Consider the following 53,165-nt stretch of genomic DNA (forward strand, 5'->3'; position numbering starts at 1 on the left):
CGGGTTCGAATTCCGCTTCGTCTTCTATGCACTCGTGCAGGTCGTCGCCCTGGCGCTGTTCCTCCTGATGACCAGGCAGATCCAGCGGCACCACCTCTACCGCGAGGACACCCCACCGGAGCTCTTCGGCGGGATTCACCGCGGGGTCGGCACAATGGCTCTCGCCTTCGCCGTCTCGATCCCGGTCGCCTTCTTCACGCACTGGGCCTACGCCTGCTGGATCGTCATCCCCGTAGTGGGGCACCTCCTCTTCCGGTTCCGTCGCCGTGCGTCGGCGGCAGCCTGATCCGTCATTCGCCGGTGGCGCCGTCGATCCGCTCGCGAACCAGGTCGGCCTGCCCGATGTGGCGCGCGTACTCGCCGATCATGCGGAGCATCAGCCAGCGCAGCGTGAACGGTTCGCCGGTGCTGATCCGCGTCCCTGTCTGTTCCAGCGCACTCGCCGTCACGATCTCCCGGGAACGCGCGCATTCGGCCTGCCACAAGGAAAAGGCCTCGCCGACGTCACCGTCCAGCGCCGTGAAGTCCTGCTCCGGGTCGTCGTCGGAGTAGTACAGGTTCGGGACGTCCTCACCCGCGAACTGGATCCGGAACCACCAGCGTTCGACACCGGCGAGGTGCCGCAGCAGGCCGTGCAGGGTCAATGTCGAGGGTGGTACCGAGCGCTCCGATAATCGTTCCGGGTCCAGGCCTTCGCACTTCAGCTCGAAGGTGCGCCGGTAGTAGTCGAGGCTCTCGGTCAGAGCCTGGCGCTCGCCGGCGACCGGCGCCGGGTCGATCCGGGCGCCGGTCAGGCGGCTCGGGGTGGCCACCGGGGTGCTGTGTTCGGTCATGTGCGGAGCGTGCCACAGGGGTCTGACAATTTCGGGTCGCGAGCGTGGCCGGTGACCGGGCAACGGCGGGAAACCCCAGTTCAGACACGGTTTCGCGAACCCGGTAACGAATGCCGGGGTGCGACGATCTGATCTTCGTCAGCTGCTTCGATCACCCGTCCCCACCAGGTTGGAGCGGCACCCCTCGTCCGGAATCAGGAGATCACGACCATGGAGCGAACCGGTCGAAGAACCGCCGTGCTGGCCGCGTTGACCGCAGCGGCCCTCTTCGCGGCCCCCGCCGTCGCGTCCGCCGCGCCGGCTCCCAGCACGATCGACGTCAGCGACACGTCGGTCCACGCCGGCGACACGTTCACGGTCACCGAGCAGCTGTACAACCCGACGGACTTCACCGTCACCGGCGCGAAGGCCGCGGTCTACACCAAGGAAAAGCCGATCACCGAGCTGGTCGACCTGGTCTCCTGCGCCGGCACGGTCGGCTGCGACCAGTACCTCAGCAGCTACCGCGGCGGCGTCGGCGACCTCGGCGCGGGCGAGAGCCGCACCGTGACGTTCACCCTCCGCGTGAAGGAAGACGTCGCCGGCGGCCAGTTCACGCTGCAGCACCAGTTCGCGGGTGACAACTACGCGTTCAGCGTCGAAGACGGTCCCGCCATCACGATCACGGCGGCGCCCAAGGCCGACGTCAAGGTCGCGCTGACCGCGACTCCGCGCGTCGGCCTGGTCGCCCGCGTCGACTACGTGATCACGGTGTCGAACAGCGGCCCGGCCACCGCGACCGGCGTCCGCGTGACGGCCAACGCGGGCTCGGGCCGCTCGGTCACGTCGGCAACCGGCTGCACCCGCTCGGGCGCGAACGTGAACTGCACGATCGGCACCCTGGCCCCGGGCGCTTCGGCGACGGCGAAGTTCACGTCGGAGGGCGGCGTCTTCGCATGGGGCTCGTTCACGGCGACGGCCCAGCGGGCGGCCAGCACCCCGGCTGACCCGACCGCGGCGAACGACACGGCGTCGAAGAAGTGCACGGCCTACACCGGGCTGTACGTGACCTGCTGAGTCCACATCAGAGCAAGTACGGCGCCGAGCGTGCTCGGCGCCGTACTGCGTCCACGGTGTCTTCGATGGAGTGGTCCGTGGTGTCGATGACGTGGTTCTCGAGCTCGCCCAAGTCGGCGAACGCGCCGTGCATGCCGGTGATGGGTTCGACGTCGGTGAGTTCCCGGCCTTCACGCGCGGTCCCGCGGGCGAGGGTGACCTCGAGACTCGGCCGCAGGACGACGTAGAAGAGGTCCAGACCGTCCCGCTCGGCGGCGTCACGAAAGGGCTCCAGCGCCCAAGGCCCGACGACCCCATCGAGCACGACGTCGTAGCCACCGCGGCCGTACCCACAGGCGGCCTCGGCGATCACCCCGAGCACGACATCGTTCTGCCGGGAGGCCTCGGGCAGATAGGGCGCCACGAACCCGGTCCGGATCCAGCCGTAGAAGCTGTCGGTGTGCAGGTGCACGGCCGGCCGCGGCGCGCCTTCGGTGACCAGCCGGGCGACGGTGGACTTCCCGGCGCCGGGCGGCCCGGTGAGGATCAGCAGTGAACCCGGCATGCAGGCATCATGCGGGCCCGGCGGGGCGAGAACCAGTCTTGACCTTCCCAGCGGCCTCAGCCGGACCCGGTGTGCAGGTGGGTGACGGCCCCCTGGCTAAACTTGGGGTACGGGCCGTTAGCTCAATTGGTAGAGCTGCGGACTTTTAATCCGTAGGTTCTGGGTTCGAGCCCCAGGCGGCCCACCATTCCTCGGCGCAGTCAACCGGGGCGACAGGCGGTGAACATGGACGTGACCAGGCGGCTCATCGTCCTCCGGCACGCCAAATCGGCCTGGCCGGACGACGTCCCCGACCGCGAACGCCCCCTCGGACCCCGCGGTCTCCGGGACGCGCCCAACCTCGGCCGCTGGCTCGGCGACAGCGGCTACGTCCCCCAGCACGTCGTCTGCTCCACCGCCCGCCGCACCCGGGAAACTTGGGAGCTGGTCAGCGAGGCGCTCCCGAGCAAGCCGACCATCGAGTACGACGAAGACCTCTACGGTGCTGGTCCCGAGGAGTTCCTGAATGTCGTGCGGCGGATCCCCCGCGACGTCACCACCCTCGCCCTCGTCGGGCACGAGCCCGGGGTCAGCGAACTGACCCTGCACCTCGCCGGCGACGGGGAGGACACCCGGCTGGTCCAGGCCAAGTTCCCCACCGGCGCCGCGGCCGTGCTCGCCACCGCCGACACCTGGGCCGACCTCTCGGCCGCGCGGCTCGAGGCCTTCTTCCGTCCGCGGGACTGAGTCCGCAGGTATTGACGGCAAAGAGCCCGGCCGCGAAACGGCCGGGCCCTTTCCCGAGAATCAGACTCCCGCGACCGAGGAAATCCAGCTGCGATAACGCGTGATGTTCGTGTACGCCGTGTTGTTCGACCGGTCGCTGGTCGACGCGACGCCGACCTGGCGGCCCGAGGCGAACATCGGGCCGCCCGAATCGCCGCCGGCCGTGATGCCGTTGACGCGGTTCGCGCACACCGCGACGCCGCCCGTGTAGTCGCTGCAGCCGATCGAGTTCACCCGCACCGTCGCGACCTTCAGGTACCGCGACTGGCAGTTGATCTCGGAGCCGCACTGGCTGGTCGCGCCCCAGCCGTAGACCGAGACGTTCTGGCCGACCGAAACATCGCCGACGTTGCCGAGCGGCGAGTACGTCGCGTTCACCGACGTCGTCAGGCGGACGATCGCCAGGTCGGCGGTGCCGTTGTAGCGGGTGATGGTCGAGCCGGTGGCCATCGTCCCGCCGCTGGACTGGTCGAGGCTGCCGATCCGGAACGTGTACGTCCCGGAGCTGCTGACGCAGTGCTTCGCGGTCAGGATGTACTGCGGCGCGATGATCGTCGCGGTGCAGTTCTGCTGGCCGTTCACGAACAGCCGGGCCGCCCACGGGCCGCTCGACGCGTTGCTGCCACCGATGATCGACGGCTGGGCCTGCGGGGTGGTCTGGGCGGTCGCCGGGCCGCCGAGGCCGACGACGGCCAGCGCGGTACTCGCGGCCAGCAGCACGAACTTGCCGAATTTCACGCTCACTCCTTTTCGTGCGGAGAACCCGCACGGGAAAGCCGGTGGGGACCGAACGAGAAGAGTGTCCGAGTTTTGGGGGAATGTCCGGAACCGACGAAAGTCCGGTCGTATCCGTATTTATCTCGCCGAATGGACTACGTGCAGTTCCCGTACTGTTCCGCGCTCAACCCACGGGTGGAGGCCACTTCAATCCGGAGCTTGAGGACGCCGGCGCCGCGCCGCCCTAGCGTTTTCGAGGGGGAACCGGAGGGGGAGACATGACGGCGAAGGCCGAGCGGATCGCGCTGGGGACGGTGCTGGGTGTCGCGGCGGTGCTGTGGGGATGGGCGCTGGGCAGCCGGCCGCTGCAGCCGTACTACGCCGCCGCGGTGCACTCGATGTCCCACGACGTCGCGGCGTTCTTCTTCGCGGGCTTCGACCCGGCGGGGGTCGTCACGGTCGACAAACCGCCGCTCGCGTTCTGGACCCAGACGCTCGGCGTGGCCGTGTTCGGTTTCCACCCTTGGGCGATCGCGCTGGTTCAGGTCATCGAGGGTGTCGCCGCTGTGTTCGTGCTGCACCGGGTGGTGCGCCGCTGGGCCGGCCCCCGGACCGCGCTGCTCGCCGCAGCCCTGTTCGCGCTGACGCCGATCACCGCGGCGATCAACCGCGACAACCTCCCGGACACGCTTTTGGTGCTCCTGCTGCTCCTTGCCGCTTACTGCGTGACCCGCGCGATCGAGAACGCGCGGTGGCTGGTGTGGGCGGGGGTGTTCGTCGGACTGGGGTTCATGACGAAGATGCTCGCCGCGTGGATCGTGCTGCCCGGCCTGGCGCTGGCTTACTTCGTCGCGGCGCCCGGCTCTCGCGGCCGACGGCTCGCCTGGATCGGCCTGGCCGGCGGGGTGACGCTCGTCGTGTCGCTGGCGTGGCCCGTCGTCGTCACGCTGTGGCCGGGCGCGAAGCCGTTCGTCGGCAGCACCACGGACGGCTCGGTCTGGCAGCTGGCCTTCGGCTACAACGGCGTGACGCGGCTGGTCGGCGGGTCGACCGGGATCGGCGGGGGCTACGGCGCCACGGTCGGCGCGGCGCTCGGCGGCGGATCGGGTCCGCTGCGGCTGTTCGACGCCGAGGTCGGCGGGCAGATCGCCTGGCTGCTGCCGCTCGCGCTGGTGTCCGTGGTCGTCGCCGCCTGCCGCGCTCGTGGCGCCGCGCCGCAAGCGAAGGCGGGCTGGGCGTTGTGGGGTGGCTGGCTGGTCGTCGGCGCCGCGGTTTTCTCGTTCACCGGCGGCATCTTCCACGCGTACTACACCGCCGAACTCGCTCCGGCGATCGCGGCGCTCTCCGCGGCCGGTCTGGCCACTGCGTGGCGGTGGCAGCGCTCGTCGGGATCGGTCCGGTTCGTGCTGCCGGCCGCCGTGGTAGGGACGGCGCTGCTCGCGTTCGTCCTCCTCGGCCGGACGCCGCAGTGGCTGCCGTGGCTGCGGTACACCGTGCTCGCGCTGGCGGTGCTGGCCGTCGTCGCGGCGCTCCTGCGGGCTTCGCGCGTCGCCGTCGTCATCGGGCTGGCCGCCGTCGTGGCCGGTCCCGCGGCCTTCGTCGTCGACACCGCCGTGCGGCCGGTCAGCGTGCTGGAGACCGCCGACCCCGGTGCCGGGCCGCCGTCGACGGACGCGGTGCGCACGGTCGTCGGCCTCAACACCGGCGCCGGCGCCGAGGCCGGGTATGTCCGGTTCATCGACGACGCGTACCGGCTCAGCGCAGGTCAGCGGGAGGTGGTCGCTTACGCGCAGGCGTCGTCCACGGGAGTCGTCTTGGCCGTCGAGGGCGGTACGTACGGCGCGGACCCGTTCCTGCTGAACACCGACGCTCGCGTGGCGCCGCTGGGTGGTTACCTCGGCTTCGACCCGGCGCCGTCCGCCGCCGACCTGCCGCGGTGGGTCGCGGCCGGGAAACTCCGGTTCGTACTGTTGCCGCAGGTGTTCCTCGAGATCGGCCGCGGCGCCTCCAGGCAGCGGACTGGCGCCGCCGTGGGGGACGCGGGCGAGCTGACCGGGCGCATCGCGTGGGAGGCGAAGCACTGCCGTCCGGTGCCGCCCGCGCGGATCGGCCCGGACGCCGCTACCGCCGGGGTGCTGTTCGACTGCGGCGTCAGGCAGTGACCTTCGCGGGGGCGGTGCGGCGGAGCCAGTACAGGCCGATGACCGGCAGCACCAGCGGGATGAACAGGTAACCCTCGCCGTAGACCGACCAGACGGTCGGGTGCCGGAACGCGGCCGCGTCGACGAGGCTCAGCGTGCCGATGGTCAGCACACCCAGCAGCTCGATCGAGCAGGCGGTGAGGGCGACGCGCCACCAGGCGTCGCCGCGGCGGGCCAGCGCGACCGTGGCGACGATGTACACGACCGCGGCGAACGCCGAGAGCAGGTAGGCGAGCGGTGCTTCGTGGAACTTCGTGCTGATCTGGACGCCGGCGCGCGACGTCGCGGCCAGCGCGAAGATCGCGTACACGGCGACGAGCACCCGTCCGGGGCCGGTGGCCGTCCTACGCTGTTGCTCCACTCCACACCTCGTTCAGTCGCAGCACCATCACCGGGATGGCTATGCAGGCGATGCCGAGCACCGCCGTGCTCGACCGGCTCCGCTCGGCCAGCGCCCAGGCGGCGCCGACGGGGAGCACGACCAGGCTGCCGATCAGGTAGGCGAGGTAGGTCGCCAGGCTGCCCGGCCGGTCGCCGCCGGCGAGCAGCACGATCCCGATCACCAGCTGGACGACCAGCAGGACCTCGACGACCGCGATCCCGATCAGGAGCGGGTTGTCCGGCAGCCGGTTGCGGGCCGACTGGACGAAGCTCCAGAGCGCGACGAGCGTGGCCGCCACGGCGACCGTCACGGCGAATCCGAAGATCACCCGTTCCTCCTTCCGGTCCGCCGGGGGCCAACGTACTCCGTAGTGCCGGTGGGGCCGTCCGCCGAGGTGCCGCGGGGTGGCGTGGACCACCTGGGCCGCTCCACAGTGGACTTGCCCGAGGCGACCAGGTGTGCCCACACCGAGTTAATTGATCACCAGAAGGCCTTGATGGCATTGTGCCAATTCCGTCGTTTATTCCGTGTTATCCTGGGGTGGACCTGCGGGAATGTTGTAAAAAGCTTCGTGTTACACCCCGACAGGGTGGTTGGCGATCAGCCAAGAATCACGCTGGGTTCGGGTTCCGGCTGGTATGTGCCCTTTTTGCCTACCTCGGATAGCCCAGTTGAACCCCCGGGTTGGCGGATAGGCGCGAGGCCGTCCGGCATGGGGGAATATTCCTCGTCCCCGGTGCCGAGGTGCCCGGGGGAACACGGAGGGGTATCTTCGATGGACCTGCGCTACGAAGCATTTTGCTTCGCCGACCCGTTGTTCTACGACGAACAACAGGAAATCGGCGCGCCGGTCGACGATTTTGCCCAGGCGCTGCCGATGCCGGCCACCGGCTGGGTCACCGCCGACCGCGGGGTCTGGCGGGCACTGCGCCCCGAAGGGCGTCAACTTCCTGGCCAGGGTTGGAAAATCCACGTTTCCGCTGGTCTGGACAATGCGCGGCGCGTGCTCGTGCAGGTGCACGAGTACTGTGTCGAGCACCGGATCTCTTACAAGCACCTTCGCTCGCTGATGATCCTGCTCGCCCGCAATTCGAAATACGCCCCTCGTGACGGAAGCGCCAAGCTCATCACCATTTACCCGGCTGACGAAGACGAGCTGGGGCGTGTTCTCGAAGATCTGGCGGTCCGGCTCGAAGGCGAACACGGCGCTTATATCCTGAGCGACCTCAGATACGGCGACGGCCCCCTCTATGTCCGTTACGGCGGATTCGCCGAACAGTGGGTCGAGCACGACGGTAACCGTGTCCTGGCGATCCGCAAGCCGGATGGCCGGCTCGTACCCGACAAGCGGGAACCGACGTTCTCGGTCCCCGACTGGGTGAAGATTCCGGCCTGTCTGCGGAGCAGCGTTGCCGCGCGTAAGAGCGGCGACCCGGACCAGTTCCCCTACCGGGTGACGCGCTCCCTGCACTTCTCGAACGGCGGCGGCGTCTACCTCGCCGACCCCAAGGCAGGCGGCGACGAGGTCGTCCTCAAGGAAGCCCGTCCGCACGCCGGCCTCGACAAGGCGCGGATCGACGCCGTCGAACGGTTGCGCCGCGAGCACGAGGTGCTCGACCGGCTGGGCGACGTCCCCGGCGTGCCGCGGGTCTTCGAGCGCTTCACGGTCTGGGAGCACCACTACCTGGCCATGGAGTACATGCCGGGCAACTCGCTGGGCAACTGGCTGGCCCGCAACTACCCGCTGACCAGGCGCGGCACGACGGACGACGACCTCGCCGCCTACGCCCGGCGCGCGCTCGACGTCGTCGCCCGGGTAGAGAAGACGGTCGAGGAGATCCACGCTCGCGGCATCGTCTTCGGCGACCTGCACCCGCTGAACATCCTCATCGACGAGGACGACGACGGCCGGATCTCCCTGATCGACTTCGAGATGGCCTTCGACGTCGAGTCCGGCGACCGCCCGGCGCTGGGCGCGCCCGGATTCCGCGCCCCGGCCGACCGCACCGGTTTCGAGATCGACGAGCACGCGGTCGCGGCGTTGCGGCTGTGGCTGTTCCTGCCGCTCTCACAGCTGACGGAGCTCGCACCGGCGAAGCTGCGCGGCATCGCCGACTTCGTCGAACGCCGGTTCGCGCTGCCCGAGGGCTACGCGGACGCCGCAGTCGCGGTGCTGGCCCCGCGTGCTGTCCCCGCGGAGCCGGCACCGGTCCACACGGAGCTCGACCAGGAGAAACCCGACTGGCCGCTGGTCCGCAAACAGATCGCCGAAGGGATCCTGGCGAGCGCGACGCCTGAGCGCCAGGACCGGCTGTTCCCCGGCGACATCGAGCAGTTCCGGGTCGGCGGCGCCTGTTTCGGCGTCGGTGCCGCGGGCGTGCTGCACGCCCTCGACGTCATCGGCGCCGGCCGGTTCCCCGAACACGAGCGCTGGCTGATCGACTCGGTCCGCCGTGAGCCGCCGACCCGGCCCGGGTTCTTCGACGGCAGCTACGGCATCGCCTACGTGCTGGAGAACTTCGGCCACCACGAGGAGGCGACCAGGCTGCTGGCGTCGTCCGCGCGGCTCGTCGAGCAGACGACCGACCACGCGCTGGAGGGCGGTCTGGCCGGCATCGGGCTGGCCATGCTGCACTTCGCGACGGTCCGCCAGGACAACGAGTTCGGCCGCCAGGCGCTGAGCACGGCCGTCCGGCTGGCCGAGGCACTGGAGACGGCGGCGCCGCCGGGGAACTTCGCCCGCGCCGGCCTGCTGTCCGGCTGGTCCGGACCCGCGCTGCTGTTCGTCCGGCTCTTCGAGCGCACTGGTGAGCCCGCGTGGCTGTCCTTCGCCGACCAGGCGCTGTGCCGCGATCTCGAAGAATGCGTCGAGTCCGACGACGGCTCGCTGCAGGTCCGCGACGGCGCGGCCCGCACGTTGCCTTACGTGGGTATCGGCAGCAGCGGGATCCTCCTGGTCGCCGAGCAGCTGGCGCGGCACCGCCCGGACGCCGAAGCCTGCGAGAGCCTGCCCGGCCTGCGCGAATCGTGCCGCGGCGAGTTCGTCATCCACCCCGGCCTGCTCTACGGCCGGTGCGGGCTGGCGGTGGCGCTGGGCATGGACCCGGACCCGGAGCCGCCGATCCGCGCGGCGATCGACCTGCACCTGGCGCGGCTGGCCTGGTACGCGGTGCCGTTCAAGGGCGGCCTCGCCTTCCCCGGCAACCAGCTGCTGCGCCTGTCGATGGACCTCAAGACCGGCAGTGCGGGGATCCTCCTCGCGCTCGCCGCCCTGCTGGACGGCAAGGAGGTGCTGCCCTTCCTGGGCAGCACGCCGTCCCCTCAGACCACCGGTCGTTGACCGGCGGACCCCGAAGTGAAAACGAAGGAAGGAACACCAATGGAACTCGTTCTGGACCTGCAGGCCATGGACACCCCCGAGGTGCTCGACGGCGGCCACGGTGGCGGTGGCGGCGGCACGTCGAACCTCAGCCTGCTGGCCTCCTGCGCCGACAGCACCATCAGCCTGCTGACCTGCCACTGACCTGGCGGATCACCGGCAAGTAGTGCCTAGGTGAACGGTGCGGGAGCGGCACAGGCCAAGTGCGCCGCTCCCGCACCTTCATTGTGGCCCCGGTACCGCCTCGGCGGTACCTCGTCCGAAGGAGTGAGATGCGCGGCCCCGCCGATCGGTTGCTGGCCAGGGTGGCCGGTCTCGATCGTCCCCGGCTGGCCGCCGTCGTCGGTACCGCGCTGGTCGCCACCGCGGCCGGTCTCCTCCTTCCCGGCGCGCTCGCGGCAGCGGTCGACAGCGTTGTCGCGGGCCGCCGGAGCTGGCCCGAGGTCTCCTGGCTGCTGCTCGTCGGCGGCGCGGAGATCGCGGCCGACGTCGTGGGCGGCATCCTGACCACTCGCGTCACCGCGACGGCGTCGGCATGGCTGCGCCGCACGGTCTCCGACAAGCTCTTCGCGCTCGGCACCCGTTCACGCTTCGCCGAGGGCGACGCGATCAGCCGCCTCACCGGCGACTGCGTCGGCGCCGGCGGCATCGTCACGATCGTCGTGCAGTGCGGCTCGATGCTGGTCATCTCGACCGGCGCCGTCGTCCTGCTCGCCCTCCTGGACTGGCGCCTGGCGCTCGTTTTCCTGGGCAGCATCCCGTTCGCCCTGCTGCTCGCCCGCAGCCACCTCCGCCGCACCGCCGACGACGTCCTCACCTACCAGCGGGTTTCCGGTGAGCTGGCGGCCCGGATGGTCGACGCGGTCGCCGGCCTCCGCACCATCGCCGCGTCCGGCACAGCTGATCGTGAAGCCGAACGGGTCCTGCGCCCCCTGCCGAAGCTGACGCTCGCGGGCCAAGGCCTCTGGCGCACCCAGGCCCGGATGGTCTGGCGCGCCGGCCTGCTGACGCCGGCGGTCGAAATCTCCGTGCTGGCCGCGGCCGGCTTCGGCGTCCTGGCGGGCCGGCTCAGCGTCGGCGACGTCGTGGCCACGCTCGGCTACGTCGCGCTCGGCCTCGGCCTGGTCACCCAGATCCCGCTGCTCACCATGCTGTCCCGGGCGCGCGGCTGCGCCGAACGGCTCGTCGAAGTCCTCGACGAACCCGAATCCGTGCCCGGCAAGCTCCCACTCCTGCCTGGCAACGGCACCGTCGACCTCCGCCACATCGGTGTCACGGGCGCGCTGGCGGAGATCGACCTGCGCATCGACGGCGGCACCTTCCTCGCGGTCGTCGGCCGGTCGGGCGCGGGCAAGTCCGCGCTGGCCGGCGTGCTCGGCGGGCTAATCACGCCCGACGAAGGTCAGGTCCTGCTCGACGGCCGTCCGCTCGAGCGCCTTTGCCGCGAGGAGCTGCGCGCGGTCGTCGGCTACGCCTTCGAACGGCCCGCGCTGCTCGGCGCCACGGTCGCCGACGCGGTCGGCTACGGCACCTGGGCCGGCGAGTCCGCCGTCCGCAGTGCGTGCCGGACCGCGCAGGTCGAGGAGGTCGTCGTCCGCCTGCCCGATGGCTACCGCACGCCGTTGGCCGAGACGCCCCTTTCCGGCGGCGAAGCCCAGCGCCTCGGCCTGGCCCGCGCGATCGTGCACAACCCACGCGTCCTGATCTTCGACGACGCCACGGCCAGCCTCGACACGGTCACCGAGGCCGCGGTCGAGCGTGCGTTGGCCGGTGCGTTGCCCGGTCGCACCCGCGTCGTCGTGACCCATCGCGCGGGCACCGCCGCCCGCGCCGACCTGGTGGTCTGGCTCGAGGAAGGCCGGATCCGCGCGGTGGCTCCGCACGCCGCCCTCTGGCAGGAGCCCGGTTACCGGGGTGTCTTCACGGAGGACGACGAGTGAGCCTGCGCCGGTTGTACTGGTCCGCGCTCGCCGGGCAGTGGCGCGGCGGCGCGGTGCTGCTTGTGTGTTCGGTGCTCGAAGGCGTACCTGCTTTCTTCTCGGGACGGCTCGTCGAGCTGTCCGTGGACCGGGGTTTCTCGATCGGCGACCCGGCGGCCGGCCTCGGCTGGCTGACGTTGTTCGGGCTCGCCGCCGTGCTCGGTGCGTTCGGCTCGCGGATGGTCTGGCACCAGCTCGGCAAAGTGGTCGAGCCGCTGCGCGACGCTCTGGTGACCGCGGTCGTCCGAGGCGTGCTGCACGACGAGTCCCCGCCGCGCAACCAGCCGGACTCCAGCGGCGTCGCCCGGATCACCCAGCACGTCGAGGTGGTCCGCGACGCGACGGCCGGCCTGCTGGTGCAGGCCCGCGGCATGCTGGTGACGACGGCGTCCGCGCTCGCCGGCCTCGTGACGGTCGCCGGCGCGCTGGTGGTCCCGGTCGCGGTGCCGGTGGTCGTCTCGTTGGTCGTCTTCGTCTGCCTCCTTCCCTCTCTTGCTCGCCGCCAGCGCGCGCTGGCGCTGGCCGACGAGCACACGGCCGCGACAGCGGGCGCGTCCTTGGCCGGGATGCGCGACATCGTGGCCTGCGGTGCCGAGCCGATCGCCGCGCTGGCGATGTACGACGCGGTCGACGAGCAGGCGACGGCCGCGATCCGCGTGGCGCGGTCGAGCGCCCTCCGAGCCCTGGTGATCTCGCTCGGCGGGTTCGTCCCGTTGCTGCTCGCACTGGCCTTGGCACCGGGCCTGGTGGCCCGCGGCGAACTGACCGCGGGCGCGGCACTCGGTGCGCTGGTCTACCTGGCCACCACGATGCAACCGGCCCTCCGCGGCTTGGCGGCCACCGCCGGCACCGTCGTCCTGCGCCTGCTGGTCGCGCTGCGCAGGCTGGCGGAGACGGCCGAGCTACCGGTCGTGTCCGACGGCACGGCGACCCCACGCGGCACCGACGTCCAGGTCCGTGGCCTCACGTTCGGCTGGGGCGCGACGGCCGAGCCCGTGGTCCGTGGGTTGGACCTGAGCCTGCGGCCGGGTGAGCACCTCGCCGTCGTGGGGCCGAGCGGCATCGGCAAGTCGACATTGGCCGGCTTGCTGACCGGGATGCTGACGCCACAGGCCGGCCGGGTAGTTCTGGGCGGCGTCCCGGTCCGGGACGTGCCCGCGGCGCTCCGGCACGAGCTCGTGGCGCTGATCCCGCAGGAGGCCTACGTCTTCGCGGGAACCGTGCGGGACAACGTCGGCCTCTTCGCGTCGTCAGCTTCGGACGACGCGTTGTCGGCCGCCGTGGACGCGGTGGGCGCGGGCGCGTTGCTTCGGCGCCTTGGCGGTCTCGACGCCGAGATCGGTCACGGCGGCGAAGGCATCTCCGCGGGCGAAGCGCAGTTGCTCGCGCTCGCCAGGGTCTACGCCAGTTCGGCGGAGTTCGTGATCCTCGATGAAGCCACCTCCCATCTCGACCCGGTGTCGGAAGCCCGCGCGGAGCGGGCCTTCGCCGCGCGGGGTGGTGTCCTGGTGGTGATCGCGCACCGGCTTTCGTCGGCGTTGCGCGCGGATCGCGTCCTCGTCATGGACGGCCGCGAGACCGCACTGGGCCACCACACCGACCTGTTGGCCAGGTCGGCGCGGTACGCCGAACTCATGCAGGCGTGGGCGACACCGGTGGCTGGGGAACCAGCCACCGGTGCCGAGCCGACCGCGGGTGCAGGCAGCCAACCGGCCGGTACCGGGGGCTCGCCGCCTGCGGGCAGTGGCGCGACCGTTGGCGGGGCGCCTGCCGGCAACGGGTGCGCTACCACTGCGAATCCGCCAGTGGGCACAGGAACTGCGGTCGCCTCCGGGGCGCCTGCCGGCGACGGAGCCGCAGCTGCTGCTGGTCCATCCGTGGACGTGGGGGCCGCCGCCGGCACGCCTGCCTGCAACGGAGCCACGAGCGGGCCGCCTTCTCACAACGGTGCCACCGGATCGACGCCTAGGCCGCCATCCGTGTCGCGAGCCGCTCGAGTGAGCTGACTTCCCGTCCACTGTGGACGTATCTCATGGGGACTTCCAGATTATCGCCATCGAGCGGTCCGGGAACCCCTCGTCGCGAATCTGTGGACAACTCGCCGATGTTATCCCCGCCTGTGGACAACTCGCGTCGTCCGACCGGTTCTGTCGGTGCCGTCGTGCATGATCGGAAGCGCGGGAAGAACCCGGCCCGGAACCGGCACCGTCAGAGAGGAGGCGAACCACCGGCGGTCGACGTCATCCGGGTTGCAGTGCTTCCAATGCCTCACGCAGCTTGCCGGCGAGTGGTGCCGGCCGGCGGGACTCGCGGTCCACGAAGACGTGCACGAAGTGCCCTTCCGCGACCAGGGACTCGTCGGCGGCGTACATGCCGATCTCGTAGCGCACGCTGGACTTCCCGAGGTGCGCCACGCGCAAGCCGACCCGCAACGCTCCAGGAAAGGAAACCGATGAGTGATACCCGCAGTGCGACTCGACGCACAGCCCGATCACCTCCCCGGCTTCGATGTCGAGGCCGCCCTGCTCGATCAGCCACGTGTTGATCACGGTGTCCATCAGCGAGTAGTGCACCACGTTGTTGACGTGCCCGTAGACGTCGTTGTCCTTCCAGCGCAACGGAATCGTCTGCCAGTGCGGGTATTCGTTCACCACAGTGACACCGACTCGCGCAGGATGCCGCCAAGGTCCTCCTCGGACGCCTCACGAGGTGCGGTGGCCAGCAGTCGTTGCTGCTTCAACGTTCCCTCGACCAGCGAGTCCACATCGGACTCCGCGTATCCGACGGCACCGATGCCGTCCGGGATGCCGATCTGCCGCATCAGGTCGATCAGCACCGCGGGCAAGTGGTCGGCGAAGTCGCCGGGCCACTCGAAGTCGGGCGCGAGGAGGCGTGCGACGCGCAGGTGGCGGTCCGGCGCCGCGCCAAAGGTGAAGCGGAACGCTGCGGGCGCGGTCAGCGACACGGCCATGCCGTGCGGCACCATGGGTTCTTCGCCCGGGTAGCCGTCCGGGTGGAAATCCCTGACCTGGCCGGCGATCGGGTACGCGTTGGCGTGGGGGATGTGCACGCCGGCGTTGCCGAAGCCGAGTCCGGCGAACGTCGCGGCCAAGGCCATGGCTTCGCGCGCCTTGAGGTTGTCGCCGTCGCGCACGGCGGCCGGGAGGGCCCATGACAGCAGCCGCAGCGACTGCTCGGCGAACATGTCGGCCAGCGGGTTCGAGCCGCAGTACGGCACGCGCTGTTCCGGGCGCTTGCGCTCGAATTCGGTGTACGGCTTCGCGGTGTAGCTCTCCGCGGCGTGGCAGAGGATGTCCATGCCGCTGGCGGCGGTCACGCCGGCCGGCTGGCTGACGGTGAGCCGGGGGTCGACGACGGCGAGGGTCGGGCGCAGCCGCAGGTGGCTGATCCCGCTCTTGACGCGCAGGGACAGCACGTCGAGCACGCAGACCGTGGTGCTTTCCGAGCCGGTGCCGGTGGTCGTGGGAACGGCGACCAGCGGCTTCAGCGGGCGGTCCGGTGCGCGACCGCCGCCGACCGGGGCGTTGACGTAGTCCATCAGCTCGCCGTCGTTGCTGGTGAGCAGGTTCGCCGCCTTGGCGGTGTCGATGGCCGACCCGCCGCCGACGGCGACGAAGGCGTCGTACGGGCCGGTTCCGCGAGCGAAGTCAACCGCCTTCTGCATGCTGACATCGGTGGGCTCGACGTGTACGCCGTCGAAGACCTCGGCTTCGATGCCGTAGCTCGCGATCCCGTCGGCGATGCGGCGCGGCCAGCCGGTGGCGGCGACCTGCGGGTCCGTCACGACGAGCACGCGGTGCACGCCGTACTGGGTCAGGTCGTAGCCGATCTCGTCGCTGGCGCCGGTCCCGTACTTCAACGCCGGTGCGCCATAAGTAAAAACGGTTTCATGTTCGGTCACGGTCAAGACTGCGGTCCTCGCTCCCTTGATCGGCTAGCAGTCGGTCAAAGCGGACATTCAGTCCATCCTTACCGGGTTTCGGCGAAGATCACTTGACTGCACTGAACGGTGCCCGCCTAAGCTCTCCTCATTAGATACCAACTGGGAGCGACCGTCGCCCAGACGGCCGTGCGGATCCTGACCGAGGCGCGGGTCCGCCGCGTGTACGCGGTGGTCGGCGAGTCCTTCCTGGAACTGCTCGACGCGCTGCAGCGCGAGCGGGAGATCACGCTGGTCTCGGCGCGCCACGACGCGGGCGCGGCGTTCATGGCGGAGGCGGAGGGCAAGCTCACCGAGCGGCCCGCGGTGTTGCTCGCCAGCCGGGGGCCGAGCGCGGCGAGCCTGGCGATCGGCGTCCAGACGGCGTACCAGGACGAGACCCCGATGGTCGTGCTGCTGGAGACGCCGGCGACCGAACCGGTGCCGTCGTCGTCCGGGGAGCTGCCGACGTCGGACCTGACGGCGATGTTCGAGTCGATCGCCAAGTCGACTTTGCGGGTCACCGACCCGGACAGCCTGCCCAGCCTGCTCGCACACGCGCTGACCACGTCGCAGGAGGGCCGGCCCGGGCCGGTCGTGCTCGGCGTGCCCTGCGACGTCTGGGGGATGCCCTACGACGCGGCGAAGCCGATGGCGCGGGTCCGGCCGCCGGCTTCCGGCACGCTGGGCCGTTCGGCGGACGCCGTGGCGCAACTGGTGGACGAGGCGAAGTACCCCGTGGTCATCGTCGGCGGGCGGGCCCGGTCCGCGCGCGACGAGCTGATCGCGGTCGCCGACGAGCTCGCCCTGCCCGTCTACAACGCCTTCCGGCGGCAGGACGCCTTCCCGGAGAACCACGCGCGCTATGCCGGCCACCTGGGGCTCGGTATCCCGGCGCGGCAGCTGGACGCCCTGGAACGGGCCGATCTGGTCCTCGCGCTCGGCACCCAGCTCGACGAGGTCACCACCCAGGCCTACCGCTACCCGACGGCCCAGCAGACGCTGATCCTGGTCGGCACCGGCATCGACGTCAGCTCGCGGCGGCGCGGGCTGACGTTCCGCGTCGACTCCGAGGTCGAGCCGTTCCTGCGGGAGCTGCGCGAGGTGGCGTCGCCGCGGACGCGGCGGGCTTCGGCGGCGAACGCGGCCGTCCACACCTTCATGACCCCGCCCGACACGAGCGGGAACACCCGGGTGCACCCGGTCGACGTCGTCCGCGCGTTGCGGAAGCTGGCGCCCGAGGACACCATCGTGACCAGCGACGCGGGCAACTTCGCGCAGTTCATGCACCGGTACTGGTGCTTCACCGCGCCGCGCAGCCAACTCGGCCCGAGCAACGCCGCGATGGGCTACGCCGTGCCGGCTGCGGTCGCGGCGAAGCTGGCCGAGCCGCGGCGGACCGTCGTGGCCATGGTCGGCGACGCCGGGACGCTGATGACCGGCCAGGAGATCGAAACGGCCGTGCGGTACCGGGCGCCGGTGATGGTCGTCGTCTTCCAGAACGGCGTTCACGGCGCGCTGGCCATGCACCAGGCCCGCACGCACGGCAGGCTGTCCGGGGTGTCCATCCCGCTGACGGATTTCGCGTCTTGGGCGCGTGGACTCGGCGCGGCCGGGTACACGGTGGACGATCGCGAGGAACTCGAGCCGATCATCGCCAGTGCGCTGGTGCGGCAGCGGCCGTGCGTCATCGACGTGCGCACCGACCCGGACGTCGTGACCCCGGACGTGCGGCTTTCGGCCCTGCTCGGGCAGGCACGTCCGCAACCGCCCGCCCAGTAAGGGTTTGCTCGGTTTCGCTTCGGAAAACGCCGGGGAAGTTGTGTGGTAGCACGGCGGCGGCTCAGGTAATCTGGCCTTGTTCCGGTGGTGGTTCGCCGCTGAACCTTCCCGGCCGGGTCCCGGCGGGAAACAACCGGTTTCTGTCGGTGCCGCATGGCACCATCACGGTCATGACCCGCGCCGAAGCGGGCAGGGAACGAGGGGAGTTTCGACGTGGCCGATCACCAGCACGCATCCGAAGCAGCGCGGAAGTCCTCCGGCGTCGTGCCGGTGCTGTTCAGCGCCAGCTCGGAGGCCCACGACGACGCCGTCGTCGCCGCCGAGCGCGACACGACCTGGCGGTCGCCGTTCAGCGCGGAAGGGTTGCGGCCGGCGAGTGGCGAATAGCTCACCCTGTCCGGGTGACGACGGCTTGTCCGCCCTGCTCAAGGTGTGCTTTACTGCTCATGGTCTCGATTTTTGTGTTCGTGTTGAGTCACGCTCGCAGAATTCAGCGGGCGTAGTGTCTCCTCGCCGAGGAAGCAAACCGTCCCCGTGTTGACCCGGGGCGCCGAAGTGGCTTCCTGTTTTGTGGTTGCATATGGAGATTTTGATGACTCAGGGCACTGTGAAGTGGTTCAACTCCGAGAAGGGGTTCGGCTTCATCACCCCCGACAACGGTGGCGGCGACGTCTTCGTTCACTACAGCGAGATCCAGGGTAACGGCTTCAAGAGCCTCGAAGAGAACGCTCGCGTCGAGTTCGAGATCGGCCAGGGCCAGAAGGGCCCGCAGGCCACGTCGGTCACCGTGATCTGACTTTGATCTTGGGAAAGGGTCGTCACCTGTTCGGGGTGGCGGCCCTTTTCGTATGCTGCGCACCATGATCGAGCACGGTTACACCGTCTCCGGGATGAGCTGCGGACACTGCGCCCAGTCGGTCACCGAGGAACTCACCGGCCTGCCGGGAGTGACCGAAGTGGACGTCGACGTCGCGACCGGCCGGGTGATCGTTCGCGCCGACGGGCCGTTGGCCGAGGATGATGTGCGGGCGGCGGTCGATGAGGCCGGTTTCTCCTATGAGGGCACGGCGAGCCTGGTCCCGTAGCTCTTCGCCGGGGGTTGACCCCGGTTCGTTCTTCTCCGCCGGATTGATCTCCAAGTTGGACAGTCCACTGGAGATCAACGCCGGTGTGACCTCCGGCTCAGTCCGGTAGTGGCCGGGTGGGCGCGGCTGCGCGATTCGCCGGCACAGTGCTCGGGGTGCATGACGCGGCCCGCACTGCGAGCGGGCCGGCGGGCGAAGCCAGCGTGGTGTACCAGCGCGGCGAGTAGGCCCACTTGGTTCGGCATGCGCAGCGACTGGCGAGGACTGCGAGGCCGCTCGATTTAGCCGGCGCCGCACGCGCCGCCGGTGGGCACGCCCGCTCGATCCGGCCAGCAGCGCGCGGTGCGGTCGGCACATCCGCTCGATCCAGCTCGCGCAGCTCCTGGCGCGACCGCTCGATCCGGCTCGACGTGCGCACGGCCAGCCCCGGCGCGACCGCTCGACCCGGTACCGACCTGTGCACGGTCTGCCCTGTAGGGCCGCTCGATACGGTCCGACCTGCGAACGGCCTGCCCTGTACGACCGCTCGATCCGGTCCGTCTACGCACGGCCAGCCCTGACGCGACCGGCTCGATCCCGCCCGGTCTGCGCACGGCCAGCCCTCCACGACCGCTCGAACTGGCTTCCTCGACCGCGCGTGACCGCTCCTGTGAATACTGCAACGGCCTGCAACCCTTCCCTTTCGGCCTGCCACGGAGTCTGCTTGTGCTCCGGTGCCGCGGTAGTGCCGTGACAAGGAGGTCAGGTTGGGCGAGACGGTGGCGGGGATCGTCGCGAATCCGGCTTCGGGGCGGGATATCCGTCGGCTGGTCGCGCAGGCTTCGGTGTTCCCCACCGCGGAAAAGGCGAACATGGTCCAGCGCCTGCTGGCCGCCTTCGCTGTGACCGGGCTTGATCGGGCCCTGGTCTCCACTGACCTCGGGGGCATCTCCGCCGCGGTGCTCAAGGCGCTCGGGCGGGGTGGGACCTGGCCCACCGTCGACTTCTGTGCCGACGATCCCATCACCGGCACCGCCGCCGATACGACCAACGCTGTGCGGCGGATGGTCGAGGCCGGGGCCGGGGTCATCGTCGTGCTCGGTGGGGATGGCACCGCTCGCGTTGCCGCCGCTGCCTGCGAAGACGTCCCTATCCTCGCCCTCTCCACCGGGACCAACAACGCCTTTCCGCAGATGCGGGAGGCGACCGTCGCCGGGCTGGCTGCCGGGCTGATCGCCTCCGGGCAAATCGACCCCGATCTCGTCACGCACCGCGTCAGCGTGCTCGAAGTCGTCACCAAGGCTCGCCGGGAGATCGCGCTCGTGGATGTCTGTGTCTCGACCAGCCGGCACATCGGGGCGCGGGCGCTCTGGGATCCCGCCTCGCTCACCGAGCTCTACTGCACCTTCGCCGAACCCGACGGCATCGGTATGTCGAGCGTGCCCGGGCAGCTGTGCCCGAGCCCGCGGTCGAGCCCGGATGGCGTCGCGCTGCAGCTCGGGCCCGTCGACGAGACGCCGTACGTCGTGCACGCGCCCATCGCGCCCGGGCTCGTGCGGCCCGTCGGGGTGCGTGGGTGGGGTGTGCTCGAACCCGGGATGCGCGTCGAGCTCGCCGCGTCGGGTGGCGTCATCGCGCTGGACGGCGAGCGCGAACTCGAACTGAAGATCGGCGAAAGCGCGTTCGTCGAGCTCAAACCGGACGGGCCGTGGGTCGTGGACGTCCGGGCGGCCATGGCGGAAGCGGCACGGAAAGGGCTCTTGCGCACGGAAACCGAACTAGGGAAGGAGCGTCGAAGATGACGGACACCCTGCGGGAGGCGTATCGCGTGATGCGCACCATCCGAGCGTTCGAAGAGCGGGTGCACGACGAGTTCGCGACGGGCGAAATCCCCGGGTTCGTGCACCTCTACGCCGGTGAGGAGGCCTCCGCCGCAGGGGTCTGCGCCCACCTCGACGACCGTGACGCCATCGCCAGCACCCACCGCGGGCACGGCCACTGCATCGCCAAGGGCGTCGACGTCAAAGCCATGATGGCCGAGATCTACGGCCGCAAGACAGGATCCTGTCGCGGCAAGGGTGGCTCGATGCACATCGCCGACCTCTCGAAGGGCATGCTCGGCGCCAACGGCATCGTCGGCGGCGGCCCGCCGCTCATCTGCGGCACCGCCCTCGCCGCGAAACAGCAGAACACCGGCGGTGTCGGCGTCGCCTTCTTCGGCGACGGCGCCAGCAACCAGGGGACGACGCTGGAGGCGCTGAACCTCGCGTCGGTCTGGGACCTGCCCGCCCTCTTCATCGCCGAGAACAACGGCTACGCCGAAGCCACCTCCAGCACCTGGTCCGTCGCCTCCGACAACATCGCCGACCGCGCCGCCGGGTTCGGCATGCCGGGCGTGATCGTCGACGGGTTCGACTTCTTCGCCGTCCACGAAGCCGCGGGGGAAGCCGTCGAACGCGCTCGCGGCGGCGGTGGCCCGACGCTCATCGAGGTCAAGTTCACCCGCTACTTCGGGCACTTCGAGGGCGACCAGCAGACCTACCGGGCCGGCGAAGTCGCCGACGCCCGCGAGAACCTCGACTGCCTCAAGCGGTTCCGGGAACGCGTCACCGACAGCGGTGAGCTGCCCGGACCGGTCCTCGACGACATCGACGCCGAAGTCGCGAAGCTCATCGAAGCCGCCGTCTCCGAGGCGAAGGCCGCGCCGAAACCCACGAAGGAAGACCTCGAGACCGACGTCTACGTGTCGTACTAAGGAGCGCGCGTCATGGCCAGGACGATCAGCTACCGCGAGGCGATCAACGAGGCGCTCACCCAGGAGATGGAACGCGACGAGTCGGTCATCGTCATGGGTGAGGACAACGCGGGCGGCGCCGGCAGCCCCGGCGACGACGACGCCTGGGGCGGCGTCCTCGGCGTCACGAAAGGCCTGTTCCACAAGTTCCCCGGCCGCGTGCTCGACACGCCGATCTCCGAGTCCGCTTTCGTCGGCGCGGCGATCGGCGCCGCGACGCGTGGGCAGCGGCCGGTCGCGGAACTGATGTTCATCGACTTCATGGGCGTCTGCTTCGACCAGATCTTCAACCAGGCGGCCAAGTTCCGGTACATGTTCGGCGGCAACGCGCGGACGCCGGTGGTGATCCGCACGATGTACGGCGCCGGGCTGCGGGCCGCGGCGCAGCATTCGCAGTGCCTCTACCCGATCTTCACGCACATCCCGGGCCTGAAGGTCGTCGTGCCGTCGAACCCGTACGAGGCGAAAGGCCTGCTCATCCAGGCCATCCGCGACGACGACCCGGTGATCTTCTGCGAGCACAAGGCCCTCTACGACACCAGCGGCGACGTCCCGGAGGACAGCTACACGATCCCGTTCGGCGAGGCGAACGTCGTGCGCGACGGCGGTGACGTCACCATCGTCGCGATCGGCCGCATGGTCGCCGTGGCCGAAGAAGCGGCGAAAGAACTGGCCGCCAACAAGATCGAAGCCGAGATCATCGACCCGCGCACCACCAGTCCGCTCGACACCGGCACGATCCTCGAAAGCGTCGAAAACACCGGACGCCTGGTCGTCGTCGACGAGGCCTCGCCGCGCTGCAACCTCGCCACGGACATCTCCGCGCTCGTCGCGAAGGAGGCGTTCGGCTCGCTACGGGCCCCGATCGAGATGGTGACGCCGCCGCACACGCCCGTCCCGTTCTCCGACGCGCTCGAGGACCTCTACATCCCGGACGCGCAGAAGGTCCTCAACGCGGCGAAGGCGGTCGTGGAGTACCGGCGATGATCCAGCCGGTCACGATGCCCAAGTGGGGCCTTTCGATGGAACGCGGCCGGATCACCGACTGGTTCGTGGCCGAAGGCGACGAGGTCAGGACCGGTGACGACCTCGCCGACATCGACACCGACAAGATCAACGGCACGCTCGAATCCCCGGGCGACGGCGTGCTGCGGCGGGTGATCGCCGCGGCCGGCGAGGAGGTGCCGGTCGGCGGCACCATCGCCCTGCTCGCCGAGGCGACCACGGCCGACGAAGAGCTCGACGAAGCCGCCACGAAGGCTCGCGAGGAGATCGACGCGGGTGCGGTCGAGGCGCCGGAAGGACCGGTCACCGGCACGGTCGAGGTGAACAAAAGGACGCTCGCCTACGCGACCATGGGCACCGAGGGTGACGTCGTCGTGCTGGTCCACGGCTACGGCGGCGACAAGAACTCCTGGCTGTTCGTGCAGGAACCGCTCTCCCGGACCAGGATCGTGCACGCCCTCGACCTGCCCAGACACGGCGATTCGACCAAGGACGTCGGCGACGGCTCCCTCGACACCCTCGCCGACGCGGTCCTCGGCTTCCTCGACGCGCGAGGCATCGTAAAAGCCCACCTGGTCGGGCACTCGCTGGGCGGCGCGGTCGTCACGGCGGCGGCCGCGAAAGCGCCGGGCCGGATCGAAAAGCTCACGCTCGTCGCCCCGGCCGGGTTCGGCACCGCCGTCAACGCCGGCTACCTGCGCGGATTCGCGACGGCGACGACCCGGCGCGAGCTGAAACCGCACCTGGGTGCCCTGTTCGCCGACCCGGACCTCGTCACCCGCCAGCTGGCCGACGACCTGCTCAGGTACAAGCGACGAGACGGTGTCGACCAGGTCCTCGGGACCCTGCTGGACACCCTCCTCGACGGCAACGCGCAGGCCATCGACGCAGCTCCACTGCTGTCCGAAGTAGACATACCGACCACGACGATCTGGGGCCGACAGGACGCCGTCCTGCCGCCGGGAAACGCGGACGTGTACGTCGAAAACGCCGGGCACATGGTCCACCTCGAAGCTCCGGGAGCCGTAATCGCCGCGATCACGGGCTGACCCGCCCGCCCTCCGGTGGCTCTTGGCCCCACCGGAGGCCGCTGAAGGGCTCTTCGCCGACACCTCCCTCGCCGGCGAAGAGCCCTTCGGCGAGATTGTCGCCACCTTCCGATCAGCGGACCGAAAAGGCAGACTGAGGAGGCGGAGCGCAAGGAGCGGCGGTTGGGGCAGCGAGACCTCGAGGCAGCGTTGCCTGCCGGGGTGGACCCCCGGCGGCACGCTCGTGTCCTCGCGCAGGTGCACGAAGCGGCTCTGACCGGCAAGGCGCTGCCCAGCCGTCCGCGGCCGGTCATCGACGCGTCCTGGCAGCGGATGCGCCGGCTCGGCATCGACCCCGACAGCCGGTCCGCCCCGCCCGTCCTGAGCGTCGAACAGCTGGAAGCACGCCGCCGCACGAGCGGGATGGCCGAGGCGCTGCCGACGTTGCGCGGCGGCTTGATCAGCCTGGCCGAACAGGCCGCGCACATCATGGTGATCGTCGACGCCGGGGGACACGTCCTCTGGCGTGACGGCAGCGCCGCGGTCGGCCGCCGCGCCGACGGGCTCGGGTTCGTCGAAGGCGTGGACTGGCAGGAAGAATCCGTCGGCACCAACGCGATCGGCACCGCGCTGGTCACGCGCCGCCCGGTCCAGATGTACGCCGCCGAGCACTACGTCCGCGCGCACCACTCCTGGACGTGCGCCGCCGCGCCGCTGCACGACCCGCGCGACGGCAGGCTGCTCGGCGTCGTCGACCTCTCCGGCCCGGCCTCGACCGTCCACGCGACGACGTTGGCGCTGGTCGACGCCGTGACGCGGCTCGCGGAGTCCCAGCTGCGCACCACCCACCTCACCGAACTGGAACGGCTGCGCGGGTTCGCCGTCCCGATGCTCGCGAAGGTCGGCGGGCAGGCCGTCGTCGCCGACGAACACGGCTGGGTCGCCGCGGCCGCCGGGCTCGCGCCGGTCGACCGGATCGCGCTGCCCGCGAACCTCGCGCCCGGCGGGGTCTGGCTGCCGGCGTACGGCCACTGCGCGGTCGAGCCCGTGCCCGGCGGCTGGCTGATCCGCCCTGCCGAGAACGACGCCGCCCCGCCGACCCGCGTCGTCCTCGACGTCCGGTCGCCGCGCGAACCCGAGCTGACCGTGGCCGGGGCGGCCGGGACCTGGACGCACCGGCTCAGCCCGCGCCACGCCGAGATGCTGTACGTGCTGGCCAGCCACCGCGGCGGCCGCTCGGCGTCGGAGCTGTCGTCGGACCTGTTCGGCGACGCGGGCCGCACGGTCACCGTCCGCGCCGAGATGTCCCGGCTGCGCCGCCACTTCGGCGGCATCCTCGGCGCGAAGCCGTACCGCTTCGCCGACGACGTCGAGGTGCTGGTCCGGCGCCCGCCGAGCCCCGAAGCGGTGCTGCCGCACTCGCTCGCCCCCGCCATCCGGGGCTGATCCCGCCGGGCAAGATGGGGACGTGCCGAAACGTCCGCTGCTGCCCGACACCATCGCGCCGAGCTGGCTCGTGGTGCAGGTCCTCGGCACCCTGTTCGTCGCGGCGACGCTGGTGACCGCGCGCGAGCCGGACGCGCGGATCTGGGCCGCCTACGGCGTCGCGAGCGCCTGCTGGCTCGGGTTCGTCGGGCTCGCGTCCCGGCTGCCGAAGACCGCGGCCGCCTTGCTCGCCGTGGCGAGCGTGCTGCCGGCGGCTCTCGTGGGCCGGGCCGGGGACTCGTCGGCGATCCTGCTGTCCGTCATCCCGCTCGGCCGGCTCGCGGCGCTCACCACGGTGAGCGTCGGCGTGATCCTCGGGACCGGCCTGCTCGACGTCGCGCTCGCGGTGACGGCGCACCTGATCGCCGGGCATTCGTTCGGCGCGGCGCTCGCCGACCCCGCCGTGATGCTGATGCTCGTGCTGGTCGGGCTCAACCGCCGTCAGTACGAGGTCCAAGCCATCCAGTCCGGGGCTCTGCTCGAACAGACCCGGCTCGCGCAGGCCGAACACGCGCGCGCCGCCGCGCTCGACGAACGCACGCGCATCGCCCGCGAGATCCACGACGTCCTGGCGCATTCTCTTGGCGCACTGGGGGTCCAGCTCGAGCTAGCCGAGGCGCTGCTCACCGAACGGTCCGATGTGGACGGTGCACTGCGGTCGGTCCGCCGGTCGCGGCGCCTGGCCGCCGACGGGCTGGCCGAAGCGCGCAACGCCGTCGCCGCGCTCCGCCGGGACGTCCCGCCGCTGGCCGGGGCACTCGCCGCGGTGGCCGCCGAGCACGCCGGCAACCACGGCGTCGACGTCGGCTTCGACACCGGCGGCGAGGCCCGGCCGCTGCCGTCGGCGGCGGTCGTCGCGCTGGTGGGCGTCGCGCGGGAAGCCCTGACGAACGCGGGCAAGCACGCGCCCGGCGAGGACGTCCGGATGCGGCTGGACTACGAGCCCGGCGCCGTCCGGCTCGACGTCCGCAACAAGCTCGGTGAATTCACTCGGACGAGTGAAGGTTTCGGGTTGGCCGGCATGCGCGAGCGCCTGGCGCTGACCGGTGGCACGCTGGAATCGGGACCAGAAGACGGCTACTGGCGCGTACTCGCCGAAATCCGGCACTGACCGGCCCGCTCCGAGATCACGTGCTGGTGACAGCGGGCGGTGCCCGTGCCCGCGTGCCGCGCGACTCGGCTACCTTCTCCGGGTACGGCTTTCGGGGAGGAATCGGGGATGACCAGCACTGCGACGGCCCCGGGTCCCACGGCGCCCGCGCCGGGACCCCCACCGCCGCCACCACCGGACGGCCGCGACCGCGCCGGGGGCCGCAGTGGCCTCCTCGGCCTGCTGGACCTGCCGGGCCAAGCGGTGCGCGCGATCATCCGGTCCGCCGCGAGCACGCCGGGCCGGCTCACCGTGATCGCCGTCGGGCTGGTGCTGCTGGCTCTCGTCGCCGGGCTGGTCGCGACGCTTTCGGTGCAGGACCGTGACGACACGATCAGCGGCGTCATCGACCACCGCGAGCCGCTCGCCGCCGCGGCGCAGCAGGTCTACAAGTCGCTCTCGGACGCCGACGCGACCGCGGCGAGCGCGTTCCTGTCGATCGGCACCGAGCCGCCCGAGCTTCGCTCGCGCTACGAGCGTGACATCGCCGAAGCCGGCGCCGCGCTCGCGAAGGCCGCTTCCGACTCCTCCGACGTCGCCGGCGCGGCCGGTCCGGTCGACGTCCTCAACCAGTCGCTGCCGGTCTACACCGGGCTCGTCGAGACGGCCCGCGCGAACAACCGCCTCGGCTACCCGGTCGGCGCCTCCTACCTGCGCGAGGCGTCCGAGCTGATGCGCGCGAAGATCCTGCCCGCCGCGCAGGACCTCTACCGCGTCGACACCGAGCGGCTGGTCGAAGAGCAGGACAGCGCCACCGGCTTCCCGTGGCTCGCCACGATCCTCGTGCTCGCGTTGCTCGCCGCGCTGATCGTGGCCCAGGTCTACCTGACCCGGCGCACGAACCGGCTGCTCAACGTCGGGCTCGTCGTCGCGACGGCCGCCGTCGTCGTGTCGCTGCTGTGGGGCGCGGTCGCGCTGGTCGTACAGGGCAGCCTGGTCGGCAACGGCCAGGACGACGGTTCGCACCGCGTCGACGTCCTCGTCCGCGCGCGGATCGCCGCGCTGCAGGCCCGCGCCGACGAAACGCTGACGCTGGTCGCCCGCGGTGACGGCGCGGCGTACGAGAAGGACTTCGGTACCAACGCGGCCCAGCTGGTCGGCCCGGACGGTCAGGGCGGCCTGCTCGCCGAAGCCCGTGGCCTGATCCAGGACGGCGACGGCGCCGCGAAGGTCGCCGACGCGACGAAGGCCGCGGAAGACTGGATGAAGGCGCACAAGCAGGTGCGCGACCAGGACAACGCCGGGCTGTACCAGGAAGCCGTCGACGCCGCGGTCCTCGAGGACAAGACCGACGGCTCGGCCCCGGCCTTCCGGCGGCTCGACGACAGCCTCCAGGCGGCGATCGACGTCGGCAGGCAGGAGTTCCTCGACGACACCCACGGTGGCGAGGCCGCGCTGACGCTGCTCGCGCCCGGCCTGGCCGTGCTCGCCGTGGTCGCCGCGGCGGGTGTCACCATGGGGATCCGGGAGCGACTGAGGGAGTACCGGTGAGCAGGCGGGGGAACACGGTCCGGGCGGGTGCGCTGGCGGTCGCCGCGCTGATGCTGGCGGCCTGCGGGAGCCCCGGGAAGCCGGTCGACCCGGCCCCGGTGAGCAACGCGGCCTGGCCGCAGCCCGCGCACGTCGGCGGCCCCGACTCGTCGGCCGGCGGCGCCACCGACACCAGCTGCGACCCCCTGGTCAGCCTCGCGCCGAACGGGACCGGCGTCCCCGACGGCTCGACCATGGCGAAGATCAAGGAACGCGGCAAGCTGATCGCCGGCGTCGACCAGACGACCTACCTGTTCGGCTTCCGCAACCCCACGACGGGCAACCTCGAGGGCTTCGACATCGACATGGTCAACGAGATCGCGCGGTCGATCTTCGGCTCGCCGGAGGGGCGCGTGCAGTTCCGCGCGATCACGTCGGGGCAGCGTGAGGACGTCCTGGAAGAGCACCAGGTCGACATCGTGGTCCGGACCTACAGCATCACCTGCTCGCGCAAGAAGAACGTCCAGTTCTCGTCCGTCTACTACAAGGCGGGGCAGCGGATCCTGGTCACCAAGGAGTCGAAGGTGACCAAGCTGGCCGACCTCACCGGCAAGCGGGTGTGCGCGGCGAAGAAGTCGACGTCCGCGGCGAAGATCGCGACGGACCCGTCGAAGCCGGTGCCGATCTCGGTGGACAACTGGTCGGACTGCCTGGTGATGCTCCAGCAGGGCCAGGTCGACGCCGTCTCGACCGACGACACGATCCTCGCCGGGATGGCCGCGCAGGATCCGACGCTGAAGGTGGTCGGCGACCAGTTCACCGAGGAGAACTACGGCATCGGCGTGCCGAAGGACAACGAGGACATGGTCAGGTACGTCAACGCCGTGCTGGACAAGATCCGCAACAGCGACGCGTGGCAGAACAGCTACCGCCGCTGGGTGGAGCCCTCGCTCGGCCCGGCGTCGCCGCCGTCGCCGCAGTACAAGTGAACCGGTCGCGACTAGGATCGATCTCCGTACGTCGCCGGGGATCTGGGAGGTAGCAGTGTCGGAGGAGCCGCGCCGTCCTCGGCACGCCGCACCGGATGACGAGCAGCAGGTGGCGCCGCCGAGCTGGCAGCCGCCGCCACCGGTGCGGTGGGAGACGCCGGAGCCGTCGATCTCGGGCCGCCTCGACGACGGTGAGCCGCCCCGGGGCGAAGAGACCGTCTTCCACGCGCCCGTCCGGCGCCCGCCGACGCCGCCGCGCGGCCAGCCGACGGCTGTGCGCGGGACGCTCCCGGGCGCGGACGATCCGACCCGCCCGCCGGGCAGCATGAACCCCGTCACGCCGCCGGTCCAGCCGACGCAGGCGATCCGCCCGGACCCGAACGCGCCGCAGCCGACGAGCGTGCTCGCCGCCCCGGCGCCGGAGACGCAGAGCATCATGCCGCCGGCGCCGCGGCCGGACGCGGGCCCGGGCACGCCGCTGCCCGACCCGGGTACGGAAAGCGTCCTGCCCGAACGCACCAGCGAAGGCCGGCACACCGGCACCGGGACCGGCTCGGGAACCGGCAGCGGCTCGGGCTCCGGCTCCGGCGCGTTCCCAGGTACCGGCCGGCGGACGTCGTCACGGACGTCCCGCTCCCGCCGCGGCCGGCTCGGCGCCGGGCTCGTCGAAGTGCCGGCGGTGCCCTCGCGCGACCCCGCGTCCGCGGTGCTGACGAACCCGATGGTGTCGGAGGAAAAGCGCTTCTGCAGCAAGTGCAGCGCGAAGGTCGGCCGGGGCAAGGACGGGAAACCCGCTGCGGCGGAAGGAAAGTGCGAGAACTGCGGGACGCCGTTCTCGTTCGTGCCGAAGCTGCAGCCGAACGAGCTCGTCGGCGGCCAGTACGAGGTCCTCGGCGCGCTCGCCTACGGCGGCCTGGGCTGGATCTACCTGGCGCAGGACCACAACGTCAGCGACCGCTGGGTCGTCCTCAAAGGACTGATCGACACCGGTGACCAGACGGCGATGGCGGCCGCGGCCAACGAGCAGCGGTTCCTCGCCGAGGTCGAGCACCCGAACATCGTCAAGATCCACAACTTCGTGCAGCACCCGGACGCCCACAGCGGGACGACCGTCGGCTACATCGTCATGGAGTACGTCGGCGGCCAGTCGCTGCGGCAGCTCGCGCTCGCGCACCACCGCGAGAGCCGCCGCCCGGAACCGCTGCCGATCGGCCAGGTCATCGCGTACGGGCTGGAAATCCTGCCCGCGCTCGGGTACCTGCACAGCCAGAACCTGCTCTACTGCGACCTCAAGCCGGACAACGTGATCCAGACCAACGAGCAGCTGAAGCTGATCGACCTGGGCGCGGTCCGGCGGATGGACGACTACGAGAGCCCGCTGTTCTTCACCACCGGCTACAGCGCGCCGGAGCTGGCGAAGCAGGGCGCGTCGGTGGCGTCGGACCTGTTCACCGTCGGGCGCACGCTCGCGGTGCTGAGCTTCGAGTTCACCGGCTACACCAGCAAGTTCAAGACGACGCTGCCCGGCCCGGACGCGGTGCCGCTGTTCGCGCTCTTCGGTTCGTACTACCGGTTCCTGCGGCGCGCGACGCACGCCGACCCGGACCGGCGGTTCCTCTCCGCCGAGGAGATGGGCGACCAGCTGACCGGCGTGCTGCGCGAGATCATGGCGCTCGGCACCGGCAAGCCGCGGCCCGGCGCGTCGACGGTGTTCGGTCCGGAGAGCCGCACGTTCGGCGTGCAGCTGGTGGTGCCGGAGGCCGGCCGGAGCGTGCCGCTGCCCGGCGCGGACGAGGTCGTCGCCGGCCTGCCGATCCCGCAGGTCGACACGGACGACCCGGCGGCGGGCGTGCTCGCCACGACCACCGCGCTCGAGCCGCGTGGCGCCATCGAGGCGCTGGCCGGCGCGCCGCGCGAGTCGATCGAGGTGCGGCTGCGGATCGTGCGCGCCCGGATCGAGCTGGGCGAGCTGGCCGAGGCGCAACGGCAGTTGCAGGCCGGGCAGTACCTGGCGATCAAGAACGGCTTCCCGCACGACTGGCGGATCGACTGGTACCGCGGCCTGATCGAGCTGGCGGGCGGCCGGTCACGGGTCGCGCAGGTCGCGTTCGAATCCGTGTACGACGACCTGCCGGGCGAGGTCGCGCCGAAGCTCGCGCTGGGGATCAGCGCCGAGGGCGTCGGCGACTACTTCGCCGCCGCGCGGTTCTACGAGCTGGTCTGGCGGACCGACCGCACGTACGTCAGCGCGGCGTTCGGCCTCGCACGGGTGTACCTCGCGCAGGGCGCGCGCAACAGCGCGGTGGAGGTGCTGGAGACGGTCCCGCCGTCGTCGACGCACTACGTCGACGCGCAGGTCGCGGCTATCAGGATCAAGACCACGGCGACCAAGGCGAACGGCCGCGAGACGCCGGTGACCGAGCACGACCTGGTGGACGCGTCGTCCCGGCTGGAGCGGCTGCGGCTGGACCTCGAACGTCAGACGCGGCTGTCCGCCGGGGTGCTCGAAGCCGCGCACGACTGGATCAAGCAGGGCAAACCCAGCCCGGGCGTGCGGGTGCTGGGGTGTTCGCTGGACGAGCGTGAGCTGCGGCTGGGGCTCGAGCGGTGCTACCGCGCGCTGGCGCGGCTGGCGGGCACGGTCGACGAGCGCGTGAAGCTCGTGGACCGGGCGAACGCCATCCGCCCCCGCACCCTGACGTGACCGCACTTTCACGTGAAAGTGCGGCCCGCAGGTCGGACCTTTCACGTGAAAGTGCGGTCAGGGGTTGATCTCCCAGTCGCGGTCTTCGCGCTGACGCTGCTGGTTCTTCTCGTGCTGCGCCGCCAGCTTCTCCAGCGCCTGGGAGTCGCCGTGCGTGCTGAAGTGCTCGAAGCCCACGACGATGAACAGCGCCCGCGCGCTCACCGCGATCGGGCCGTCCTCCGCGTCGAGGCGGCCGTCGGCGCTGACGTAGATCTTGCGGCCCGCGATGCCGTCCAGCCGGGCCTCGATGAACAGCGTCGAGCCGACCGGGACCGGGCGGCGGAAGTCCGTCTCGAGCTTGCCGGTCACCGCCGGCCGGCGCATCAGGTTGCCGACCGTCGACCCGAGGGCCTCGTCGAACGCGCAGGCCAGCAGGCCGCCGTGGGCCAGCCCGGGGGCGCCCTGGTGGGCCGCCGTCACGGTGAACCGCGAGTGGATGACCTGGCCTTCGCCGACCGTCGAGCGCAGGTGCAGCCCGGCGTCGGCCTCGTCGCCGCAGCCGAAGCACTCGCTGAAGTGGACGCCGACCTCGGTACCCGGCGCCGGCGCCTTCGGGTGCGGGACCGCGGGCTCCACGGCCACCGGCGGCCAGGGTTGAGAAACACGACTCATGCGCTGACGTTAACTCGCCGGTAGCCGCCCGGCGCGCCCGACCCGGGCCGTAATCAGGCAACGTATACCTCTCGGTAGCCGGAAAGTTCCTCACCGTAGAGATTTCTCGGCTCAGCCTGCCGACCTGCGTCGATCCGGCAAGACTGAAGAGATGAGCTTGAACGGCCCTAAGGGCACTGCACGGAGGAGGTCGTCGCCGGCATGAGCGAAGAAGCAGCAACGACGGGCAAACCGTCAGTGGACGAGAGAACCGTCAAGCGCGCCGTGTGGGCGTCCGCGATGGGCAACGCCACCGAGTGGTACGACTACGGTGTCTTCACCTCGGGCGCGATCGCCGTCAGCATCGGCACGCAGTTCTTCCCCGGTGAAGGCAACGCGGTGCTCAAGTCGCTGGCGCTGCTCGCGGTCGGGTTCATCGTGCGGCCGTTCGGCGGGGCGTTCTTCGGTCCGCTCGGCGACAAGATCGGCCGCAAGCGGGTCCTCGCCGTCACCATCCTGCTGATGTCCGGGTGCACGTTCCTGGTCGGCGTCCTGCCGACGTACTCCGGCGGCTACAGCATGGGCATCGCGGCGCCGATCGCGATCCTGCTGCTCCGGATCATCCAGGGCTTCTCCACCGGTGGTGAGTACGGCGGAGCGGCGACGTTCATCGCCGAGTACTCGCCGACGAAACGCCGTGGCTTCTTCGGCAGCTTCCTGGAGCTGGGCACGCTGGGCGGCTACGTGCTCGGCAACCTCGTGGTGCTCTCCGTGACGCTCTCCCTGTCGGCCGACCAGGTCGACGCGTGGGGCTGGCGGATCCCGTTCTTCGTCGCGCTGCCGCTCGGCCTGATCGGGCTCTACCTGCGGAACAAGCTCGAGGACACCCCCGAGTTCCGCCGGATGGAGGCCGCGGGCGAGGCACCGAAGAAGGCGCCGCTCAAGGAGATCTTCACCCGCAACTGGCGGATGATCCTCAACCTGGTCGGCATCGTGCTGCTGCTGAACGTCGCGGACTACCTGCTGCTGACCACGATGCCGACGTACTTCACGGAAACGCTGAAGATCAACGACAACACTTCGACGTTGATCATCATCGCGGTCGAGGTCATCCAGATGGCGATCATCATCCCGCTCGGCGCGCTGTCCGACAAGATCGGCCGGAAACCGCTGCTGCTCACCGCGGCCATCGGGTTCCTGGTGCTGAGCTGGCCGTCTCTCAAGCTGATGCAGTCCGGCAGCATCTTCTGGCTCTTCGTCGGGTTCCTGATCGTGGCGATCCTGCTGGTGCTGATGCTCGCGGTGATCGGCTCGACGTTCCCGGCGATGTTCCCGACCCGCGTCCGGTACGGCTCGTTCGCGATCGGCTACAACGTCTCGACGTCGCTGTTCGGCGGCACCTGCGGTGTCATCGTGACGGCGTTGATCCAGAGCACCGGAAACCCGGACTGGCCGGCGTACTACCTGATGGCCGCGGCGCTGATCGCGATCATCCCGATCATCAAGATCCCGGAGACGTCGCAGGTGCCGATGGACCAGATCGAGGCCGAGGGCAGCGGCGGCAAGCTGACCTCCGCGGCCGCTCAGCGCTGAGCGGCCGCCGAAAACACGTGTGCCCCGTCCGGATCACCGGGCGGGGCACACGTGCGTCGCAGGTCAGCTGGCGTCGCTCCGAGGAGCGAAGCGCTTGCGGGACCAAGCGGCGAGCGCGCCCGCGACAATGACAGCGATTCCGGTTTCGACGATGAGTGCGGCGAACACCATGTGCTTCCTCCTCGGGTTCTCGGGCCGGCGGCTGAGCGTCCGGCTGAGCAGTTGTCCGGCGTCCGATCGGAACACCACAGGGCATATCGCCACGACCCGGCTCGGTATTTCGTCGGAAACCCACCTTGCGACGGTGATCTACGCCACGTCCCTGACCTGCGGAAACGATTAGCGCGACGTGGTCGCTACCGGTGCTTTCGCGCTCGTCTCCGTCGGGTTCGCCGAGGGCGGCGACGTCGGCCGCTCCACCTTCCGGGTGGACGGGGTCGGCATCGTCGTCTTCGTCGCGCGCGACGGCGACCGGCCCGGCTGGGCCTCGGGCGGCGGCGGGACCGAGGTCGCCGGGACCTCGGTGGGCGACAGGGGGCTGGGAGCGGTGGTGCCGACCGTGGACAGCCCCGGCGGATCGGCGGGCTGCACGGGGTCGGGCGGCCCGGCGCGGTGACCGGCCAGGAAACCGGCCACCGCGAGGATCACCGCCGTCGCCGTCGAGGTGCCGGCCATCGCCCAGCGCTTGCGTCGGCGCCGGACCCGGCCGCCGCGCTCGATCACGTCGGTGGCTTCGAGGCGCATCGGCGGCTGAGTGCCACCGGCCGCGCCGGTCAGGAACGCGCGGACGTCGTCTTCGGGGTCCATGTTCGTCACCTCCCCTCCGTGGTCGCGCTGAAGGTCAGCGCGTAGTGCGGGCCGAGCCGGTTGCGCAGCGTCGCCAGGCCCCGGGAGGCCTGGCTCTTCACCGTGCCGGCGCTGCAGCCGAGGGCCTGCGCCGTCTCCTCGACGCTCAGGTCCTCGAAGTACCGCAGCACCAGCACGGCGCGCTGCTTGGGGGCCAGTACGGCCAGCGCCTGCCGGACCAGCATGTCCTGGTCGCTCCCGGTGGTTTCCGCCGGGAGCTCCGGCGGGGCGTCGGTGAGCCGCTCCCGTTTCCACCTGCTGCGCCGGTGCTCGGCGAGGAACGTGCGCAGCACGACCTTGCGGGCGTAGGCGTCCAAGGCGTCGTGGCGCGACAGCCTCGGCCAGGCGAGGTAGAGCTTGAGCAGCGCGGCCTGCGTGAGGTCCTCGGCTTGGTGCCAGTCGCCGCAGAGCAGGAAGGCGGTGGACCGCAGGCTGTGCGCGCGCTCGCCGAAGTACCGGGCGAACTCGCCGTCCCACGGCGAGCCCGGCCCGGTCGACGGACGGGAGCGGGAGATCACCGAACTACCGGGTCACCTCGATGGCCGGCAGGTGCAGGTCACCGGTCGGCCCGGCGGGCACGGCGACGGGGACGCGCTGCGGACGCGCGGACGGCGCCTTCGTCGCCTCACGCGGCGGCGCGGGCACGGCGGTCGGCGCCTTGGTCGGCTTGCGGCTGGTGGTCGGCATCGCGGACGGCGGCTCGGTGGGCCGGGTCGTCGCGGTCGGTGCCGGCGGCTGCGCCTCCGAAGCCAGCGCGATGCCACCGGTCAGGGCACCACCGGCGAGCACGAGAGCGCCGAGGGAAAGGGCGATACGGATACGCAAGACAGCTCCTCTTCTCGCGGGCGCGGCCGTCGATCGCCGCGCCTCTGCCCTTAGTCATGCGATGGGTGGCCGCCGGGGTTGCATCGAGTTCCGGCCGATCTTGAAGACGTTCGGGGCGGCGTTCGGTGGCCCGCGAAACGCGAACGGCCGGGAAGCCCGCGAGGGACTTCCCGGCCGCCCGGTGTGCGTGAAGAGACTCAGCCGGCCAGTGCCGACAGCTTCTGCCAGCCCGCCCAGTCGTACGTCCAGTCGCTGTAGTCGCCGTCCTTGGCGCTCAGCGTCTGCGTGCTTCCGGTGATCTCGACCGGGTCGCCCGTGAGCACGCCGTCGTAGTACTCCTTGGCCCGCGCCGGCGACAGGTTCAGGCAGCCGTGCGAGACGTTCTTCTTGCCCTGCGCCCAGACCGAGGCCGCCAGGCCGTGGATGAACTCGCCGTTGTTGGAGATCCGGACCGCCCACGGCACCACGACGTTCTCGTAGTGGTACTTCGGGTTGCTCATCGCGTAGGTGGACTGCTTGCCCATCACGACGTGCACGCCGCTGTGGGTGACGCGGCCCGGGTCGGAGTCGAGGCCGTAGCTCACCGGGTAGTCGGCGATCTGCTGGCCGTCGCGGATCACCTGCATCGTGTGCTGCGTGGTGTTGCCCTTGACGATCTGCGAGCGGCCGATGGTGAAGCTGGCCGACACGTCCTGCTTGCCGTAGGTGCCTTCGCCGATCTTGACGCCGTAGATCTTGGCGTTGACCTTCACCGTGGTGCCCGGCTTGTAGTACTCCTTGGGCCGCCAGTGCACCGAGGTGTCGCCGTCCGTCCAGCCCCACGAGCCTTCGGTCTTCGGCGTGGTCTCGACCGAAAGCGCCTTCTCGACGGAAGTCTTGTCCGTGACGCGGCTCGGGAAGGACAGCGCGATCGGCATCGCGATGCCGTACGTCTGCCCGTCGCCGACGTTCAGGCTGGCCGACGTCTGGCGCTTCGGCTTCACCGTGGTGAACGCGCCGCCGATCGGCACGTTCTTGCCGTCTGCGCCCTGCGCCTGGCCGGACCAGGTGTAGGTCTTGCCGTAGCCGAGCTGTTCGGTGGTGTTCCAGCTCTTCTTGTCCGCCGACGTCTGGCCCTGGACCTGCTTGCCGTCCGGGTTGGTCAGCGTGACCGAGACGATCGTGCCGCTGTCGACCTTGACCTCGACGGGTTCGCCGGGCGGCACGTCCTGCGCGCCGCCGGCCGGCGTCACCGTCAGCTTCGCCGGCTGCGCGGTCGGCGCGGGTGCGGAAGTCGGGCCCCCGCCCGATGTCCCGCTCGCCGACACCGTCGGTTCACTGCTGCACGCCCCCAGCGTGAGCACGGCTACCAAGCCCAATGCCACAGCAGCGCCCCGGCGCCGCGTGGAAGTCCTCACCGTCAACCCATTCCCCTTTGCCCCTTTGGTGCTTCCCCTCATCGAGACGTCTCGCGGACCTGCGACGTTGAGCAAGAGTCGCGTGACGAAGGTCACAACTGCTTGCCCACGCTGCTTCACAGAGGGGGCACGAGTGACTCCGAGCCGTATCCGGTGATCACGGTGTCGCTGTGCTGCGCAAGACTAACCGGTGGGTCCGACAGAACGTGGCGGGAGCCCTACGACGTTCCGGTGACCTTGGCCCGGGCAGGCGTTTTTCGCCTCGATCACGGGGTTCAACTTTGGCCAGATCCCGGTAGTCTGCTCTCAGGCCGTCGTTTTGCGTGTTCGTGGCTTCACACTCGCGGAACTTCTGACGCGAGCCATGGAGCCGAACCGCTCTTGACTCGTCTCGTTGGAACCGCCCGGGACGGTCGGGGTGCCGCTTCGGTGGCATTCGAAGCGGATCTGTGTAACGAGGAGTACAGCGGTGGCGCAAGGCACTGTGAAGTGGTTCAACGCGGAGAAGGGCTTCGGCTTCATCGCGCAGGACGGCGGCGAAGGCGACGTGTTCGTTCACTACTCGGAGATCGAGGGCCGCGGTTTCCGCACCCTCGAGGAGAACCAGCGAGTGGAGTTCGAGGTCGGCCAGGGACAGAAGGGCCCGCAGGCCCAGAAGGTCCGCGCGATCTGAGACAGGCCCTTTAGCGTTGTCTTAAGGCCTGAGCGAAGGGCCCCCGGTTGCTGCCGGGGGCCCTTTCTCATGCTTGTTCGAGTTCAGCGTCGTCCGACGGCCGGCGCGTCGAAGGCGTCGGCGGGGAAGTGGAACTCGTCGGTGAGATCGGTGAGGTCGCCGACCTGCTGCCGCTGGTCCTGCAGCGAGGCTGCCTGACCTTCCCAGTTGAGCCGCTCGAGGATCCATTCCTGAGCGAGCACCTGGGGCGAGATGTCCCGATCGGCGGCGATGTCCTTCAGCTGCTGGTTGGCGATGAGGCTCATCCGCAGCTGAATGACCTGGGCTTCCCCGAACCGCTTACCGGTCCCGGTGCTTTCGTTGTCGGCATCGGGGGCCAGGGCGGCAAGGTAGGAGGTGAGTTCCTTGTCCTCGACAACACCATCATCCGCAGGCTTAGCGGCACCACGATGGCGTCCGGAGGACGCGGCTTTGAGGTTCGTCCGGCTGCTCAAGCGGCCAAGGGAGGGAAGAGGCACGCCAGCCACGATAACGGTTAGGTCTCACCCCGCAAACCACTGTGAGCTACGACACGCTGAGGACTTTCCCCATTCAGCCCAACCGCCACCCATTCAGCCCAACCCACCATGAACACAACGCAACCCCCCACTAACCCAACGAGTCGATCACAAGAGGCGAGGGGCCTTGCGCGGGAGCGGGTAGCGCCAACGGCACAGGACGGGGACAACGCCAGGGCGGCAGTCGGCCACAAGGAGGTAGGGGAGGGGGCACGCCAGGGGGTCGGTAGGGGTCAGGGGGCGGCGGCAACGCGCAGGGGGGCCAGCTGGGGGCGGGAAGGCGGGTTGCCGGGGTCGGCACGTAGCCGCAGGAGTGGGGGAGGGCGGGGCGCGCGGGAGCAGGGGGGCGGCAGGGCGGACGGAGGTGGGGAGGCGGCAGCTGGAAGCGGTGCGCGGGGCAAGTGGCTAGGGACTTGTATCGAAGTCGAGCTGAGCAGGAGTTGGTGTTGCCGCGGCAGGCGAGGGGCTCTGCCGGGGCGGCAGCGGAGGAAGGGTCGGCGAGGGGGCGGGGAGGGGAAGGGAAGGCTGCGCGGGGAGAAGGGAGTGTCGGCAGGGCGGCCGGAGGGGCCAGGGGCCGAAGTTGGCAGCAGGGCGGCAGGGCGGCAGGGCAGAGGGCAGCAGGGCAGAGGGCAGCGGGCAGCGGGCTGGCGGCAGGAGAGCTAGGGCGCACGGGGGCGGCGGTAGGCAGCAGAAAGGAGGAAGAAGGGGCCGGCCAGGAGGGCTGCACAGAGAAAGGCACGCCAGCGCCAGTCATCTGGCGGCAGAGCGAGCGGAGGGGCGGGCGGCAGCTACCGGCAGGAGAGGCAGCGCCGAAGCCGCCAGCGGACCACGAACCGGGACGTGGGGGGAGAGCCGGAGGCCGCCAGCGGACCACGAAACGGGACCTGGAGGGGCGCCGGAGCCGCAGGCGGACCCCGAACCGGGACGTGGAGGGGCGCGGGAGCCGCCGGCGGACCACGAAACGGGACCTGGAGTGGCGCCGGAGCCGCAGGCGGACCACGAAACGGGACCTGGAGGAGCGCCGGAGGCCGCACGGCGAGAAAGAGTGCGCGAGAGCCCGGCACCTAGCGGAAGGGGATGAAGGGACGAGGCGCCAGAACCGGCGGGCAGCCAGACAGCGCCAGGGCCGCCAGCCAACCGCAGAACGGGACGTGGAGGGGAGAACCGGAGGCCGCACGGGGAGAAGCGGCGCGCGAGCGCCTGGCGGCCAGCGGCAAAGGTCGGAGGCGGGAGGCCAGTGGCCGCACGCCGAGCCAGGAGCAAACCTGAGGGGGAGGGCGCGCCAGCGTCCGAACCCGGAGACGGCCGCCAGGGCGCACAGCGCCCGAAGCGAAACCCAGCCACGCTGGAAGCCGAACCAGAGGCACCGTGGGGGGTCCGGGGGGCTCGGCCCCCCGGGTAATACGCCGAAATGAACTGGGGAGCGAAGGGCGAAGCCCGAAGCACCCCAGAAAATGGAGGACCCCCGCGCCAGGGGGAGGAACGCGGGGGTCGGAGGGGATCTCCACAGGCGCTGACCGGGGGTGTGTCAGCACTTCGATTGTTGCACGAGTTCCCCTTCTGGGCGAGTGGAGAGCGGGAAATTTCCGCGCCTCGTGTCACTTCCGGGCCAGGTGACCGTCGTTCGGGTGGTCCCCTTCTCTCTCCGTGCTGATTGCGCTGCGTTGAGCGGAGCGTGGCCTCAGGTTCACTCTCCGGGGGGCTGTGTGTGGCGGCCGGTGCTGGTTAGCCTCGCGGCCAAGCTGTTGTGAGCCGTATGGAGGGGCTATGAGCGGGTCTGTTGAAGTGCGGCAGTTCCTCCTTCGGTACGAAGGTGCCGATGGGGGGAGTGCTCCGTTCGCCGGGGGGTTGCCGGCGCAGCGGAGTGGGGCCGCGGATGCGCAGCGGGTGTCGGATGATCAGGTTCGGCGGGCTCGGCTGGCGGTGGCGAACGGTGCGCTGGGGGTCGAGGACTGCGCGCAGCTGCTGGAGATGCTGGGCTTGAACCTCGATGACGACGGGCAAGCGCCGGTTCAGCGCTGAGTGGGGGTGGGCCGGTGGGTCCGGTCGGCGGTGTGAGTGGCCGCCGGGCCCGTCCGGTGATGTTCGTGCTGGTTGTCGCCGCTTTCGGTGAGTGATTCGCGAGGCTGTCCGGGTTGCTTGACGCGGGTTTAGTAACAGTGTTACGTTTGCCGAGTCGAAAGGGGACGGTCATGACGACGATCGAAGGTGCGGCGGGATTGGCGAACCGGATTCGGGCGGTGGTCCAGGTGCTGGGTGGCAGGTTCATGACGTCGCCGGAACTGGCGGCGGTCGAGGCGGAGGTGGGGTTGCCGCCGCGTTCGCTGTACGTGCGGGGGCGCTCGGCCGTGCTCGGGGACGTCCCGCCGAAGGTGGCCGCGGAGCTGTTCGGGATCTTCCCGCACTGGCTGTTCGACTTCGTCCTGCCGCCGGCGACAGCGGCCTTGGACGCGCCCGCCGCCGTTTGCGCCTACGCGGAGTCATCGGCTCGCTGGTCGCGCGTCAGCCTTTCGGCCGTATCGGAGCCCGGCCGTCTGGCGGAGCTGCTGTTCCGCGTCGTCGACGCCGCGGACGCGAGCGGGCTGGCCCTGTTCGCCGGCTGGAAGAACGCGTCGCGCCCCCTGGAGGACGTCGAACGGCTCGGGTTCGCGCTGATGGTCTTCCGCGAGCTGCGCGGCGGCCTGCACTTCGCGGCGCTGCGGGCGATGGGACTGTCGGTGCCGGAGGCGGTGATCGCCGACCCGGAGGGCGGCCGCGAGCGGCTGCTGCGCACGGCGTGGCCGGCGGAGGCGGCCGACGAGCTGGTGGCGGCGGCTTCGCGGAAGCCGGATCTGCGCGACCGCTGGCAGCGCGCGGAGTCCTTGACGGACGATCGGATCGACGAGCTTCTGACGTCGGCGCTGACGTCCACGGAGCAGGCGGAGCTCGAAAGCCGCCTGGCTGGGCTGTTTGCGCAGGTCTCGGCGTCGCCGGGGGCTTAAGGGAACCCCCGTGCAAAGCGGTGGCGGCGTGCCCTATGCTTGTAATCGCTCCCGGGGGGACCTGAGAGCGCGGTCGGTCGGTCACCCGAAACCGGCCGGGCTCCCATCGTCCAGCGGCCTAGGACTCCGCCCTTTCAAGGCGGCAACGCGGGTTCGAATCCCGTTGGGAGTACGTAGTACCGTAGTAAACGCAAGAAAGCAGTATGCAAGGCCCTGTGGCGCAGTTGGTTAGCGCGTCGCCCTGTCACGGCGAAGGTCGCGGGTTCGAGTCCCGTCAGGGTCGCAAGATCGTTCGGCTCCTTGCCGGCGTTCCCGGCCAGGTAGCTCAGTTGGTACGAGCGTCCGCCTGAAAAGCGGAAGGTCGCCGGTTCGACCCCGGCCCTGGCCACCGCATCTACCTGCGTAAACAGCCACCACCCCGATCGGGGTGGTGGCTGTTTCGTCTCTCAGGTGTCCAAATAGGTGCCCAATGGGTGCCTCACGCGGCCTTCCAGAAGTAGTCGTTGAGCTGTCCGGCGACGTCGTGGCGGAGCGCCTCCGTCACGTGCTGGTAGCGCTTCTTCATGCTCTCCGTGGACCAGCCCATCATCTGCATGACGACGCGAGGGTCCACACCGAGCAGCAGCAGCACCGTGGCGGCGGTGTGGCGCGCGTCATGCAGCCGGGCCGGCCGCACCTTCACTTCGGCGAGCAGCTCGCACCATGTGCCGTAGTCGGCCCTCGGGTCGATCGGCCTGCCGTTGGGCTGAGTGAACATCCACCCCCCTTCGTGCCACTCGCTGCCCGCGTGCTCTCGGGCGCGCTGTTGCTGCTCCTCGTGGCGCTCGATCAGGCCGAAAGATCTGCGGTTACCAAGGCGTCTAGGACTGGATTGTCGGCGAACGGGAATTCGCCCAGTTGTGCACTCATCCCTCGCTCTGCTGCCTCGAAGCGAGCGCCGGAATGGTGTGCCACGAGGTTCACGATATCTGCCGGTCAGCCGAGGTCTCGGAGGTGTCGCGCGCCGTCGAGAGGGTGGAACTTCGTCAGGCCGATCTCGGGGGCGTAGCCAATGTCATGTAGCCACGCTGCCGCTACCAGATGCTCCGTCTGGTCCGGCTGCACGGCGCTGGTCAGTTCGCCTGCGCGTGCTGCCACGGCTTGCACATGCGACCAGCGGCGCCCGAGCGGGCTAACGAGCTGCTCCGCAAGGCGCGCGGCGTCCTCAACTAATGTTGCCATGGCTCCGACTCTCGTGCATCGCATAGGCCAACGCATGCCTCGCGGCGTGTGGCCATCGAACCGATGCCAGTGCGGTTCCGGTCATAGCCGCACCGACGCTGCGTACTCCGGCATCCCGGGTGCGAGGGGTTGCAAGCCTCGTTTGCTGGTTAAAAAGGAGGCTCATCGTCCTCTGGCTTCTCCTCTGGAGACTCTTCCTTTTCAGTACCATTGGCATTCGCATAGTTGCTGCGAAGCCAGTCTAATGCCTCCGACCTCTGTCGCCCAAACCACTGCCTCTGGCCAAGGCGTGGCAATTTGAATACGAGGTAAGTATTCCCCTTCAGCGAGAGAATGAGTTTCATCCTCTCGCTCCATTTAAAGGTGTCCCCTCCGCCTGTGAAGAGCCAAACCCCTGGCATCTCGTGCCACCATGAGTCGGCGTGCGATTTGACCATTTCCAAAACTAGATCTTCCTGGGTATCGTTTAAGCCGTCAGATATAAGTACAAAAACATCTGCGTCTTCCAGGGTGTCCATCTCAGGCATCGCTGTTATCTGCGCCTTCGTCTGGGGTGACGGTCGGAAAATCCTCAGGAAGTGCGCGTCCGAGGTGGCCAGGAGGAGGGGAGTCGGCCACCACGCCGCTCTCTGCAATTACCACTTTTCGCTCCCCTGCCATGTCATTCCCTAGCACCATTACTCGGCTTATTTCGGCATATTCACTACCGCTTACTTGTCCGAGCATCAGATTTGCTGGATGTTTTATGTTTATATACAGAACGCTAATTATCGTCAAGACGATCAGAAATCCTGAGAACCCCAGAACCCATGGGATACAGGCGACATATGTGTCCGTCGTCGCCAATGTTGTAACGATGCCCACTGTGCCGGTCAGGATAATCCCTAGAACTGAGGCGTAGAATCCCAGGACATTCCGAGGGCTGGTCGTACTCCGCTGTGCCACCTGTCGTGTAAGCTCGCCGGCCGCCATCGTCCCCCTCAGCTCCAATGATGTGGCATGGAGCTTACTGGGCAGTCAGCGGAGGCGCTCGTGTGCTCGGAACCCCCTCCTGAGGCTGCTGCCGTCAGGTCCATTGCCCTGGTGTCGGCCGTCTCAGCCCTGCTCAGTCGGATGACGCGGCTGCGTTGCATTGCATGCGCCTGTTGCGTGCCCAGTGAGGGTTCCAGTCGTAGGGGGTCGTCGGAGGTCGAGCCCGTGCGTGTAGCACCTCTGACCTGCGCGAATTGTGTCCGCGAACGGCCGTGAACGCACGACCCGAGACCTGAAAAGCGGAAGGTCGCCGGTTCGACCCCGGCCCTGGCCACCGCTACGAAAACCGCCCCGAGTGTTCGGGGCGGTTTTTTCGTGTGTGGACTGCGGTGGGGCCATCGGGTCGGACCTGCCATGACCGGCGAAGCCGGCCGGTGACGAGACTGCCCCGACCGCTCGGAGCGGCTTTTCGTCGGTGGGGCCGGGCAAGATTCCCGGTGTGACGCCGAACCCCTGGGACGCGGAAGCCGCGACCTTCGACGACGAGCCCGACCACGGCCTCAAGGACCCCGCGGTCCGCGCGGCCTGGGCGGAGCTCCTCCTGCCGCTCATGCCCGCCGCGAAAACGAAAGTCGTCGACCTCGGGTGTGGCACCGGCAGCCTCGCCGTCCTCCTGGCCGAAGCCGGGCATGACGTCCGCGGGATCGACCTCTCGAGCCGCATGCTCGACGTCGCCAGGCGGAAAGCCGCAGGCCTGGACATCGACTTCCGGCAAGGCGACGCCGCCGATCCGCCCACCACCGAGACCTACGACGTCGTCCTCGTGCGGCACGTTCTCTGGGCCATGCCCGATCCGCACGCCGCCCTGGCGAACTGGGTGCGGCTGCTCGAGCCCCACGGACGGCTCGTCCTCGTCGAAGGTCGCTGGTTCACCGGCGCCGGGCTCACGCAACGCGAATGCGAGACGCTCGTGGGAGCGCACCGTGAAGAGACCGAAGTCCGCCGGCTCGACGACCCCGCCTTGTGGGGCAAGGAAATCGACGACGAACGGTACCTCCTCGTCAGCCGGCGCTAGGCCGAACGAGTGAACCGCGAAAGCCCGTGTCCGGTCCTCGCACCCGGCACCGACCACCCGGCGAAAGGCAGCCCACCCGGGGCCGCCGCCCACACCGGGGAGCCGACGTGCGATACCTCCTTACCCTCCACATGAACCCGACCCTCTGGGCCACCCTCACCGACGACCAGAAGAACGGCGTCTACGAAGGTCACGGCGCCTTCATCAAGCACGTCACCGAAACCGGCGAGATGGTCGAGACCAAAGCCCTCGCCGAGCCCGCCGAAACCAAGACCGTGCGCGTCCAGGACGGCGTGACCCAGGTCCAGGAGAGCGCCTTCGTCGAGTCGGAGGCCTTCCTCTGCGGCTACTACGTCGTCGACGTCGAAACCGAAGCACGCGCCGTCGAGCTCGCCGCGATGATCCCCGACGCGCAGTACACCGCCGTCGAGGCGCGGAAGATCATCCACGAGGGTTGACCTCGATCAAGGTCGAGGGTGCACGCTGGACCCATGAGCACCGAGTGGGGCATCGACGCCGTCGACCTGGACGCCTACCTGACGCGGATCGGGCAAGAACGCCGGCCGCCGTCGGAGGACGCGCTCAAGGACCTCGTGCGCGCCCACGTCCAAGCCATCCCGTTCGAGAACATCGACGTCGTTCTCGGGCAGCACCAAGGGATTTCGCTCGACGTCGTGAGCGCGAAACTCGTCGGACGGCGGCGGGGCGGCTACTGCTACGAACAGAGTGGCCTCTTCGCCGCCGTCCTCGAGCAGCTCGGCTACTCCGTCCACCGGCTCGCCGCGCGCGTCCAGCCGCGGCGGCCCGGGCCCTACACCCACATGACCCTCGTAGCCGAGGTCGACGGAAAACGCTTCCACGCCGACGTCGGGTTCGGTGCCGGGATCCTGGCCCCGATGCCGCTCGTCGACGGCCAGGAAACCGACCAGGCCGGCTGGCCGCACCGGCTGACCGAGAAGAACGGCTGGTGGACGCTCGAGAAGGGCGACGAGGACCTGCTCGACTTCCGGCTCGACGGCATGCACCGGATCGACTACGAGGTCTACCACCACTACACCTCGACACACCCGAAGTCGCCGTTCACCGGGCGGCTGGTGATCATGACGCTCGAACCGGGCGTCAGCCGCAAGCTCCTGGGCCGCGAACTGACCGTCGAAAAGCCCGACGGCAGCAGCGAAACCAGCACCGTCGCGCCGGAGGAGCTCGACGCCACCCTCAAGGACTTCGGCATCGAGCTGACCGAGGACGAGCTCACCGCACTGAAAAAGGTCTACTGACCGAACAACTCGGCCGCCGGGACCGGCCGGCCCAGGTGGTAGCCCTGGGCCTGGTCGCATCCCAGCGAGCGCAGCAGATCGAGCTGCTCCGCGGACTCGACGCCCTCGGCGATCACCGTCAGGTCGACGGCGTGGGCCATCGCGATGATGCTCGTGACGATCGCCGCCGCGTCGCGTGATTCGGCGATGCCGGTGATGAACGAGCGGTCGATCTTGAGCGTGTCCAGCGTCAGCCGGCGCAGCTGCGCGAGCGACGAATACCCGGTGCCGAAGTCGTCGATCGCCAGCAGCACGCCCAGTGAACGCAGGGAAGCCAGTACCTGGCCGGCCGCTTCCTGGTCGCGCATCAACGCGCTCTCGGTGACCTCCAGGCAGAGCGCCCCGGGTGGCAGCCCGGTGTTGGCCAGCGCGTCCTGCACCGCGGGCACCAGGTGCGGGTCGTCGAGCTGGCGGGTGGAGAGGTTGACCTTCAGCGTCAGGTCCAAGCCCTGATCGCGGCGTCGCGTGGCCAGCTCGCGCGTCGTCGCGCGGAGCATCTCCTTGCCGATCACGTTGATCAGGTCGCTCTCTTCGGCGAGCGGGATGAACTCCACCGGCGAGATCGCGCCGTGCCGGGGGTGCGTCCAGCGCAGCAGCGCCTCGACCGCGACCATCTCGCCGGTCCGCAGGTCGACGACCGGCTGGTAGGCGGGCCAGAGCTGGCCGTCGTGCACCGCGTCGCGCAGGTCCTGCTCCATCCGCAGCCGCCGCTGCATGCGCTCGCGCAGGCCGACGTCGAAGAAGTGGTGGCGGCCCCGGCCGAGCGTCTTGGCCTGGTACATCGCGACGTCCGCGTCGCGCAGCAGGTCCTCGGCGCTGCGGTGGTCGGCGCCGCCCACCAGCACCACGCCGATGCTGGCGTCGAGGTGCAATTGCCTGCCGAGCACGCCGATCGGCTCGGCCAGCGCGGCCCGCAGGTGCTCGGCCAGCGCCCGGACCTCGCCGGGTTCGGTGACCTCGCCGGTGACGACGACGAACTCGTCGCCGCCGAGCCGCCCGACCAGGTCGTCGCGGCCGGAGCTGCGGCGCAGGCGCTCGCCGACGATCCGCAGCACCTGGTCGCCGACCGAGTGCCCGAGCGAGTCGTTGATGACCTTGAACTTGTCCAGGTCGAGGAACAGCACGGTGAGCGCGCCGCGCCCGGTGCCGGCGAGCCGGTCGAGCACCAGGGTCCGGTTGGCGAGCCGGGTGAGCGGGTCGTGGGTCGCGTCGTGCGCGAGCTGTGCGCTGATCGCGCGGGTCTCGGTGATGTCGGTGAACGACGTGACCACGGCCAGCGCCGCCGGGTCGTCGGGGTTGAGCAGCCGTGAGGTCAGCGACACCCAGACGTCGCGGCCGTCGGGCCGGCGCAGGCGCACGACCAGGCCGTTGTGCGTGACGCCGGTCCGCCGCGTCCGCACCGACGGCGTCTCGTCGGGCGGGATCCACTGCCCGGACTCGGTGAACAGCACGAGCGTGTGGCACGGGACGCCGATCAGCTCGGCTTCGGTGACGCCGATGATCCGGCAGGCCGCCGGGTTCGCCGCTTCGATCAGCCCGCCCGGGCCCGTCACCAGCACGCCTTCGTCGAGAGAGGTGACGACCGTGCGGTAGTTCTGCTCGGCTCGCCGCCGCGCGGTCTCATCGGCGCAGACGAGCACGTACCCGTCGTTCATCTCAGCTGCCGAAACGCGGACCGCCAGGGGAGCGCCGTCCCGCCGCCGGTGCACCGCTTCGGTGACCCCGCCGCCGCACAGGTCCAGCGGCGCGCCGACCAGCTCGCTCGCCCGCCGTCCGACGGCTTCGGCCGCGGTCCAGCCGTAAACCGCTTCGGCGGCCGGGTTCCAGCTGGTCACGACGCCTTCGCCGGTGGTCGCGATCAGCGCGTCGCTGACGTGCGACACCAGCGCGGCCTGGTAGCGCAGGGCGTCCGCGGCCGCCTTCTTCGCCGTGATGTCCCGCATGACGACCTGGTAGGCGAGCCGGCCGTCGAGGCGCACCGACACCGTCTCGACGGCGAACTTGCTCCCGTCCAGCCGTGACATCAGCGCTTCGACCGGCTCGCTCGCCTGCCCCGGTTCGGTCAGCAGCGCGAGCTTCTCCACCAGGGCGGCACGCGATTCGTCGGCGACGAAGTCGGTGAACCGGCGGCCGACGACCTCGGCCGCGGACCGCGCGGCGAACGTCTCGAGGGCCGCGCGGTTGGCATAGGTCAGGACGCCGTGCTCGTGGACGCAGATCGCGTCCGGACTCAGCTCGACCAGTTCGGCGAGGGAGCCTGCCTCCATGAGCGTCGTCCCCCTGGCGGTCGGCGGGTGGCTCGGTCGATTACACCACCGACTCCGGCCCCTGCCTACCCGCCGGAATCCGGGTCCGGCCTGCGGCTGTGCCGCGCAGCCGCGGCCCCCAGAACAGCAGCCCGAAGTGCGCGGCGACCGCGTGGCCGAGCAGCGTGACGATCGAGTCGAGGCTCGCCGGGGCGTCGCTGAGCCAGATCACCGCGATGAACGCTTCCATGACGGCCAGCGCGGCCAGGCGCGCGCGGCCGCGCAGCAGGAAGACGAGCGCGCCGGCGGTGGTGAAGAAGCCGTAGCTGACGCCGATGTCGAGCCAGTGCCCGGCCGAGTTCGGCAGGACGTGGGCGCTGATCAGGGCCATCACCGGCAGCTCGGTGACGAGCGTGGCCAGCACGTGGCCGGAGAAGAACACGGTCGCCGCGCGGCGGGCGCCGAAGCGGCGTTCCAGTGGCGCGACGGCGATCGTGAAGATCACGACGTAGGCGAGCCAGCCTTCGTCGGACAACCAGATCGCGCTGGTCAGCAGCGAGGTCAGCGGCCGCCGCCACAGGTTGTGGGCGTCGGTGCTGGACAGCTGGAGCAGCCGGTCGGTCAGCTCCGGGTCGGCGAACTTGAGCAGCAGGGTCGTGCCGAGCAGGAGAAGGAGGTAACCGAACGTGAAGGGGGTCACCTTCGGACTGGGGATGATCTTGGCGAACGCCCGCAGGCTGCGACGCGGAACGGCGATCCGGGGGACCGGCCGATCGGCTTTCAGCAGCATGGTTCGAGCTTCGCCGGTCATGCTGGGAGTCTCCCGAACCGCAGCTGTGAATCCGCTGTGGAATGTCACTCACGGTCAATCCGAACGTTACGTGACGAATTTTTGCCGACACCTCACCCATTCGGGTGCTTTGTGCGGTAAAAATACGATCACGACGTCGGCCGAAAGGCCTCTCGGGAAGGTCTGTCGGGGTGAACGACGAGGTATCGGTCGCCGAGCTGCTCGTGCGCGAGGGCTGGGGCGAGCGTTCGGGGCCGGGGCAGTCGCGCTGGCGAGTGCTCGCGGTGATGCTCGCCGTCATCATCGGCTGCGGAGCCGCCGCGGTGCTGGTGGGGCTCGGCGGCAAGGGCACCGAGAACGCGTCCCCGGTCGACCAGATCCAGGTGATCCCGTTCCCGCAGCGCACCACCGGGCTCGGTGGTGTCGGCCAGGCGACGGACTCCCCGCCGGAGGGTGGCACGGGCGGCGGCGACGTCGTCCCCGGTGCCGGCGTCCCCCGCGAGACCGTCACCGAGGTGCCAGGTCGCACGCCGACCCCTGAGAGCAGCACCGAGTCCACGACGCCGACCACGCCCACCAGCGGCGCCCCGGGCGGCTCGGTCACCCCGACCACGACCCCGCCGGGTGGTCAGCACCCCACGACGACCCCGGCGCCGCCGCGGCCGTCGTGCATCCTGATCATCTGCTGGTGATCAGGCCAGCTTCTCCGCGAGGTCGCTGAAGTCCGAGGTGTTCCAGCGCTCCGGGCGCATGACGATCGCGATGTTGTTCCCGTGGGTGTCGTCGGTCGCGTCCGTGTAGGCCTCGCTGACGCCCGGGGGCAGGTAGCGGGCCGCCATCTCGTGCCGCTGCGCCTTCGTCATCGGCCACGACTCCACCACCGGTCCCTCGACCGAGACGTACTTGTAGACGCCGTCCTGCTGCTGGACGCACAGCGCGAAGCGGCCGGCAGCCTCGATCAGCCGGGTCTTGCGCAGGCCGGGCGAGGTCATCACGACGACGTCGCCGCCCGGCTCGTAGCGGTACCAGATCGGCGTGGTCAGCGGCGCCCGGCCGGGCTCGGCCGCCACGCTGAGCACGCCGACCTGCGGCTGGGCGAGGAACGCTTCGCGCTCGTCCTTGGTCATCTTGCGGGCCATCTCGGCTCTCCTTAAAGCAATCTGATGTGACTTAAGGCTAGCCATGGGTGGACTGCAAAAGCAAGTGCCATTGCTTTAAGGTGGAGTCATGACCCGACCCGGTGGCCGCAGCGCCCGCGTCCGCGACGCGGTGCACGAAGCCGTCGTCGAGCTGCTCGCCGCCGGGGAGATCGACGCCGCGATCCCGAAGATCGCCGAGCGCGCGGGCGTGAACCCGACCAGCATCTACCGGCGCTGGGGCAGCCGTGACCACCTGCTGCTGGACGCCGCCGTGACGCGCCTGCGCGCGACGTCGCCGATCCCGGACACCGGTTCCCTGCGCGACGACCTGCGCGGCTGGGCCGAGGGTGTCGAACGCGCGATGCGCGACCGCCGCGGCCAGATCCTGCTCCGCGCGCTCGTCGCGACCATGGCACCGGACGAGGAGCCCGTGGAGTACCTCAGGGCCCGCGGGGACGACCTACAGGCCGCGCTCGACAAGGCCGCGATGCGCGGCGAACCCGTGCCGACGGTCGACGAGGTGCTGGACTTCGTCCTCGCGCCGCTCTACCTGCGGGTGCTGTTCCGGCGCCCGGTCGAGCCGGGCACGGGGGCCCGGCTCGTCGAGCGGTTGCTCACGGCGCTTCCAGCAGGTCCGGCTCCGCGCGCCGGCCTAGGTGGTTGAACAGCAGGTTCAGCGCGAACGCCAGCACCGCCGCCACCGTGATCGAGCTGCCGCAGATCGTCTGCAGCCAGGCCGGGAAGTGCTGGAAGATCTTCGGCGCGAACGCCGGCAGCAGGCCGACGCCGAGGGCGACCGCGACGATGAAAGTGTTGTGGTTGCCGGAAAACTCCACCTTCTTGAGGTTCTGCGCGCCGACCGCGGCGACCATCGCGAACATCACCACCGCGACCCCGCCGACCACCGGCTGCGGGATCGCCGCGATGAACGCGCCGATCTTCGGCACCAGGCCCATCAGCACCAGGATCCCGCCGGTCACCGCGACCACCCAGCGGCTGCGCACGCCGGTCATCCGCACCAGGCCGACGTTCTGCGCGAACGCCGTGTCGGGGAAGGAGTTCATCACGCCGCCGAGCACGGCCGAGAAGCCGTCGGTGGCCAGGCCGCGCGCGAGGTCGGAGTCCGTCGGCGGGCGCCCGGTGATCTCGCCGACGGCGATCATGTCGGCGGTCGACTCCGTGAACGTCACCAGCATGACCACGCACATCGACAGGACCGCGGCGACCGGGAACGTCGGCGCGCCGAAGTGGAACGGCGACGCGAGCCCGAACCAGCTCGCCGCGCCGAGCCCGTCCCAGTGCACGAGTCCCATCGGGATCGCGATCACCAGCCCGATCGCCAGGGCCAGCAGCGGCCCGATCTGGTTGGCGAACCCGCGCAGCACCCGCGTGAACAGCACCAGCAGCGCGAGCACGCCGAACGCGAGCAGGATGTGCGAGAGGGCCGCGTAGTCCGGCGCGCCTGCGTCGTTGCCCGCGATCAGCCCCGCGCCCGGGCCGAGCAGCGAGACGCCGATGACGAGCAGCAGCGTCCCGGTGACCAGCGGCGGGAAGAACCGGATCAGCCGCGCAAAGGGTCTGGCGATGAGCAGCCCAAAAACGCCGGATGCCAGCATTGCGCCGTAGACCGCGGGCAGGCCGTACTGGGACGCGATCAGGATCATCGGGTTGACGACGCTGAACGTCGCGCCCGCGACCACCGGCAGCCGGATGCCCAGGAGCTTCCCGATGCCGATCGACTGGATCAGCGTGGCGATGCCGGCAACGAGGAGATCGGCGTTGACCAGCAGCCCGATCGTCGCCGCGTCGAGTTTGAGCGCGCTGCCGACGATCAGCGGCACGGCGACCGCGCCGGCGTACATGATCGACATGTGCTGCAGGCCGAGCAGCGCCAGCCGGCCGGCGGGCAGGCCTTGGTCGACCGGGTGCACCACGGGTTTCGTCATGATCTGGCCCCTCTCCGCGGCACATCCGACACTCCGCGCGTGACCGTAGCAAGAACCGGACGTCATGATCTTGTTTCAGGGGGCGGCGCGACGGCCGGGAATGTGTGACCATCGGTGCATGACTTCGGGCGGTATTTCCCAGGTGGGCCCGCCGTTTCGCGCCGATCACGTCGGGAGCCTCCTGCGGCCCCCGGTGCTGCGCGACGCGCGACGGCGGCGCGAAAGCGGTGAGATCGGCGTGGAGCAGCTCCGCGCGGTCGAGGACGACGCGATCCGCGACGTCATCAAGATGCAGAAGGTGGCCGGCCTGAGTTCGGCCACCGACGGTGAGTTCCGGCGTGCTTCGTGGCACATGGACTTCATCTACGCGCTCGGCGGCATCTCGAAGAGCGACGAGCGGCTGCACGTCAAGTTCCACAACCTGGCGGGCGACCTCGAGTTCAGCCCGCCGGGCCTGCAGGTCGACGGCAAGGTGCGGCTCGACGAGCCGATCTTCGCTTCGCACTTCGAGTTCCTGAAGTCCCATGTGGACGACGGGGTGATGCCGAAGCTGACCATCCCGTCGCCGAGCATGGTCTACTACCGCGGCGGCCGGGCGGCGGTGAGCGAAAGCGTTTACCCGGACCTCGAGGAGTTCTTCGCCGACCTGAGCGCGGCGTATGCGGCGCAGGTCTCCGCGGTGCACGAGCTCGGCTGCCGGTACCTGCAGCTGGACGACACCAGCCTGGCCTACCTCAACGACCCGGCGCAGCGGGAGCTCGTCGCGCGGATGGGCGGCGACCCGGACACCCAGCACGTGCGCAACATCGCGACGATGAACGCGGCGCTGGCCGGCCGGCCCGAGGACCTGACTGTGACGACCCACCTGTGCCGCGGCAACTTCCGGTCGTCGTGGGTCGCGTCGGGGAGCTACGAGTTCGTCGCGGAGGCGCTTTTCGGCGAGCTGGCCGTCGACGGGTTCTTCCTGGAGTTCGACGACGAACGCTCCGGTGGCTTCGAGCCGCTGCGGTTCGTGCCGAAGGACAAGAAGGTCGTCCTCGGCCTGGTCACGACGAAACGGCCGGAGCTGGAGGACGCCGACGTCCTGGTGCGGCGGATCGAGGAGGCGTCGCAGTACGTCGACATCGACCAGCTTTGCCTTTCGCCGCAGTGCGGGTTCTCCTCGACCGAGGAGGGCAACGACCTCACGACGGACGACCAGCTGCGGAAGCTGGAGCTGATCGTGGCGACGGCCGACCGCGTCTGGGGCGTTCACTGATGATCACGTGCGTCGTCGACTACGTCATCGACCCCGCGAAAATCACCGACTTCGAACGCTTCGCCGCCGCGTGGATGCGGTTGGTGCAGCGCGAAGGCGGGATCCACCACGGCTACTTCCTGCCGTCGGAGGGCGCGAGCGACGAAGCCCGGGCGTTGTTCAGCTTCGAGAGCTTCGCCGCGTACGAGCGCTACCGGACGCTGTTCGGCGTCGACCCGGACTTCATCGAGGCCGACAAGATCCGCGAGGAGAGCGGGTGCGTGGTGCGGTACCGGCGGTCGTTCATGCGCCCGCTCCTGCCGGACGACGACCTCTGACGTGGGGGGGCGCCCCCGGGGGGGGGGGGGGGGGGCGCCCCCGGGGGCCCCCCCCGCGGGGGGGGGGGGGGGGGGGCGCCCCCCCCCCGGCGGGGGGGCCCCCCGGGGGCGGG

At 70.2% G+C, this 53,165-nt stretch carries 53 protein-coding genes and 4 tRNA genes (1 of these 57 running past the window's edge); 36 read left to right on the forward strand and 21 right to left on the reverse strand.

Annotated elements, in window-relative coordinates; genetic code table 11:
• Positions 1-286 carry the 3' end of a TMEM175 family protein gene (locus tag QQ657_RS24470; protein WP_284744564.1) on the forward strand. The gene continues 359 nt to the left of window position 1, outside the view, so the window shows 286 of its 645 coding nt (coding positions 360-645); its start codon lies beyond the left edge, outside the window; it ends in the stop codon at positions 284-286.
• Between the two features lie 4 nt (positions 287-290).
• Here the strand turns inward: QQ657_RS24470 and QQ657_RS24475 are convergent, their stop codons facing one another.
• A complete protein-coding gene (locus tag QQ657_RS24475) occupies positions 291-833 on the reverse strand; it encodes a DinB family protein (protein ID WP_284744565.1) in 543 nt (180 codons plus the stop codon).
• Between the two features lie 210 nt (positions 834-1,043).
• On the opposite strand from QQ657_RS24475, the gene QQ657_RS24480 reads away from it, so the two are divergent.
• Positions 1,044-1,889, forward strand: a complete 846-nt coding sequence (locus tag QQ657_RS24480) for a COG1361 family protein (RefSeq protein WP_284744566.1) — start codon at positions 1,044-1,046, stop codon at positions 1,887-1,889.
• A gap of 7 nt (positions 1,890-1,896) precedes the next feature.
• Here QQ657_RS24480 and QQ657_RS24485 read toward each other — a convergent pair whose 3' ends face one another.
• A complete protein-coding gene (locus QQ657_RS24485) occupies positions 1,897-2,433 on the reverse strand; it encodes an AAA family ATPase (protein ID WP_284744567.1) in 537 nt (178 codons plus the stop codon).
• A 111-nt stretch (positions 2,434-2,544) separates the two neighbouring features.
• Between QQ657_RS24485 and QQ657_RS24490 the strand changes: the two genes are divergently transcribed.
• Positions 2,545-2,620: transfer RNA gene (locus QQ657_RS24490), tRNA-Lys, on the forward strand.
• A 38-nt stretch (positions 2,621-2,658) separates the two neighbouring features.
• Positions 2,659-3,159 (forward strand): SixA phosphatase family protein, encoded by a 501-nt coding sequence (locus QQ657_RS24495; RefSeq protein ID WP_284744568.1) that lies wholly within the window; start codon positions 2,659-2,661, stop codon positions 3,157-3,159.
• A 60-nt stretch (positions 3,160-3,219) separates the two neighbouring features.
• Here the strand turns inward: QQ657_RS24495 and QQ657_RS24500 are convergent, their stop codons facing one another.
• The gene (locus QQ657_RS24500; protein WP_434056773.1) at positions 3,220-3,894 is read right to left on the reverse strand and encodes a S1 family peptidase; all 675 of its coding nucleotides are present in this window, start codon (positions 3,892-3,894) and stop codon (positions 3,220-3,222) included.
• A 299-nt stretch (positions 3,895-4,193) separates the two neighbouring features.
• Here QQ657_RS24500 and QQ657_RS24505 point away from each other — a divergent pair, with 299 nt between their 5' ends.
• A complete protein-coding gene (locus tag QQ657_RS24505; protein WP_284744570.1) occupies positions 4,194-6,077 on the forward strand; it encodes a glycosyltransferase family 39 protein in 1,884 nt (627 codons plus the stop codon).
• Here the strand turns inward: QQ657_RS24505 and QQ657_RS24510 are convergent.
• Both QQ657_RS24510 and QQ657_RS24515 read right to left on the reverse strand, forming a co-directional pair.
• Entirely contained in the window at positions 6,067-6,438 is a 372-nt protein-coding gene (locus QQ657_RS24510; protein WP_284744616.1) for a hypothetical protein, read from the reverse strand. The genes QQ657_RS24505 and QQ657_RS24510 overlap by 11 nt on opposite strands.
• Positions 6,439-6,460: 22 nt before the next feature.
• Positions 6,461-6,826 carry a hypothetical protein gene (locus QQ657_RS24515; RefSeq protein WP_284744571.1) on the reverse strand — a complete coding sequence of 122 codons (366 nt, stop codon included), beginning with the start codon at positions 6,824-6,826 and terminating at the stop codon, positions 6,461-6,463.
• A gap of 447 nt (positions 6,827-7,273) precedes the next feature.
• On the opposite strand from QQ657_RS24515, the gene lanKC reads away from it, so the two are divergent.
• The 4 genes from lanKC (at position 7,274) to QQ657_RS24535 (ending at position 13,862) form a co-directional block, all read left to right on the forward strand.
• On the forward strand, positions 7,274-9,838 hold the full coding sequence (gene lanKC, locus QQ657_RS24520; protein WP_284744572.1) for a class III lanthionine synthetase LanKC: 2,565 nt from the start codon (positions 7,274-7,276) through the stop codon (positions 9,836-9,838).
• 39 nt (positions 9,839-9,877) lie between these two features.
• The gene (locus QQ657_RS24525; RefSeq protein WP_284744573.1) at positions 9,878-10,021 is read left to right on the forward strand and encodes a SapB/AmfS family lanthipeptide; all 144 of its coding nucleotides are present in this window, start codon (positions 9,878-9,880) and stop codon (positions 10,019-10,021) included.
• A gap of 128 nt (positions 10,022-10,149) precedes the next feature.
• Positions 10,150-11,817, forward strand: coding sequence for an ABC transporter ATP-binding protein (locus QQ657_RS24530; RefSeq protein ID WP_284744574.1), 1,668 nt, complete (start codon positions 10,150-10,152; stop codon positions 11,815-11,817).
• Positions 11,814-13,862, forward strand: coding sequence for an ATP-binding cassette domain-containing protein (locus QQ657_RS24535; protein WP_284744575.1), 2,049 nt, complete (start codon positions 11,814-11,816; stop codon positions 13,860-13,862). The genes QQ657_RS24530 and QQ657_RS24535 overlap by 4 nt, the downstream gene beginning before the upstream one ends.
• Positions 13,863-14,096: 234 nt before the next feature.
• On the opposite strand, the gene QQ657_RS24540 is transcribed toward QQ657_RS24535, so the two are convergent.
• The gene (locus QQ657_RS24540; RefSeq protein ID WP_284744576.1) at positions 14,097-14,510 is read right to left on the reverse strand and encodes an acyl-CoA thioesterase; all 414 of its coding nucleotides are present in this window, start codon (positions 14,508-14,510) and stop codon (positions 14,097-14,099) included.
• Entirely contained in the window at positions 14,504-15,784 is a 1,281-nt protein-coding gene (locus QQ657_RS24545; RefSeq protein WP_284744577.1) for a hydroxyacid-oxoacid transhydrogenase, read from the reverse strand. Before QQ657_RS24545 ends, QQ657_RS24540 begins: the two co-directional genes overlap by 7 nt.
• Before the next feature lie 135 nt (positions 15,785-15,919).
• Between QQ657_RS24545 and QQ657_RS24550 the strand changes: the two genes are divergently transcribed.
• From QQ657_RS24550 to QQ657_RS24610, 13 genes are all read left to right on the forward strand, one after another.
• Positions 15,920-17,578: a thiamine pyrophosphate-binding protein gene (locus tag QQ657_RS24550; RefSeq protein ID WP_284744617.1), complete on the forward strand. Its 1,659-nt coding sequence runs from the start codon at positions 15,920-15,922 to the stop codon at positions 17,576-17,578.
• A 213-nt stretch (positions 17,579-17,791) separates the two neighbouring features.
• Positions 17,792-17,965: a hypothetical protein gene (locus tag QQ657_RS24555; RefSeq protein WP_284744578.1), complete on the forward strand. Its 174-nt coding sequence runs from the start codon at positions 17,792-17,794 to the stop codon at positions 17,963-17,965.
• 205 nt (positions 17,966-18,170) lie between these two features.
• On the forward strand, positions 18,171-18,374 hold the full coding sequence (locus QQ657_RS24560; RefSeq protein WP_013222289.1) for a cold-shock protein: 204 nt from the start codon (positions 18,171-18,173) through the stop codon (positions 18,372-18,374).
• Between the two features lie 64 nt (positions 18,375-18,438).
• Positions 18,439-18,663: a heavy-metal-associated domain-containing protein gene (locus tag QQ657_RS24565; RefSeq protein WP_284744579.1), complete on the forward strand. Its 225-nt coding sequence runs from the start codon at positions 18,439-18,441 to the stop codon at positions 18,661-18,663.
• A gap of 746 nt (positions 18,664-19,409) precedes the next feature.
• Positions 19,410-20,444 (forward strand): ATP-NAD kinase family protein, encoded by a 1,035-nt coding sequence (locus tag QQ657_RS24570; RefSeq protein ID WP_284744580.1) that lies wholly within the window; start codon positions 19,410-19,412, stop codon positions 20,442-20,444.
• Entirely contained in the window at positions 20,441-21,397 is a 957-nt protein-coding gene (locus QQ657_RS24575; RefSeq protein ID WP_284744581.1) for a thiamine pyrophosphate-dependent dehydrogenase E1 component subunit alpha, read from the forward strand. Before QQ657_RS24570 ends, QQ657_RS24575 begins: the two co-directional genes overlap by 4 nt.
• Positions 21,398-21,409: 12 nt before the next feature.
• A complete protein-coding gene (locus QQ657_RS24580; protein WP_284744582.1) occupies positions 21,410-22,423 on the forward strand; it encodes an alpha-ketoacid dehydrogenase subunit beta in 1,014 nt (337 codons plus the stop codon).
• Positions 22,420-23,490, forward strand: a complete 1,071-nt coding sequence (locus tag QQ657_RS24585; protein WP_284744583.1) for an acetoin dehydrogenase dihydrolipoyllysine-residue acetyltransferase subunit — start codon at positions 22,420-22,422, stop codon at positions 23,488-23,490. Before QQ657_RS24580 ends, QQ657_RS24585 begins: the two co-directional genes overlap by 4 nt.
• Positions 23,491-23,652: 162 nt before the next feature.
• A complete protein-coding gene (locus QQ657_RS24590) occupies positions 23,653-24,915 on the forward strand; it encodes a helix-turn-helix domain-containing protein (RefSeq protein WP_284744584.1) in 1,263 nt (420 codons plus the stop codon).
• A gap of 22 nt (positions 24,916-24,937) precedes the next feature.
• Positions 24,938-26,065: a sensor histidine kinase gene (locus tag QQ657_RS24595; protein ID WP_284744585.1), complete on the forward strand. Its 1,128-nt coding sequence runs from the start codon at positions 24,938-24,940 to the stop codon at positions 26,063-26,065.
• Between the two features lie 108 nt (positions 26,066-26,173).
• Entirely contained in the window at positions 26,174-27,595 is a 1,422-nt protein-coding gene (locus QQ657_RS24600) for a GlnX family signal transduction membrane protein (protein ID WP_284744586.1), read from the forward strand.
• Between the two features lie 50 nt (positions 27,596-27,645).
• Complete coding sequence (locus QQ657_RS24605; RefSeq protein WP_284744618.1) at positions 27,646-28,563, forward strand: glutamate ABC transporter substrate-binding protein; 918 nt, start codon at positions 27,646-27,648, stop codon at positions 28,561-28,563.
• Positions 28,564-28,618: 55 nt separating this feature from the next.
• Positions 28,619-31,267, forward strand: a complete 2,649-nt coding sequence (locus tag QQ657_RS24610; RefSeq protein WP_284744587.1) for a serine/threonine-protein kinase — start codon at positions 28,619-28,621, stop codon at positions 31,265-31,267.
• A gap of 57 nt (positions 31,268-31,324) precedes the next feature.
• Here the strand turns inward: QQ657_RS24610 and QQ657_RS24615 are convergent, their stop codons facing one another.
• Positions 31,325-31,921 carry a PaaI family thioesterase gene (locus QQ657_RS24615; RefSeq protein WP_284744588.1) on the reverse strand — a complete coding sequence of 199 codons (597 nt, stop codon included), beginning with the start codon at positions 31,919-31,921 and terminating at the stop codon, positions 31,325-31,327.
• A gap of 237 nt (positions 31,922-32,158) precedes the next feature.
• On the opposite strand from QQ657_RS24615, the gene QQ657_RS24620 reads away from it, so the two are divergent.
• Entirely contained in the window at positions 32,159-33,493 is a 1,335-nt protein-coding gene (locus tag QQ657_RS24620; protein WP_284744619.1) for an MFS transporter, read from the forward strand.
• Between the two features lie 339 nt (positions 33,494-33,832).
• Here the strand turns inward: QQ657_RS24620 and QQ657_RS24625 are convergent, their stop codons facing one another.
• The 4 genes from QQ657_RS24625 to QQ657_RS24640 form a co-directional block, all read right to left on the reverse strand.
• Positions 33,833-34,300, reverse strand: a complete 468-nt coding sequence (locus QQ657_RS24625) for a hypothetical protein (protein ID WP_284744589.1) — start codon at positions 34,298-34,300, stop codon at positions 33,833-33,835.
• A gap of 5 nt (positions 34,301-34,305) precedes the next feature.
• The gene (locus QQ657_RS24630) at positions 34,306-34,857 is read right to left on the reverse strand and encodes a SigE family RNA polymerase sigma factor (RefSeq protein WP_284744590.1); all 552 of its coding nucleotides are present in this window, start codon (positions 34,855-34,857) and stop codon (positions 34,306-34,308) included.
• Between the two features lie 4 nt (positions 34,858-34,861).
• Positions 34,862-35,164 carry a hypothetical protein gene (locus QQ657_RS24635; protein ID WP_284744591.1) on the reverse strand — a complete coding sequence of 101 codons (303 nt, stop codon included), beginning with the start codon at positions 35,162-35,164 and terminating at the stop codon, positions 34,862-34,864.
• Positions 35,165-35,361: 197 nt separating this feature from the next.
• Positions 35,362-36,603: a L,D-transpeptidase gene (locus tag QQ657_RS24640; RefSeq protein WP_284744592.1), complete on the reverse strand. Its 1,242-nt coding sequence runs from the start codon at positions 36,601-36,603 to the stop codon at positions 35,362-35,364.
• A gap of 427 nt (positions 36,604-37,030) precedes the next feature.
• On the opposite strand from QQ657_RS24640, the gene QQ657_RS24645 reads away from it, so the two are divergent.
• Positions 37,031-37,234, forward strand: a complete 204-nt coding sequence (locus QQ657_RS24645; RefSeq protein ID WP_003097368.1) for a cold-shock protein — start codon at positions 37,031-37,033, stop codon at positions 37,232-37,234.
• Positions 37,235-37,317: 83 nt separating this feature from the next.
• Here the strand turns inward: QQ657_RS24645 and QQ657_RS24650 are convergent, their stop codons facing one another.
• Positions 37,318-37,752, reverse strand: coding sequence for a hypothetical protein (locus tag QQ657_RS24650; RefSeq protein WP_284744593.1), 435 nt, complete (start codon positions 37,750-37,752; stop codon positions 37,318-37,320).
• A 1,806-nt stretch (positions 37,753-39,558) separates the two neighbouring features.
• Here QQ657_RS24650 and QQ657_RS24655 point away from each other — a divergent pair.
• From QQ657_RS24655 to QQ657_RS24675, 5 genes are all read left to right on the forward strand, one after another.
• Entirely contained in the window at positions 39,559-39,813 is a 255-nt protein-coding gene (locus tag QQ657_RS24655) for a hypothetical protein (protein ID WP_284744594.1), read from the forward strand.
• A gap of 170 nt (positions 39,814-39,983) precedes the next feature.
• Positions 39,984-40,772 carry an SCO6745 family protein gene (locus QQ657_RS24660; RefSeq protein ID WP_284744595.1) on the forward strand — a complete coding sequence of 263 codons (789 nt, stop codon included), beginning with the start codon at positions 39,984-39,986 and terminating at the stop codon, positions 40,770-40,772.
• 99 nt (positions 40,773-40,871) lie between these two features.
• Positions 40,872-40,944, forward strand: a tRNA-Glu gene (locus tag QQ657_RS24665).
• A 37-nt stretch (positions 40,945-40,981) separates the two neighbouring features.
• Positions 40,982-41,055 (forward strand) — tRNA-Asp (locus QQ657_RS24670).
• 31 nt (positions 41,056-41,086) lie between these two features.
• A tRNA-Phe gene (locus tag QQ657_RS24675) sits at positions 41,087-41,160 on the forward strand.
• Positions 41,161-41,250: 90 nt separating this feature from the next.
• Here QQ657_RS24675 and QQ657_RS24680 read toward each other — a convergent pair.
• From QQ657_RS24680 to QQ657_RS24695, 4 genes are all read right to left on the reverse strand, one after another.
• On the reverse strand, positions 41,251-41,751 hold the full coding sequence (locus tag QQ657_RS24680) for a tyrosine-type recombinase/integrase (RefSeq protein WP_491047357.1): 501 nt from the start codon (positions 41,749-41,751) through the stop codon (positions 41,251-41,253).
• Positions 41,748-42,029 carry an HDOD domain-containing protein gene (locus QQ657_RS24685; RefSeq protein ID WP_350310700.1) on the reverse strand — a complete coding sequence of 94 codons (282 nt, stop codon included), beginning with the start codon at positions 42,027-42,029 and terminating at the stop codon, positions 41,748-41,750. The genes QQ657_RS24680 and QQ657_RS24685 overlap by 4 nt, the downstream gene beginning before the upstream one ends.
• A 113-nt stretch (positions 42,030-42,142) precedes the next feature.
• The gene (locus QQ657_RS24690; RefSeq protein WP_284744597.1) at positions 42,143-42,511 is read right to left on the reverse strand and encodes a hypothetical protein; all 369 of its coding nucleotides are present in this window, start codon (positions 42,509-42,511) and stop codon (positions 42,143-42,145) included.
• Position 42,512: 1 nt separating this feature from the next.
• Positions 42,513-42,965 (reverse strand): hypothetical protein, encoded by a 453-nt coding sequence (locus QQ657_RS24695; protein WP_284744598.1) that lies wholly within the window; start codon positions 42,963-42,965, stop codon positions 42,513-42,515.
• Positions 42,966-43,464: 499 nt separating this feature from the next.
• On the opposite strand from QQ657_RS24695, the gene QQ657_RS24700 reads away from it, so the two are divergent.
• The 3 genes from QQ657_RS24700 (at position 43,465) to QQ657_RS24710 (ending at position 45,317) form a co-directional block, all read left to right on the forward strand.
• Positions 43,465-44,040: a class I SAM-dependent methyltransferase gene (locus tag QQ657_RS24700; protein ID WP_284744599.1), complete on the forward strand. Its 576-nt coding sequence runs from the start codon at positions 43,465-43,467 to the stop codon at positions 44,038-44,040.
• A gap of 107 nt (positions 44,041-44,147) precedes the next feature.
• Complete coding sequence (locus QQ657_RS24705) at positions 44,148-44,498, forward strand: YciI family protein (RefSeq protein WP_284744600.1); 351 nt, start codon at positions 44,148-44,150, stop codon at positions 44,496-44,498.
• Positions 44,499-44,531: 33 nt separating this feature from the next.
• Positions 44,532-45,317: an arylamine N-acetyltransferase family protein gene (locus QQ657_RS24710; protein ID WP_284744601.1), complete on the forward strand. Its 786-nt coding sequence runs from the start codon at positions 44,532-44,534 to the stop codon at positions 45,315-45,317.
• Here QQ657_RS24710 and QQ657_RS24715 read toward each other — a convergent pair.
• Positions 45,311-47,623 carry a sensor domain-containing protein gene (locus QQ657_RS24715; protein WP_284744602.1) on the reverse strand — a complete coding sequence of 771 codons (2,313 nt, stop codon included), beginning with the start codon at positions 47,621-47,623 and terminating at the stop codon, positions 45,311-45,313. The genes QQ657_RS24710 and QQ657_RS24715 overlap by 7 nt on opposite strands.
• Positions 47,624-47,663: 40 nt before the next feature.
• Positions 47,664-48,413, reverse strand: coding sequence for a rhomboid-like protein (locus QQ657_RS24720; protein ID WP_284744603.1), 750 nt, complete (start codon positions 48,411-48,413; stop codon positions 47,664-47,666).
• 170 nt (positions 48,414-48,583) lie between these two features.
• On the opposite strand from QQ657_RS24720, the gene QQ657_RS24725 reads away from it, so the two are divergent.
• On the forward strand, positions 48,584-49,084 hold the full coding sequence (locus QQ657_RS24725; protein ID WP_284744604.1) for a hypothetical protein: 501 nt from the start codon (positions 48,584-48,586) through the stop codon (positions 49,082-49,084).
• Here QQ657_RS24725 and QQ657_RS24730 read toward each other — a convergent pair whose 3' ends face one another.
• Positions 49,085-49,531, reverse strand: coding sequence for a pyridoxamine 5'-phosphate oxidase family protein (locus QQ657_RS24730; RefSeq protein ID WP_284744605.1), 447 nt, complete (start codon positions 49,529-49,531; stop codon positions 49,085-49,087).
• Between the two features lie 88 nt (positions 49,532-49,619).
• On the opposite strand from QQ657_RS24730, the gene QQ657_RS24735 reads away from it, so the two are divergent.
• On the forward strand, positions 49,620-50,195 hold the full coding sequence (locus QQ657_RS24735; protein WP_284744606.1) for a TetR/AcrR family transcriptional regulator: 576 nt from the start codon (positions 49,620-49,622) through the stop codon (positions 50,193-50,195).
• Here QQ657_RS24735 and QQ657_RS24740 read toward each other — a convergent pair.
• Positions 50,146-51,477 carry a nucleobase:cation symporter-2 family protein gene (locus tag QQ657_RS24740; protein ID WP_284744607.1) on the reverse strand — a complete coding sequence of 444 codons (1,332 nt, stop codon included), beginning with the start codon at positions 51,475-51,477 and terminating at the stop codon, positions 50,146-50,148. The genes QQ657_RS24735 and QQ657_RS24740 overlap by 50 nt on opposite strands.
• Positions 51,478-51,595: 118 nt before the next feature.
• Between QQ657_RS24740 and QQ657_RS24745 the strand changes: the two genes are divergently transcribed.
• Positions 51,596-52,735, forward strand: a complete 1,140-nt coding sequence (locus QQ657_RS24745) for a 5-methyltetrahydropteroyltriglutamate--homocysteine S-methyltransferase (protein ID WP_284744608.1) — start codon at positions 51,596-51,598, stop codon at positions 52,733-52,735.
• Complete coding sequence (locus tag QQ657_RS24750) at positions 52,735-53,052, forward strand: NIPSNAP family protein (RefSeq protein ID WP_284744609.1); 318 nt, start codon at positions 52,735-52,737, stop codon at positions 53,050-53,052. The genes QQ657_RS24745 and QQ657_RS24750 overlap by 1 nt, the downstream gene beginning before the upstream one ends.
• Positions 53,053-53,165: the final 113 nt, after the last annotated feature.

Origin of the sequence: Amycolatopsis ponsaeliensis (assembly GCF_030182635.1) — a bacterium.
Classification (GTDB): Bacteria; Actinomycetota; Actinomycetes; order Mycobacteriales; family Pseudonocardiaceae; genus Amycolatopsis; species Amycolatopsis ponsaeliensis.

Coding starts and splice junctions, on each gene's coding strand:
- QQ657_RS24690 (WP_284744597.1), bottom strand. CDS start 42,511: ATGGACACCCTGGAAGACGCAGATGTTTTTGTACTTATATCTGACGGC.
- QQ657_RS24565 (WP_284744579.1), top strand. CDS start 18,439: ATGATCGAGCACGGTTACACCGTCTCCGGGATGAGCTGCGGACACTGC.
- QQ657_RS24505 (WP_284744570.1), top strand. CDS start 4,194: ATGACGGCGAAGGCCGAGCGGATCGCGCTGGGGACGGTGCTGGGTGTC.
- QQ657_RS24525 (WP_284744573.1), top strand. CDS start 9,878: ATGGAACTCGTTCTGGACCTGCAGGCCATGGACACCCCCGAGGTGCTC.
- QQ657_RS24640 (WP_284744592.1), bottom strand. CDS start 36,603: ATGAGGGGAAGCACCAAAGGGGCAAAGGGGAATGGGTTGACGGTGAGG.
- QQ657_RS24580 (WP_284744582.1), top strand. CDS start 21,410: ATGGCCAGGACGATCAGCTACCGCGAGGCGATCAACGAGGCGCTCACC.
- QQ657_RS24530 (WP_284744574.1), top strand. CDS start 10,150: ATGCGCGGCCCCGCCGATCGGTTGCTGGCCAGGGTGGCCGGTCTCGAT.
- QQ657_RS24660 (WP_284744595.1), top strand. CDS start 39,984: ATGACGACGATCGAAGGTGCGGCGGGATTGGCGAACCGGATTCGGGCG.
- QQ657_RS24655 (WP_284744594.1), top strand. CDS start 39,559: ATGAGCGGGTCTGTTGAAGTGCGGCAGTTCCTCCTTCGGTACGAAGGT.
- QQ657_RS24480 (WP_284744566.1), top strand. CDS start 1,044: ATGGAGCGAACCGGTCGAAGAACCGCCGTGCTGGCCGCGTTGACCGCA.
- QQ657_RS24750 (WP_284744609.1), top strand. CDS start 52,735: ATGATCACGTGCGTCGTCGACTACGTCATCGACCCCGCGAAAATCACC.
- QQ657_RS24615 (WP_284744588.1), bottom strand. CDS start 31,921: ATGAGTCGTGTTTCTCAACCCTGGCCGCCGGTGGCCGTGGAGCCCGCG.
- QQ657_RS24560 (WP_013222289.1), top strand. CDS start 18,171: ATGACTCAGGGCACTGTGAAGTGGTTCAACTCCGAGAAGGGGTTCGGC.
- QQ657_RS24745 (WP_284744608.1), top strand. CDS start 51,596: ATGACTTCGGGCGGTATTTCCCAGGTGGGCCCGCCGTTTCGCGCCGAT.
- QQ657_RS24695 (WP_284744598.1), bottom strand. CDS start 42,965: ATGGCGGCCGGCGAGCTTACACGACAGGTGGCACAGCGGAGTACGACC.
- QQ657_RS24730 (WP_284744605.1), bottom strand. CDS start 49,531: ATGGCCCGCAAGATGACCAAGGACGAGCGCGAAGCGTTCCTCGCCCAG.
- QQ657_RS24710 (WP_284744601.1), top strand. CDS start 44,532: ATGAGCACCGAGTGGGGCATCGACGCCGTCGACCTGGACGCCTACCTG.
- QQ657_RS24685 (WP_350310700.1), bottom strand. CDS start 42,029: ATGCGTTGGCCTATGCGATGCACGAGAGTCGGAGCCATGGCAACATTA.
- QQ657_RS24740 (WP_284744607.1), bottom strand. CDS start 51,477: ATGACGAAACCCGTGGTGCACCCGGTCGACCAAGGCCTGCCCGCCGGC.
- QQ657_RS24485 (WP_284744567.1), bottom strand. CDS start 2,433: ATGCCGGGTTCACTGCTGATCCTCACCGGGCCGCCCGGCGCCGGGAAG.
- QQ657_RS24605 (WP_284744618.1), top strand. CDS start 27,646: ATGCTGGCGGCCTGCGGGAGCCCCGGGAAGCCGGTCGACCCGGCCCCG.
- QQ657_RS24625 (WP_284744589.1), bottom strand. CDS start 34,300: ATGGACCCCGAAGACGACGTCCGCGCGTTCCTGACCGGCGCGGCCGGT.
- lanKC (WP_284744572.1), top strand. CDS start 7,274: ATGGACCTGCGCTACGAAGCATTTTGCTTCGCCGACCCGTTGTTCTAC.
- QQ657_RS24735 (WP_284744606.1), top strand. CDS start 49,620: ATGACCCGACCCGGTGGCCGCAGCGCCCGCGTCCGCGACGCGGTGCAC.
- QQ657_RS24600 (WP_284744586.1), top strand. CDS start 26,174: ATGACCAGCACTGCGACGGCCCCGGGTCCCACGGCGCCCGCGCCGGGA.
- QQ657_RS24475 (WP_284744565.1), bottom strand. CDS start 833: ATGACCGAACACAGCACCCCGGTGGCCACCCCGAGCCGCCTGACCGGC.
- QQ657_RS24495 (WP_284744568.1), top strand. CDS start 2,659: ATGGACGTGACCAGGCGGCTCATCGTCCTCCGGCACGCCAAATCGGCC.
- QQ657_RS24720 (WP_284744603.1), bottom strand. CDS start 48,413: ATGACCGGCGAAGCTCGAACCATGCTGCTGAAAGCCGATCGGCCGGTC.
- QQ657_RS24575 (WP_284744581.1), top strand. CDS start 20,441: ATGACGGACACCCTGCGGGAGGCGTATCGCGTGATGCGCACCATCCGA.
- QQ657_RS24585 (WP_284744583.1), top strand. CDS start 22,420: ATGATCCAGCCGGTCACGATGCCCAAGTGGGGCCTTTCGATGGAACGC.
- QQ657_RS24715 (WP_284744602.1), bottom strand. CDS start 47,623: ATGGAGGCAGGCTCCCTCGCCGAACTGGTCGAGCTGAGTCCGGACGCG.